At 61.7% G+C, this 56313-nt stretch carries 53 protein-coding genes and 1 tRNA gene (1 of these 54 only partly in view); 26 read left to right on the top strand and 28 right to left on the bottom strand.

Annotated features, from left to right (window positions below; translation table 11 throughout):
• From WH303_RS06585 to WH303_RS06525, 13 genes are all read right to left on the bottom strand, one after another.
• On the bottom strand, window positions 1–371 hold the 5' portion of the coding sequence (locus tag WH303_RS06585; protein ID WP_312462912.1) for a Panacea domain-containing protein. The gene continues 208 nt to the left of window position 1, outside the view; 371 of the gene's 579 nt are visible here — the first part of the coding sequence; its start codon is at window positions 369–371; its stop codon lies off the left edge, out of view.
• 56 nt (window positions 372–427) lie between these two features.
• Complete coding sequence (locus WH303_RS06580; protein ID WP_339517532.1) at window positions 428–6877, bottom strand: PLxRFG domain-containing protein; 6450 nt, start codon at window positions 6875–6877, stop codon at window positions 428–430.
• A gap of 233 nt (window positions 6878–7110) precedes the next feature.
• Window positions 7111–9129, bottom strand: a complete 2019-nt coding sequence (locus tag WH303_RS06575; protein WP_339517531.1) for a hypothetical protein — start codon at window positions 9127–9129, stop codon at window positions 7111–7113.
• A 28-nt stretch (window positions 9130–9157) separates the two neighbouring features.
• Complete coding sequence (locus tag WH303_RS06570) at window positions 9158–9829, bottom strand: phage adaptor protein (protein WP_339517530.1); 672 nt, start codon at window positions 9827–9829, stop codon at window positions 9158–9160.
• A gap of 4 nt (window positions 9830–9833) precedes the next feature.
• A complete protein-coding gene (locus WH303_RS06565; RefSeq protein ID WP_339517528.1) occupies window positions 9834–10187 on the bottom strand; it encodes a hypothetical protein in 354 nt (117 codons plus the stop codon).
• A gap of 81 nt (window positions 10188–10268) precedes the next feature.
• Window positions 10269–10622 carry a hypothetical protein gene (locus tag WH303_RS06560; protein ID WP_339517526.1) on the bottom strand — a complete coding sequence of 118 codons (354 nt, stop codon included), beginning with the start codon at window positions 10620–10622 and terminating at the stop codon, window positions 10269–10271.
• Between the two features lie 107 nt (window positions 10623–10729).
• The gene (locus WH303_RS06555; protein ID WP_339517524.1) at window positions 10730–11833 is read right to left on the bottom strand and encodes a N4-gp56 family major capsid protein; all 1104 of its coding nucleotides are present in this window, start codon (window positions 11831–11833) and stop codon (window positions 10730–10732) included.
• A gap of 167 nt (window positions 11834–12000) precedes the next feature.
• On the bottom strand, window positions 12001–13008 hold the full coding sequence (locus WH303_RS06550) for a hypothetical protein (protein WP_339517522.1): 1008 nt from the start codon (window positions 13006–13008) through the stop codon (window positions 12001–12003).
• A 26-nt stretch (window positions 13009–13034) separates the two neighbouring features.
• Window positions 13035–13241 carry a hypothetical protein gene (locus WH303_RS06545; RefSeq protein ID WP_339517520.1) on the bottom strand — a complete coding sequence of 69 codons (207 nt, stop codon included), beginning with the start codon at window positions 13239–13241 and terminating at the stop codon, window positions 13035–13037.
• A gap of 14 nt (window positions 13242–13255) precedes the next feature.
• Window positions 13256–15358: a portal protein gene (locus tag WH303_RS06540; RefSeq protein ID WP_339517519.1), complete on the bottom strand. Its 2103-nt coding sequence runs from the start codon at window positions 15356–15358 to the stop codon at window positions 13256–13258.
• Window positions 15359–15360: 2 nt separating this feature from the next.
• A complete protein-coding gene (locus WH303_RS06535) occupies window positions 15361–16932 on the bottom strand; it encodes a terminase (protein ID WP_339517517.1) in 1572 nt (523 codons plus the stop codon).
• The gene (locus tag WH303_RS06530; protein ID WP_339517515.1) at window positions 16929–17909 is read right to left on the bottom strand and encodes a terminase small subunit; all 981 of its coding nucleotides are present in this window, start codon (window positions 17907–17909) and stop codon (window positions 16929–16931) included. The genes WH303_RS06535 and WH303_RS06530 overlap by 4 nt, the downstream gene beginning before the upstream one ends.
• Window positions 17910–17966: 57 nt before the next feature.
• Entirely contained in the window at window positions 17967–18575 is a 609-nt protein-coding gene (locus WH303_RS06525; protein ID WP_339517513.1) for a hypothetical protein, read from the bottom strand.
• A gap of 107 nt (window positions 18576–18682) precedes the next feature.
• Here WH303_RS06525 and WH303_RS06520 point away from each other — a divergent pair, with 107 nt between their 5' ends.
• Window positions 18683–18994, top strand: coding sequence for a hypothetical protein (locus WH303_RS06520; RefSeq protein WP_339517511.1), 312 nt, complete (start codon window positions 18683–18685; stop codon window positions 18992–18994).
• Between the two features lie 154 nt (window positions 18995–19148).
• Here the strand turns inward: WH303_RS06520 and WH303_RS06515 are convergent, their stop codons facing one another.
• The 5 genes from WH303_RS06515 to WH303_RS06495 all read right to left on the bottom strand — a co-directional run bounded on the left by WH303_RS06515 (window position 19149) and on the right by WH303_RS06495 (window position 24185).
• Window positions 19149–20483, bottom strand: coding sequence for a hypothetical protein (locus WH303_RS06515; protein WP_339517510.1), 1335 nt, complete (start codon window positions 20481–20483; stop codon window positions 19149–19151).
• Between the two features lie 1246 nt (window positions 20484–21729).
• Window positions 21730–22404: a hypothetical protein gene (locus WH303_RS06510; RefSeq protein WP_339517509.1), complete on the bottom strand. Its 675-nt coding sequence runs from the start codon at window positions 22402–22404 to the stop codon at window positions 21730–21732.
• A gap of 162 nt (window positions 22405–22566) precedes the next feature.
• Window positions 22567–23508 (bottom strand): hypothetical protein, encoded by a 942-nt coding sequence (locus WH303_RS06505; RefSeq protein ID WP_339517507.1) that lies wholly within the window; start codon window positions 23506–23508, stop codon window positions 22567–22569.
• Between the two features lie 2 nt (window positions 23509–23510).
• Window positions 23511–23681: a hypothetical protein gene (locus tag WH303_RS06500; protein ID WP_339517506.1), complete on the bottom strand. Its 171-nt coding sequence runs from the start codon at window positions 23679–23681 to the stop codon at window positions 23511–23513.
• Between the two features lie 126 nt (window positions 23682–23807).
• Window positions 23808–24185: a hypothetical protein gene (locus WH303_RS06495; RefSeq protein WP_339517505.1), complete on the bottom strand. Its 378-nt coding sequence runs from the start codon at window positions 24183–24185 to the stop codon at window positions 23808–23810.
• Window positions 24186–24559: 374 nt separating this feature from the next.
• Between WH303_RS06495 and WH303_RS06490 the strand changes: the two genes are divergently transcribed.
• On the top strand, window positions 24560–24745 hold the full coding sequence (locus WH303_RS06490; protein WP_339517504.1) for a hypothetical protein: 186 nt from the start codon (window positions 24560–24562) through the stop codon (window positions 24743–24745).
• 212 nt (window positions 24746–24957) lie between these two features.
• Here the strand turns inward: WH303_RS06490 and WH303_RS06485 are convergent, their stop codons facing one another.
• Complete coding sequence (locus tag WH303_RS06485) at window positions 24958–25269, bottom strand: helix-turn-helix domain-containing protein (protein ID WP_339517502.1); 312 nt, start codon at window positions 25267–25269, stop codon at window positions 24958–24960.
• Window positions 25270–25369: 100 nt separating this feature from the next.
• On the opposite strand from WH303_RS06485, the gene WH303_RS06480 reads away from it, so the two are divergent.
• The 11 genes from WH303_RS06480 (at window position 25370) to WH303_RS06430 (ending at window position 31916) form a co-directional block, all read left to right on the top strand.
• Window positions 25370–26149, top strand: a complete 780-nt coding sequence (locus tag WH303_RS06480) for a hypothetical protein (RefSeq protein WP_339517501.1) — start codon at window positions 25370–25372, stop codon at window positions 26147–26149.
• Between the two features lie 51 nt (window positions 26150–26200).
• Window positions 26201–26674, top strand: coding sequence for a hypothetical protein (locus WH303_RS06475; RefSeq protein ID WP_339517500.1), 474 nt, complete (start codon window positions 26201–26203; stop codon window positions 26672–26674).
• A 221-nt stretch (window positions 26675–26895) separates the two neighbouring features.
• Window positions 26896–27561, top strand: coding sequence for a hypothetical protein (locus WH303_RS06470; RefSeq protein ID WP_339517498.1), 666 nt, complete (start codon window positions 26896–26898; stop codon window positions 27559–27561).
• A gap of 7 nt (window positions 27562–27568) precedes the next feature.
• Window positions 27569–27790, top strand: a complete 222-nt coding sequence (locus tag WH303_RS06465; RefSeq protein WP_339517497.1) for a hypothetical protein — start codon at window positions 27569–27571, stop codon at window positions 27788–27790.
• A 283-nt stretch (window positions 27791–28073) separates the two neighbouring features.
• Window positions 28074–28499, top strand: a complete 426-nt coding sequence (locus WH303_RS06460) for a hypothetical protein (RefSeq protein ID WP_339517496.1) — start codon at window positions 28074–28076, stop codon at window positions 28497–28499.
• Window positions 28499–28993, top strand: a complete 495-nt coding sequence (locus tag WH303_RS06455; protein WP_339517495.1) for a hypothetical protein — start codon at window positions 28499–28501, stop codon at window positions 28991–28993. The genes WH303_RS06460 and WH303_RS06455 overlap by 1 nt, the downstream gene beginning before the upstream one ends.
• Complete coding sequence (locus WH303_RS06450; RefSeq protein ID WP_339517494.1) at window positions 28990–29346, top strand: hypothetical protein; 357 nt, start codon at window positions 28990–28992, stop codon at window positions 29344–29346. The genes WH303_RS06455 and WH303_RS06450 overlap by 4 nt, the downstream gene beginning before the upstream one ends.
• The gene (locus WH303_RS06445; protein WP_339517492.1) at window positions 29343–30143 is read left to right on the top strand and encodes a hypothetical protein; all 801 of its coding nucleotides are present in this window, start codon (window positions 29343–29345) and stop codon (window positions 30141–30143) included. The genes WH303_RS06450 and WH303_RS06445 overlap by 4 nt, the downstream gene beginning before the upstream one ends.
• Window positions 30140–30559, top strand: coding sequence for a hypothetical protein (locus WH303_RS06440; RefSeq protein WP_339517490.1), 420 nt, complete (start codon window positions 30140–30142; stop codon window positions 30557–30559). Before WH303_RS06445 ends, WH303_RS06440 begins: the two co-directional genes overlap by 4 nt.
• Complete coding sequence (gene xisR, locus WH303_RS06435; RefSeq protein ID WP_339517488.1) at window positions 30556–30765, top strand: excisionase family protein; 210 nt, start codon at window positions 30556–30558, stop codon at window positions 30763–30765. The genes WH303_RS06440 and xisR overlap by 4 nt, the downstream gene beginning before the upstream one ends.
• Window positions 30741–31916, top strand: a complete 1176-nt coding sequence (locus WH303_RS06430) for a tyrosine-type recombinase/integrase (RefSeq protein WP_339517487.1) — start codon at window positions 30741–30743, stop codon at window positions 31914–31916. The genes xisR and WH303_RS06430 overlap by 25 nt, the downstream gene beginning before the upstream one ends.
• A 73-nt stretch (window positions 31917–31989) precedes the next feature.
• Here WH303_RS06430 and WH303_RS06425 read toward each other — a convergent pair.
• The 3 genes from WH303_RS06425 to WH303_RS06415 form a co-directional block, all read right to left on the bottom strand.
• Window positions 31990–32066 (bottom strand) — tRNA-Val (locus WH303_RS06425).
• 83 nt (window positions 32067–32149) lie between these two features.
• On the bottom strand, window positions 32150–34390 hold the full coding sequence (locus tag WH303_RS06420; RefSeq protein ID WP_445228263.1) for a RelA/SpoT family protein: 2241 nt from the start codon (window positions 34388–34390) through the stop codon (window positions 32150–32152).
• A gap of 36 nt (window positions 34391–34426) precedes the next feature.
• Window positions 34427–35362 (bottom strand): alpha/beta fold hydrolase, encoded by a 936-nt coding sequence (locus tag WH303_RS06415; RefSeq protein WP_339517486.1) that lies wholly within the window; start codon window positions 35360–35362, stop codon window positions 34427–34429.
• Between the two features lie 113 nt (window positions 35363–35475).
• On the opposite strand from WH303_RS06415, the gene WH303_RS06410 reads away from it, so the two are divergent.
• The 4 genes from WH303_RS06410 (at window position 35476) to WH303_RS06395 (ending at window position 39499) form a co-directional block, all read left to right on the top strand.
• Window positions 35476–36264 carry a 3-hydroxybutyrate dehydrogenase gene (locus tag WH303_RS06410; RefSeq protein ID WP_339517484.1) on the top strand — a complete coding sequence of 263 codons (789 nt, stop codon included), beginning with the start codon at window positions 35476–35478 and terminating at the stop codon, window positions 36262–36264.
• A gap of 312 nt (window positions 36265–36576) precedes the next feature.
• The gene (gene ompR, locus WH303_RS06405; RefSeq protein ID WP_021027409.1) at window positions 36577–37308 is read left to right on the top strand and encodes an osmolarity response regulator transcription factor OmpR; all 732 of its coding nucleotides are present in this window, start codon (window positions 36577–36579) and stop codon (window positions 37306–37308) included.
• Between the two features lie 162 nt (window positions 37309–37470).
• Window positions 37471–38988 (top strand): sensor histidine kinase, encoded by a 1518-nt coding sequence (locus tag WH303_RS06400; protein ID WP_339517481.1) that lies wholly within the window; start codon window positions 37471–37473, stop codon window positions 38986–38988.
• 115 nt (window positions 38989–39103) lie between these two features.
• Window positions 39104–39499 carry a GFA family protein gene (locus WH303_RS06395; protein WP_027011012.1) on the top strand — a complete coding sequence of 132 codons (396 nt, stop codon included), beginning with the start codon at window positions 39104–39106 and terminating at the stop codon, window positions 39497–39499.
• 69 nt (window positions 39500–39568) lie between these two features.
• Here the strand turns inward: WH303_RS06395 and ispF are convergent, their stop codons facing one another.
• Window positions 39569–40054, bottom strand: coding sequence for a 2-C-methyl-D-erythritol 2,4-cyclodiphosphate synthase (gene ispF, locus WH303_RS06390; RefSeq protein ID WP_084635837.1), 486 nt, complete (start codon window positions 40052–40054; stop codon window positions 39569–39571).
• Between the two features lie 106 nt (window positions 40055–40160).
• A complete protein-coding gene (locus WH303_RS06385; protein WP_052330044.1) occupies window positions 40161–40925 on the bottom strand; it encodes an IspD/TarI family cytidylyltransferase in 765 nt (254 codons plus the stop codon).
• A gap of 303 nt (window positions 40926–41228) precedes the next feature.
• On the opposite strand from WH303_RS06385, the gene mfd reads away from it, so the two are divergent.
• The 5 genes from mfd (at window position 41229) to WH303_RS06360 (ending at window position 48869) form a co-directional block, all read left to right on the top strand.
• The gene (gene mfd / locus WH303_RS06380) at window positions 41229–44714 is read left to right on the top strand and encodes a transcription-repair coupling factor (protein ID WP_339517479.1); all 3486 of its coding nucleotides are present in this window, start codon (window positions 41229–41231) and stop codon (window positions 44712–44714) included.
• A 63-nt stretch (window positions 44715–44777) separates the two neighbouring features.
• Window positions 44778–45491 (top strand): phosphoserine phosphatase SerB, encoded by a 714-nt coding sequence (serB, locus tag WH303_RS06375; RefSeq protein ID WP_021027415.1) that lies wholly within the window; start codon window positions 44778–44780, stop codon window positions 45489–45491.
• 187 nt (window positions 45492–45678) lie between these two features.
• Complete coding sequence (argE, locus tag WH303_RS06370) at window positions 45679–46830, top strand: acetylornithine deacetylase (protein ID WP_021027416.1); 1152 nt, start codon at window positions 45679–45681, stop codon at window positions 46828–46830.
• A gap of 127 nt (window positions 46831–46957) precedes the next feature.
• Window positions 46958–47746 (top strand): SOS response-associated peptidase, encoded by a 789-nt coding sequence (locus WH303_RS06365; RefSeq protein WP_339517474.1) that lies wholly within the window; start codon window positions 46958–46960, stop codon window positions 47744–47746.
• Window positions 47747–47969: 223 nt separating this feature from the next.
• On the top strand, window positions 47970–48869 hold the full coding sequence (locus WH303_RS06360) for a hypothetical protein (RefSeq protein WP_339517473.1): 900 nt from the start codon (window positions 47970–47972) through the stop codon (window positions 48867–48869).
• Window positions 48870–48915: 46 nt separating this feature from the next.
• Here WH303_RS06360 and xerD read toward each other — a convergent pair whose 3' ends face one another.
• The 3 genes from xerD to WH303_RS06345 form a co-directional block, all read right to left on the bottom strand.
• Window positions 48916–49791 (bottom strand): site-specific tyrosine recombinase XerD, encoded by an 876-nt coding sequence (gene xerD / locus WH303_RS06355; protein ID WP_339517472.1) that lies wholly within the window; start codon window positions 49789–49791, stop codon window positions 48916–48918.
• Window positions 49792–49949: 158 nt separating this feature from the next.
• A complete protein-coding gene (locus tag WH303_RS06350; RefSeq protein WP_027011016.1) occupies window positions 49950–50930 on the bottom strand; it encodes a tripartite tricarboxylate transporter substrate binding protein BugE in 981 nt (326 codons plus the stop codon).
• 217 nt (window positions 50931–51147) lie between these two features.
• On the bottom strand, window positions 51148–52113 hold the full coding sequence (locus WH303_RS06345) for a tripartite tricarboxylate transporter substrate binding protein BugE (RefSeq protein ID WP_182328201.1): 966 nt from the start codon (window positions 52111–52113) through the stop codon (window positions 51148–51150).
• Window positions 52114–52346: 233 nt separating this feature from the next.
• On the opposite strand from WH303_RS06345, the gene WH303_RS06340 reads away from it, so the two are divergent.
• A complete protein-coding gene (locus WH303_RS06340; RefSeq protein ID WP_021027422.1) occupies window positions 52347–53276 on the top strand; it encodes an AEC family transporter in 930 nt (309 codons plus the stop codon).
• A 40-nt stretch (window positions 53277–53316) separates the two neighbouring features.
• Entirely contained in the window at window positions 53317–53991 is a 675-nt protein-coding gene (locus WH303_RS06335; protein ID WP_021027423.1) for a DUF459 domain-containing protein, read from the top strand.
• A gap of 19 nt (window positions 53992–54010) precedes the next feature.
• Here WH303_RS06335 and queG read toward each other — a convergent pair whose 3' ends face one another.
• Entirely contained in the window at window positions 54011–55060 is a 1050-nt protein-coding gene (queG, locus tag WH303_RS06330) for a tRNA epoxyqueuosine(34) reductase QueG (RefSeq protein ID WP_339517897.1), read from the bottom strand.
• A gap of 84 nt (window positions 55061–55144) precedes the next feature.
• Here queG and tsaE point away from each other — a divergent pair, with 84 nt between their 5' ends.
• A complete protein-coding gene (gene tsaE, locus WH303_RS06325) occupies window positions 55145–55636 on the top strand; it encodes a tRNA (adenosine(37)-N6)-threonylcarbamoyltransferase complex ATPase subunit type 1 TsaE (RefSeq protein ID WP_021027425.1) in 492 nt (163 codons plus the stop codon).
• An 89-nt stretch (window positions 55637–55725) separates the two neighbouring features.
• A partial coding sequence (locus WH303_RS06320) for an AMIN domain-containing protein (protein WP_339517895.1) occupies window positions 55726–56313 on the top strand: 588 nt, incomplete at its 3' end.

Genomic DNA, 56313 nt, shown 5'->3' with positions numbered 1-56313 from the left:
ATCGAATCCAATGCGTCTAAGTCGCCATCGCTCAACTCAAGGAGATCGTCTTCCGGCGTTCTGATCATACTGGGATCGCGCAGAGCCAAGTCGTGTCCTGCTCGATCATCCACCCAGGTGGCCCATCCACCTTCTACGCCCTTAAGCGCACCGTTCATGTAATCGTATGTCATGGATAAGACAGGTCCATGCGGCATCGATACCAATTTATCTCCGGTGATGGGCTCACCGTACAAACGCAATGACTCGCGCTCAGCCAAGTACATCAGCTTCATCAGCTTCAGCAGCGGCAGGCGACCTCCCGCACGGTGCAGCAAGAACGCTGCAGCCTGTGCCGTGCGCTTCTCATTGAACAGTGTTGGATATTGCATAGTCCTAAGATGGTATCACGACGACAAATTTCGAGCATTGTGATATCAAGCTTACCCTACTCTTCTGTAGCAAAACGACCAACATCCAGGGCATCGCGGCGCTTGCGCGGCAGGTACACCCCGTCCTCGGCCTCGCGAATCCGCTTCTCACGGTTGCGCACGCTCTGGGCCAACTGGATCGGCTGGATGCGGCGTTCAGGGTTCTTGTCATTGAACTTGGCAATTGCGGCCCGGGCTTCTGCCTTGCCCTCCTCATCCTTGGCCATCGCCGCCATGGCAAATTGCTCCACCAGCGTACGGCGCCTGGTTATCAGGGCACGGTCATGCGAGATCACTGCCGACTTACCCTCGAAGGCGTTACGCGTCTCCGACGGAGAGAACCCTGCGGCTTGGCCCCAGATGGCCGCGGCGTCCACCTCATCCTGAATGACGATGCCCGACTTGTCCTTGACGCCCTCCTTGTTGTAGCGCCAAGCCTTCAACGGTCCGCGCAACGCCGTGGGCATCATGCTTTCCAGTCCGCGCTGGTATTGGCCATGGCTCATATCCTGCAAGCCCTTGAGCCCGTTCACCGCAATGGCGGCCACGGGGCCGAGCGCTGCAGTCATTGCCGCCTCGCCCAGGCGCTGGCCTTCCAGCCCTTCCTGCACATCGGGGAAGATCAGCTTATCCAGGCCGACGCGCCCCGAGATGTCCCAAGGCGTCAGCCGCGACAAGCCATGCGCCAGAACCTCGGCAGGCTTCTGGCCAAAGGTGTCGGCCAGCATGTTCTGCAGTGCCACCTGCGCATCCCAGGGCTCGTCGTCATCGCCGCCCAGCATCGAGGCCGCTGCAAGCAAGGTGGTAACCATCGGCAGGCCCAGCACGCCGGCGGCCATAGCATGGCTCGTCAGCAGGCCGGCCAGGGTCTTGCGTGCCTCTGCCCGTACTTCTGGGGTTGCGCCCTTGAGCGACTGCTGCGCATTACGCACGAAGGTGTACACCATGTTCTGGCTGTACTGCTTGAACAGCAGCAGCACCTTTTGCCAGTTGCCCTGCATGAAGCGCGGGCGGTTGTTCGCGCTGTAGTCGAAGTGGCCGTCGTAGGTGGCCTGCACCGCTTGGCTGTACGCAGATTTGCTGTCCGCACCGGTTTCCCGGGCCAGGCGGTAGGCGGCCACAAAGGTCACCTGGCGGTTGAACTTCTCGGCATGGTGGAACATCCAGCTGGCAGCGCGCATCCATGGGCGCAGGCCATTTGTCACCTTTTGATCCTCGCCCTGGGCGATGCCGGCCAGATCGTGGGCCATGGTCACATCCACCACCCCCGAGCGCACAGCTTCATCAAATGCCGCCTTCTCGTCGGTATTCAGCGAAGAGGTAATGTCGTTCTTTCCTCGCATCGTCTCCTGGCTGGCCTTCAGGAGAGCCGCACCGGACTTGCTGAAGCCCCACTTGGCGCCCATCACCGGGTAAGCCACCAGCGCGGTCTGCGACAGGTTGACCATCGCAGAAGCAGGCGACAAGCCAAGGTAGAAGATGAAACCCAGGCTGGTCAGAGCGGTCGACACGGCATTGGACTTGGGGTTCATGGCTGCGTCATGGCGCTTGGCCATCTCGTCAATGACCTGCTGAGCCTTCACCGAATCAAAGCTGGGATCGGTCACGCCTTCGTCTGCGCGCCGCTGCATCTCGGAGAGCTGGTCCTGCAGCTGGTCGCCGTATCGGAGCTTGGCCAGGTAGCTGGCCCCATGGAATACATTCTGAGCGAAGGCCCGGCGTGCATCCTGGCTGAAGCCGGCCGTGCCCTTGCGGTGGATGCCATGCTTGGCCCAGGATAGGTCCGGCAGGGACGACAGGTAGAGCTGGCCCAGTGCATCTTCGAGCTCGGCGCGCTGCTTCGGCTCCATGCCCTGCTTATCCAGCACCCCATAGAGCTGCTCCATGAAGCCACGGCCCACGGTGTCGCGGTCGGCCACGAACTCTTTGCCCTTGAGCACCTTGCCCACGGTAAAGCCCTTGGAGGCGGGGAAGGCCTGGGCGAGCTGGCTGCGGGTGGTGTCGGCTTCGCGCATGGTCTCTGCGCGGCTGACGTTCGCCACCTTGCCTTCGGCGTCTTTGACCACCACGACATACTGGCCGAAGCGGGCCAGCGGGAAATACACGCCCTTGATGTGGCCGAAGAACTCGTCGTCCATCCGCTTGAGCATCGCCGCCTTGCGCTCGCTCCCCATCTCGGAGCGCTCGATGCGTTCCTTGATGGCTGAGCGCACGTCGCGCATGTGGTTGCGGTGGATGTCGCGGGCCCGCTGGTAGACGTCTTGCGCCTCTGGCGACAATGCCTCATAGCGCTTGCGCAGCTGCACGTAGCGCACGCGGTTGTCACCCTGCACATAGTCCTTGGCTGGATCCATCTGCGCCAGGGTAGAGTCGTGCATCAGGTCCGCCAGCGCGTTCTCGTCCTTGAGCTTCTCCCAGTCCTTGGCCAGCTGGTCGGCACCGGCGCCGGCCTCGTTCTTGTCCGCATCCATGCGGGCCATGAGGTCGTTATAGGTGCGCATCTCCGGCAGCATGTCGCTGTACACGTCCACCAGCTGACGGCGACCCAGCATCTGCAGGCTGAGCGGCCGCAGGTCGGTTGCCTTAAAGCCCGCCTGCTGCTTGATGTTCGTCACGGTCACGGACTTGAGGGCATCGCCAATACGCTGGCCCACGGGGGTATCACCACGGGAGCGAAACCGGGACACGTCGCCAGCGGCATTGCGCGCCGCCGCTGTGTCGCCTGAATGCGCAATGGCCGACAGCACGAAGCGCTCGGCCTGGCTGTAGGTCATGTTGCGCACCGTGTTAGCCAGGCGCTTCATGCCCATCTTGTCGGCCACGCTGGCAAGCCAGTTGGCCAAGGTACGGACTCGCAGGCCAAGCCGCGTTCCTGCCTGCTTCTGGGCGCGCAGCTCCTCGGCCACCACTGCCAGCCCTTCCTCGATGGCCAGCGCCTCATAGCGGCCGTTCAGTTCGCTGCCGGAAAATCCCAGGTTGCGCAGCTCCTCGCGCTGCTGGGTGGCCTCGGGCGCATCGCGCTTCCACTGGTTGGCATATTCCTGCACCCGCGCATCACGCTTTGCCAAGTCCAGCATTGTCTGCACATAATCAGCATCTGGCACAACATTGCGCAAACCATGGTGGAAAAGCTCATGAAAGACCGTCTCGATGACATCCAAGGGACTGCTGTGCGCCCCGGCGACGACAGCAAGCTGCCCGTCGGGTTTCCGCACCCCCTTCACGTAGTCCGGAATCCCTTGCCCAAGGTCCCCGGCCCGCAGCACGACATCAACTGGTGGCGGGTTGCTGAGCCCCGCAAGGGCATCATTCACCGCTTTCTGAGCCTGTTCAAGCGATAGGCCACGCTCGGGCATGCTCTCGCCCGTGCTGTTGAAGAACACCATCCCTGAGCCGTCACCCAGCTGCTGCTGGCCTTGGGCGACCTGCACATCAGCGGCGCGGTCGCTGCCCGTCAGGGCGAAGGAATCCCGCTCGGCGTCGGCCTGGGCGCGGCGCTGAGATTCGGTTTCAGATCGGGTTTGGTTGGCGGCGTCTTGCCGCTGTGCCTCTTCACGCGCTACCAGGTCGGCCCTGGTGGGCGAAGTTAGGCGGAAACTGCTGGCTTCTGGCTGGGCTGCAGGCCCCTGCGTTCCATCACGCTTTGGAGCGCTTGCTTGCGCTTGGCCTGGGGTAACTTCATCAGCGCGGCCACGGCCTGGGCCATCTTCTTGCGCTGTTCCGGGTTGCTGGGTAAGTTCATTTTGGATTTCCTGTTCGGTGAAGCCAAGCGCTCGCATGGCATCTTCGGCGCTCATATTGCTTGGGCCATCAAACACCACGTCGGCGTCCTCCAGCGCAAAGAGCGTCGCATCGTCCAGCTGCTCAATCGATGAGACAGCTGCATCTTCCTCCATCGCCTGCTGCCGCGCAATACGGGATTGCATCTCAGCATCAACCTGCTCTGGTCGGTACTGGGCAATCACGCGCTCGTTGCGCATGGCACGGTGCATCAGGTCTTCCAGCTGCTGGACTGCATCAGGCGAGCGGATAAAGCCCTCTTCGTAAGCGGCCTGTGCCAGCTGGTCCAGCTGCTTACCGGACTTGCGGAAAATGGGGCCAAAGCCGGGCACCATCGCGGCGCGCTGCTCGGCCGCACCTGGTGCGAAGTCACGGCGCACATCAGGCACCACGCCATGTTTGCCAAGGAATGCGCGCATGGGATTGGCGGCCTCTGCATTGGCGCGCAGAGTGCGGCCCGGGGCAGTGCGCTTGCGCTCCGCATCTCGGTACTCGCGGCGCTGCGTATCCGCTGCTACCTGGGGCTCAGGGCTTACTGGCTGCCCTGCTTGCGCTGCGCGGTCTTGCGAGCGTTGCGCTTGAGCTTGCTGGGTTTGATTGGTTTGATCGCCATTGATTGCTCCGTTGGTGCTGGTGGTAGAAATGGGTTGGCCGATATAGCCAAGGGATGGATCGCCGCCGGCAGGGACCACCTGGTGCGTCGCCTCAAGGCCTTTGCGTTCCAGCGCCTGCTGGGCTGCGGACTCGGTCAAAAATGGGGTGCCGTTGATGCGGGTTACCGCTTGGGGCTGCGCGGCAGTAGCGGCGCCGCTGGCGGCATTGCCGGCAGCCGCTGCCGCGCCGGCACCCGCTTGCTGCTGTGCACGGTTGACCACTTCGGCGCGCCGTTCTTGGCGCAGACCGTTTTGACCGCCGATCATTCGACCGGTGGGCCCGTTGTCAAACTCCAGCGCCGGGGGCATTGCCTGGCCGCGCTCCAGCGTGAGCGGCTGAATCGGGGTGTAGTTGCTCAGGCCCAGGCCGGTCCGCTGTTGCCTGCGGGCTTCCTGCGCTGCGCGCTCTTGCTGCTCGGCATTGCCGCGCGCCACGGCCTCGCCCCGGGTCTCCGCTCGCACGCCGCCGTCACCCGCAATCATTCGGCCGGACAGACTGGCATCGAACGGCAAAGCGCCCTGGCCCTCCGGGGCAGTGGATCGCTGCTGCTCAGGGGTCAGCAGTGCAGAGGGTTGAACGTCGTAACCTCGCCCGCTTGGATGGGGCACCACAGACAGGGGGAGCCCTTCGTCAGCGGCGCGCCGACGGATTGCATGGGCCTCATTGAGACGCATGGCAGCTCCCGGATCAATGCTTTGAGCTGCCGCCAGTTCAGCAATACGGCCAGAGATTCGGCTGGCCTCTGGGGTCGGCTGGTCAAACTCGATGGCGTTTTCGTACTGCGCAGCCTCCAATGGCTCCAACGCCAAAGCACGGCGAGGAGCGCTACCGGCTGAATTTTCAGCCCGTTGGCGTGCGTCATAGCCTGCCAGCACCAGCGCGGCCGGCATGTCCTCTGGGCCAAGCCCCTGCTGGATCGGCGGGGCACCCTCTGCCAAGGCGGTCAGCTCTGATTGCCTGAATGCTCGCACGCTCGGCGGCAGCGCTTGATTCGCCAGGTCCGCCTTAATGAGTTCCGCTTGTCGCTGCAGCTCTGCTGGCAGCCGGTATAAAGCTGAATCGATCTCCGCGGTGCTTAGCTGGGTGGCCACCGGTGCGGCAATCGGCTCCAGCGACAGATCTACCGATGCAGCTGCAGCCTTGGAAAGTGGACCGGCAGCAGGATCAATGCCCATCGCCTGCGATGGGGTCAAGGGTTGAGCTGCAGGGGTGGACTCACCACCAGGCACTGCGCTCTCCGCACTGCTTGGTGTCGCTGCGTTCGGCATGGCCGCACGCCCTTCAGGCTGGCTATCCGGCGCAGCTTCGCCGCCAGGGATGTCTTCTGCCGCCTCGGGCTGAGTGTCGGCCTTACGGCCTCTCTGGCGCATGTGGTCCACAGCACCGGATGCCCCGCCCATCACGCCGCCGCCGATACCGCCCATGGCAGCAGCAAAGGCCGAGTCTTCCAGGTTCTCCGCTTCTCGCGGATCCTTGAAAGCGCCCCACTGCTCGATCATGTTTTGTGCGCCCTCGGTCGCACCTTCCTTGAGCACGCCCTTGCCAGCCTCTTTGAGCACGGTGGTGGGCCCCAGGCCGACACCCTTTACGACCTTCATGGCCTGGCCCATACCAATGCGCTCCAGCGCCGTAGCCGGGATGGCCGCAGCCAAAGCCCGGGCCTTGTCTTCCTGGCCGGACTCTTGCTGCTCCTGGCGAATGCCGCCGTATTCCTGGGTGAAGATTGGCGCAAGACTGCCTGCGACACCGCCGATGGCAGCGCCTGCGGCCGCACCTACGGGGCCCGCGATGGAGCCCAGAGTACGGCCAGCCTTGGCACCGGCCAGGCCACCAGCACCTGCAGCAGCGATTTGTGGGCCCAGTTGGCCGACGGCTTCACGAGCCGCAAGCCACGGGCTTTCGATGATGTCGGCCAGTTTACGGATGCCAGCGGGATTGCGGTCGATGATCCCTTGGCCCGTGTCCTGCAGCGCCCTGGTGGCGAAATTCGGCCCTGTCACATCCTCGGCAGAGGTTGCCAAGGTGGTGAGCATCTGCCCAGCTGTCCGCTTTGTAGTGGGGAAAAAGCCCGGTTCAGCTGGCGGGGGTGGTGGGATGTTGAACGCCTCTTCGTAGCTGACGCTCCCGTCCGACGCCGGTGCTTTTGCTTGCGCAGCAGGAGGCGGAGCTGGGGGCAGCCCGAAGGCGTCTTCGTAGGAGATTGATGTAGCAGCCATGGTTTCCAGTGTGTGGATCCCAAGTGCTGCTGTCGAACCCAGTGGGGTGGTCAGCGTGGCGGCTCGAACGCTTTGCCATTCCAGCGCAGATAGCGACCGTCCGGCAGGGTGTACATATTTCCCTTCACCAGTTGCTCTTTTGTTGGGGGTGGTGTCTGCGTTTGTGCAGGTGGCCTCAGCCATTGCTCACGCACAGAGTCATAGATGGAGGTTGGCTCTTTCACCGTCTGACCGTCTTGGACATAGGTGCCACCACCTGCAGTGACGAAGCGGTCCTTGGTGCTCTCTGGCTTGCCCATGAGCGCGAGCAGCCGGCCCTGGGCGCTGCGTTGTTTCTCCGCAGTATCCGCTTGAGCTACCGCATCTTGAGCCGCCTCAAGGCGCGCAGCACCCCTGCTTCGGACTGCAGCATCTGACTGTTCCAGCGCCAAACGACCGCGATCGACGGAGTTCCGCATTGCCTCTCGCTGGTTTGCACCCGCTTGCTGAATGCCTTCGCGCTGCAGGCCTGCATTTGCATGCAGCGTCGCCTGCGCCGCCCTTGGCTGTTCGGACTGCAGGGCCAGATCGTTATCCAAAGCAGCCCGGTAGGCTCGTGCTGCTGGGTTGTTCTCCGCACCCCTGCCGCCCCATTTGGTGGTGTTCGTGATGCTGCTGGCAGACGTGGCCAGGTTCTCCAGCCGTTTGCGTGCCGAATAGTCGTTGGTGCTGTTGGCCACCTGAGGCTCCGCGAACTGCGGCGTTTCGGTCTGGCCAGCCTGCCCGGGTGCGCCACCTTGGAGGCGCTGGTCAAAGGCCGGGTTGTAGCCCACGCGCTGACCTACCAGGCCCTCCCTTTGAGCTTGCTCGACGGTCATTCCAACGGGGCTGCGCTGGGTTGCCGATTGCGCACCGGTGGCGGTGTCAGTGTTGCGCGCCGCCTGCTGTCCGCCCGGCTGAGCGCTGCTCGGCGTAGCCGCCGCGCCGGCTGTTGACTGCGCGGCATCCGATGGGTAGACATAGCTGCCGTTGGGGCCCAGCGACACCTGAGCGCCGCCGGGGGACACCCGAAATCCTCCGAAGCCATCGCCCCGCATGCCTGCGCCTTCCACGGCACTGCCACGTTCGTTCGTATAAGAAACAGGCCCAGACACGTTGCCACCGCTAAACGACGTGGAGCCATCAGCCAGGCGCTCCATGCGGACGCGGCCGTCAGGATTTGCCTGGCCCACCTGGGCATTGGTCATGCCGGAGCGGTCCCAATTGGTTGGTGGTGCAATTTGAGCAGCGCTAGGCGGGGTGGCATTGGCGTTCGGCTCTGGGATGACGCGCCCAGAACTCTCCGGGTTGGAAGCAAGTGGCTTGGACTCGCCGGGCCCGGGGATCATGCCAGCCATGGCGGGCGTGCTTGCCGCTCCAATGGTTGCAGCGGATGCGCCCTCGAGAGAGCTGAGGCCTCGGCTGAGCAATGAGCTAATCGCCCCGCCAGTCTTTGCCACGGCGGGCAGCGCGCCGCCTAGCCCGCCAACAGAGCTGGCAATTGCCTGGAGGTTTCTGCCGGTGTCAGTATTAAATACGTTATCCATGGAGCCATCCGGCTTAGGCGCCTGCTTATCGGTGTCCATGGGAATCTGGTTTGCCAAGGCATTGCCAGTAGCCTGTCCCGCGTTTGAAGGCGCGAGGGCCGCAGCCGCAGCTGTTGGTGCGGGAGCAGCTGGAGTAGGCGCGGGAGGGGTAGCAACCTGCTGGACGCTCTGGTCCTGTGCTGCCGCTGCAGCATCGCCAAAGCTGTTCGCACGGCGCATCGCCTCTTCATCGATCACGCCACCATCTGCAAAATGCCCTGCCTTCTTAGGCTTGCCTGATTGCTTGTGCGTGCGCTCAATGAGGTCATTGAGGCGACTCACCCCAATTTTTCGGGTGGTGTCGGCCGGCAGCACGAATTCGCCTTTGGAAGCCTTGATGTCGACAGAATCTGAGGTGCCATCGCCTGGGCCATCGATCAACCCGCCATTGCGGTATCCCTTGGCTGGCACATTGGAGCCCATGGCGGCAAGGCGGCGGGCGGCGGGTGATTGGGCGTGAAGCATGAGAAAACCTTGTTGAGTATTGCGATCGCTACCAGCTGGAATGCACCAAAGGCGGGGAATCGTCGCGGTGCTTGCGCTGCACATTGGCATCATCTCGCCGGCCGAATGCCTGCTCAAACAGGGCCAGGTGCTCGCCAGCTTTGACCGTGTCGAACGTGTCTGCGTCTTGCTTGAGATGTGCCCGGTACATCATCCAGTGCAGCAATCGGGTATGAAATCTGGTCGGGAGCTCTGGCGACTCAATGCTTGAACAGGCAGACAGAGGCCGAAGGGCCCCTCGGTAGACCGTCAGAGCTATGGCGCCGGGGCTGTTTGGCCTGGGCACCAGCCGAAGCTGTGGAGGTCGGGCACCGCTGGCTGGCTCGTAGATGAAGCGCCGCGGCTGGCCTTCTCGCTGCTCCCAGCCGCAGCTATGCGAGTCCTCTTCCTCTACGCTGGTTTCATCGATCACGCGGCCATTGAAGGTGGCGCGGTTGATCTCCAGCACAGATGGATGCAGCGGGTATGTGTCCTGGGCAATAACGACGGAAAGCGCGCAGACGGAGCTGGTGCTGCGATCCTCGATCAGCTTTGCGCGCTCACTCGCTTCCTGCACCGCTTCATTGAGAAAGCCGACGATCTCCTCCGAAGCCCAGAACGGCGGGTCGGCCTGGTCCAGGCATGCAGTCCTGAATGCGGTGATGAAATCGCCGACATTCATTGCATCAGCCCTGCTCGCTGATGGAAGCGAATGCGGCGTCAGCTTCGGCGCGAGTCACTTCAAAGCCCGCCTTGGCCTTCAACTTCATCAAGTTGGGCTTGCCGTCGGCGGTGAAGTTGGCCTTGTCGCCTTCGGCGATCATCTGCTGCAGCACTTCTTGAAGTTCGAGTTGGCGGCTTAGGATCTGGGTGCGCACCTCGCTGGTGCCGCCATCCACCAGCACAGCACCACGGGCAATGGCCTGTCGCTGGAACATGCTGGGAACCTCGGTGCCATCGTCGTCGGCTGCGATCACCAGAGTATGGCCACTGGTCAGCGCCACATGCAGATCAGCATCAGTAGGGGAACGGAATTTCATGGTTGTGTCCTGAGAAAAGGCCCGTCGGCACAAAGCCAACGGGCAAACGGGCGGTTAAAGGCCCGACCACTGAGGAGAAGCTCAGCCTTGAGTGAAAGCCGACCGGCCTTCCACGAAATACTGGACCGTCACGCGGGCCTGGCCGGCAGTGGCAGCCGCGCCGGTTTGGACGAGCAGCGCATTGATCGCGCCGGCCAGCTGGGTCTTGTAGCCAGTGACGGTCAGCTCGGTACGACCAGCGGTTTTCAGGTCGATGGGAGTTGCGGTGTAGCGGTCATCGTCACCGACATCGCCCAGCTTCAGGGTGGCAGTGGTGGCACTGTTCCAAGGGGTGATGACGGTCACATCGCCGCCAACGACGACAGCGCCGCCTGGCAGATCAATGGCGCCCTCGGCGGTGCCGTAGGCAGTGGGATCACCAAAGGCGATCAGCATGGTGGCCACGATAAACTACTGGCGGCCGGCAATTTTCTTGATGGACATGGTTTGCTCCGTGTTTCCAAAAAAAGGGAGCGAGGCCAAGCGGCCCCGCTGTACTGGCATCAGCCCTTCAGGTAGTGATCGATGGACAGCACGCCGAAGTCCTCAACGGACTTGTCGTAGATGGAATAGAACTCGGGCTTGAGCAGGCCCAGGATCTTGTCGATGTTCAGACCCACCTTGTTGTCGTAGTCGAACAGCTTCTCCACCCAGTCGCCAGGACCGAGGTCAGCCATGGCCAAGGCTTGAGAGCCGCACAACAGCGTGCGCGTGCCGTTCACGTTGCCGCCGGCGCCCCACTTCGAGCCAGCTGCTGCGCCCAGCGTGCTGTACACCAAGTTGTGCTCATGGATCACGGCGCCGTCAACGGTCACGGTCGCACCGGTGAACCAAGGCGAGTCCATACCCGTCTTGGTAGCCACGGCAACCACTGCGCGCTGGTAGTCGGGATCCTTCTTGAGCTCAGCCAGGGTGCCAGGCTGAACGAAGATGACGTAGTACGCCTTGCCGTTCTTCATCAGCGGCTTGACGCGATGAGTCTTGGCATAGGCCACGGCATCCACGATCATTCCGTACTTGGGCACGAAAGCACTGGTAATGCTGCCGGTGCTGGAGACCTGCAACGAAGATCCGTCCCACATCAGCGAACGCTTGGGGGAAGGTGGACGCACATCGCCGGCAAAGGCCAGGCTTGGGAACACTGAACCGATGCGTGGGGAGCCATCGTTATTGAAAGCGTAGCTGATGCCCGACAGGGTCAGAAAGCCCAGCTGATCGCAACGGTTGCCCAACCAGTAGGCCAGCTTGTCGCGGCCCTGCTCACGGAAGTTGAGCACCGTGCGCTGGTCGGACATCTTGCCCTTGTTCTTCACACCGTGGCTGAGCTGGTCGATGGTGATGATCTGCGAATGGGAGTCCATCGCTTCTTCATTACCTTCGCGCTCGTTGTCGCCTGCGACGCCATCGCCCACCAGGTCGGCCACCAACTGGAAAATGGCGCTCTCGCCCTTCTCCGTCTTGGTGAGCTCCTTGATGATCTGCACCACGTTGTTGTCGCCCTTGCCCGAGAAGTTCTTCAAGAACATCTGGTCGCGGGCGGCGTTCCAGGTCTCGCGGGCCCAGCAAACCTTCTGAATAGGGGTCAATGCTGCAAAATTCGTTTCCATGTCATGCTCCAAAAATTGACGATTTCATTTCGGGACATGACGCCGCCCATCGCGAGAACATGGCATAGGTGGCCAAGAGCACCAACCTGTTTAACGCCCGGCTGAGGCGACATCCCTTTGAATATTCGGCAGCAAGGTGGGTGAAGCCCTGCAGCCGATTGCACGCATCAGACCGCGTCGCCGCGCAATTTCTTGCGCTCTGCTTCAGGCAAGGCTTCGTATTCCTCATCCGTCAGCTTGACTCCATCGATCTGCGGTGCAGTGGCCCTGTTGCCCAGCCCTGCCTGCAGTTGAGCCGGCTGAAGCTGAGAGTCCAAAGCGCCGCGCTCATTGGCGCGCTGTGGCCGTATATCAACATGCCGGGTGTCAGGTCGTACACCCCCAATCGGGTGAGCCCCAGGCGCAAAGCGAGGAGCAATCGCATTCACTGCTTCTTTCAGAGCCTGTGCTTGCGATGTACCCCTGCTCACCTTCATGATCACTGATGCTTCAATGAGGTCCATCGCTTCAACGCCTTCAGGCCCCTCAAGCCAGGGGTAGCTCTGCAACAAGGCTTCTACCGTCTTGCTTGCCGCAGCGGTCTGCTGTTGTGCTGCCGTCTCATGGGCAAATCGCGAGTAAGCGGCGTCTTGAAGAACGCCATTGATCTCCATGCGCAGCTTGGTCGCGGCCTTGGTGTCGCCGTCCAGCACCAACTGCAGATAGAGCTCCTCAGCCGCCTCGATGTCGTACGGCTCAGGAGCGGCCTGTGGTGCTTGCTGTGGGGGCCGTGCCGGTGCTGCACCTGCCGCTGGCTGAGCGCTGGCCAACTGTGCGCGCAACTGCTCCACCTCAGTCTCCAGTGCCTTGCGCCGGTCGTTCACTTCGTTGAACCGCGCGCGAGGAATGCCAGTACCACTGTTGGTAGAGGCGTCTGCATCTTCTGCATCCGTCAGTCGGGCATCGGAAGGCAGCTGGGAGGCATCCTCCTTGGCCAAAACTGCAGCCAGCGCTTCAGGGTTGACCGCGCCACGGGCGTCATCACCACGCAGGCGGGCGCGCTCTTCTGCACTCTTCTGCATGTAGCCCTCGTCGTCGTCCAGCACCTCAACCGCAGTGGCAGTGCCGCCGGCATCCGAGCCGCCCTCGCCAGCTTCGTTCAGGGGCTTCATCATCTTGATCAAAAGCATGTTCATGGTTTCCTCCTCACATTGGTGGTAGATCAGCTAGCTTGCTGGTTGGCTGGATGGCCAGAAGCCACGGCTTCCAGTGGCGAGCTATCTTCATGCGCAGCGGTCTCGTCTTTGGCCCGGCATGCTCCGCATTGCAGCGTTACCCCACCTGCCAGAACAGAGCCGCAAGCAGCCTGCTTCGATCCGAAGTCATATTCGACGGTGATGCCGCACGAGGTTTTTGCATTGGTGGTCATAGTTTCTCCAGTGGTTAATCAGCGCGCCTAACACCATCGGGCGCGAGGGTTTCAATTCCCGCTTCCTGGCCGCGCGCAGGGCTGGCTGGATTGAGCGGATCGGTGTTCTGTGGGAGGTCTACGCTCGGCAGCGGGCCTGGCAGCTGCGGCACGATGGGCGCAGCGTCATGGTCCACCGCGCCTGCCGAACGCAGCAGGCCGTCTGCAAGCGTTGCGGTCTCTGGCGTTTGGGCGATGACCTGCGCCGTCTGCACAGCGCTGTATTGGCTCTTGACCTGGGTATCTGTTGCTCGCACATCGGCCTGGCGGGCCTGGGCGTCCAGCAGGCGCACACGCGCATCAACCACGGGGTCTGCCGGGGGCTTGTTACCCTCGATGGACGCCAGGATCTCTTGCTTGTCGGCCAGGTTGGAATAGCGCACCAGCACGGCTGGGGGGATAGGAGCCCCGGCCTTCATCATCTCCAGCGCTTGCTGGAACTGGCTGTTCTGGAAGGTCACCTGCATCGGCTGCTCGGAGATCACCACGTCATAGGTGCCCACCGTCACATCGTTGAAGTAGCCGCCCGTCATCGGATCAAAGCGGTTGATCTCCAGCGCCTGCTCCACCTTTTTGCCCGTCATCGGGTCGGTCTCGGTGATGCGGAATACGCGGTAACTGTCGTAGTAGCGCTGGATCAGCTTGAGGATGCGGACCGCCAACAGGTGGCGGGTGTAGGCCAGGTTGTCCAGGGGCACGGCCAGCTGCTGCTGGCTGGCAAACTGCTTGGACTGAATGGCGATGCCCGAGATCTCCGGGCCTTGGCTGCCGCGCATGGCGTCGGGCACCGTCACGTCCTTGAGCGCCTTGTCTGCGCGGTCGATGATCTTGTCGATGCCAGTGGGCACCTGGTTCGGCTGAATCTTCTTGGGCGCCTCACTGCCCTTCTTGTACTCCACCACAAGGCCAGTCTTGCCGCCCTGCTCCTGCAGCTGCTCCAGCGTCATGTTGGCTAGGGAGTCTTCCTGCACGATCCAGCCGCTGTTGGCAGCCGTGTTGACGATGTGCACATATTGGCTCACCGCCTTGTTCAGCGCCTCTTGCGGGCCCATGGCGTCATCCACCATTCCAACGGTCTGTCCGCGCCGGAAGTACGCGAAGTACGGCACCACGGTGTAATGCTCGTATGGGCTGTAGGTGTCGTGCAAGGTGGCCGTGTACGTGGTCACTGTCCATTTGATGCGGCGCTTCATGCGCTTGGCGCGCACCGCCCCGTTGGCCAGGGCATCAGCGATGGAATCCGCTGCCATGGTGGCCTCCACCTGCACATCTCCCGAGGCTGGCCAGACGAGGCACTGGGTGAACTCGTAGACAAAGCGCTGCCGGTCGATGATGCGGTAACGCTCCAGGCCATCATCCTTTTGGGCCATGGCGTCCGTCCAGCCGGTACGGTCTCGGCTGCCGAACTTGTTGCGTGGCATCTCATCATCGAGGTCGCCAAAGTCGCGGCCACCGTCATTGCTCTCTTCGGCTGCCTTCCTTGCGGCCTTGCCGTACAGCTGCTCAATCTCATCGAGAGTGAGCCAGCGGGTAATGATCACATCGCCCCATTGGTCTGGGTCGTAGGACTTGCTGTCAGGGTCTGGGACAACGTCCAGCGGGTCGAGCGTGCCAATGACGATCTCGCCCTGGATGTTCTTGTCGAAGTCCATGCGCAGCTCGTAGTAGCCACGCTGCTGTATCAGTCCATCCGAGAATGCCTGCGTCTCGTGCCAGTGCAGATTGCACATGTCGGCCACCTGCATCGTCACCTTGGACAGGATCGTTGCTGTGTTCAGATCCGCGTCTCCGCCCCGGGGCTTGAATGCGATGTCAGCGCGGTTGTGAATCTGGTAGCCAATGGCGGAGTTAACCGAGGGCTTGATCTGGTTGAACTCGTAGGCGGGTCGGCGCTCGCGCTGCAGCTGCGCCTTCTGCGCCACCGTCCACTGCCGGCCGCCGCCCAGGTACATCTCCTCGCAGCGGATGGCATGCGGCATGTAGTCCAGGTGGCCGCGCACCTTGCCGTACTCGTAGCGCTGCCAGTTCTCACGGGCAGCTGAATCGCCGGGGGAGTAGATGACGTTGAGGTTGTTCATGGTCAGGATGTGGCTTGGTCCCAATGACCAGCACGCGAGCTGAGGCTGTCTCGCCAGCTGGGCTTGGTCGGCTTGGTACGGGGTGATGGAAGGTCGCCAACGAAGGTCATGGCCACGCTGTCGCCCTTGTCTGGGCTGCGGCCGAGTGCCTTGCGAATGTCGTCTTTGCTGCTGATCTGGATGGCGGCACCCTTGCCCATGGTCACCACCTTGTACTGGGGCGCCGTGAGGTCGCCCAGCAGCTCTTGGTCAGGTGGCAGCGCAATGGGGTCTGGCCCGGTGGGGTCCAGCGCTTCACGCAGCAGCCAGTACATCTCAGCGCGCTTGTTTCGAAAATGCAGCTGCCCGGCCTTGTCCATCAGGCTGCTGGCCTCCGAGCCCACCACGGGATGCACATGGAGATTGAGGCCTACAAGGAAGTCCAGGGCGCTGGAGCCAATCCCAATGCTGTCGATCGCAATCGGCGCGCCGTCGCGCACCAGGGGCGTAACGAACCCGGCAGCCGTGGGCCCGTCCTTGGTCACCACGCCAGGCGCAGTCACCACCTTGTCAAACCAGCGGTCATGCCGGCGTGCCACCGAGGATTTGTCCTGGCCGCCGCGAGATGGATCAAAGCCAAGGGCGGTCATCGGCCCCTTCTGCTCGCGATCCTTCCAGCGCGCCTGCGCAGCCTTCACCCAATCGGTCGGGATCAGCTGCCAGACGGGGTCCTCTGCGCCTGCATTGAAGTCGCCCTTGAGCATCTTGGAGCGCAGCGGCTCAGGCAGCGCCTGCAGCTTGGCCTTATAGCCCGTGGTCATCAGGAACAGGTTGTCATTGACGCTGGACGGGATGAATGTGCGGCTTAATGGCTGCACCATGTCTCCGCCCATCTCGACGGGCTCAGGCCCTGGGACTTCTTGATCCTCGCCCTGCTCGTTGGTGATGTACCAGCGCAGCTCGCCAGGCTTGGCAGGATTGGGGTGCATGGGATTGAGCCATGCAGCCCAGTAGCGCTTCACCCACTCGCCCTCGGCTGTGGTGGGAGGGTTGCCCGCGCACACGACGCGCTGACGGACATTGGGGTTGTCCGTCCGCATCCAGCCGATCAGCGCGCGGAACTGAGATTCAGCGAAGTGGGTGACCTCGTCGAATCCCTTGAAGTCGTGCGCCCGGCCTGAATACTTCATCCAGTCGTCAAGCTCTTTGACGCTACCAAGCTCCATCACGCGCCCGCCTGGCAGGCGCCAAACGCCGTTCTGGCTGTTGTAGCCATTGCGCGACCCCTGAATCTTGCTCATTCGCTCTTCGATACCGACGAGCTGCACGGCTTCGCGCCGGAAGATGATGCTGTGCTCTTGGGCTGTAGAGGCCAAGCCCAGCAGCAAATCGGTTTTGCCGCCGCCGGCTGAGCCGCCGTAGAAGAGGATGTCTGCGGCGCTGTTGAAGGCCTCGTACTGCGGCCCCGCTTGCGGAACCCAGATAGCAGGATCGGCCATGCGCAGCAGTGCATCCAGCTGCTCACGCTGCGCCGCCGGCAGAGCCTTGAGCCGCTTCACGAGCTCAACGGATGATGGAAACACCTTGAGATTCATGCCTCACCCCCTGGGCCCAACACGCTGTTCAGCGCGCCCAGCATGGCCGGGTTATCGGCCAGCATGCGCTCGATGCGTACGGCGCGCTCTGCATCCGTCATGGTGCGCAAGGACAGCGGGTCAGACTTTTGGTAGTTGTCGGTCGCGTAGATGCCCAGGTGGCGGCAGAGCTTGTCCAGCACGTCCAGCTGGTTGTGCATCTGGATCTCCACCCCGAACTTGGTTTGCTTGGCGCCGCAGTACAGCAGGCGGGCCGCCGGACTCAGGTCGCGCGTGTCCTTGAGCACCACCCGCGATACACCGTCACCAGCGCAATGCGGGCAGGTTTCCACGGGAGGCAGAGCCAGGCTGAATCCGGCACCGCCCTTTTCGTTGAAGTGCTGCGGGTCCTTGCCTTGGCGCTCCCAGTCCTCGCGGTCAGCGTCCATCTCATGATCGCTGCGCTGGTACTTGTGGCCCGCGCCGTAGCAGAAGCGGCAGCAGCTGACCTTGTTCTGCACCAGCTCTCGCGGGTCGGCCATGGCGATGGTGGCCAGCTTCTGGATCACGCGCTCGGCGTTGATCTCCAGCTTGTCCTGCAGTTTCCGCTGCGCCTCCTCCACTGCCTCCTGAATCTTGACATTGGCTAACAAGCGACTTGCTTGCTCGTTCGCAGTGTTCGCGCTGTAGCCTGCACGAATGGCTGCCTGGGTCCCGTTCAGGTCGACTAGGTACTCTTGGACGAATCGCTGGTGTCGAGGATCCAGCGCGGCCATCTTGATGGATACCGGCTTTTGCTTCTCTGGCCTGGTCCAGCCTTCTTTTCGGGCGCGCTTACCAATGGCGGCATGGGTTACGCCGAACCGCTTGCCAATCTCCCGCAATGGCTCATTGGTGGTGGTGAAGCCGTGTTGAATCCCAGCCCAATCAGTTGGCTGAGATTCGGCGCCGGTTGCGCCGGGGGCTTGCTTGGGGTTTTGAGGTTGTCCGGTTTCCACGCTTCACATGGTTACCGGCAAGGGGGAGGATTGGAAACCCCACAGGGGGGCGATCCACTAAATGTCTCTGGCCTCCACCAAAATCGCATCAAGCTGGTCCATTTTGAACTGTCGTTCGATAGTCAAACTACTCAATTTGGACCTATAAGCCTCAATTTCCTTCGAGAGCTCAATTTCTCGCCTTACCGCTCTAGGCGCGTTAGTTGCCCCTGCATACTGAACCACCTCGGCCTTGGCCGTCTGCAAAAGTGTTTCGGTGGTGGCTATCTGACTATTAATTGCCTCTAGCAACGCCGTGGTTGCAGCAAGCTCCACACCAACCCGACCATTCTTCACTAGCAGATGCTGTGCCTCAGCTGCGTTTTTCAACTCAGCCCGCGTTTCCGCCAACTCTTGCTTCTGCAGCTTCACAGACTCGGTTAGCCAGAAGAATGCCGCAAAGGCCACGATGGGATTCAGCAGGCCACCAAAGAAGTCGCCAAAAGTGCCCCACTTGTCCGCGTCTTTTGCAGGATTCTGGCCAAGGATCAGTCCGAAGTAGACGAGGTATCCGCCCACCAGGCAGGCCGCCACCCCGAACAGCACCCTTTTCCAGACTCGCACGCGCGTGTCCAGTTGGTCCTTGGTTTCCCCATTCGGTCCGATCGCTTCATCTCTGCTGTCCATATCCACGCCCCAGTTGTTGAGAATGGCTGAACTTTAGCTCACGAGGAGAATCATTCAGGCTGCCATCGCAATTGACGGCAAATCAATCAAAACACTGGGGATCAGCTATGGATTGGATTTTTAACAGTGGCAAGACTGCCAAGAAGATGAAAGCCTGGCGCTTTGTATATCCTCTCGCGACAGGCATGTGCTTTTTGCTCGGTGCCCACGGCATAGCTATGCTGCAAGAGGGCATCTATACGATGCCATACGCCCCTCAACCAGGGGACTCGCTGACGATGTACGACTGGGCGTCGCTAGCCACCGCCGCGTTAGGCGTGCTCAGTTTGCTCTTCGCCTTTTACCAAGCCTACCAAGATTACACGCATGACAAATGGCAAGAAGCCGCTTGGCGATTCGAGAACCGCTATCACCAATAAGGCGGCCATTTTCGACCGGCTCTGAGCGCCCTTTATCGGGCATTCGAGTTTTACCTGCTTCGAAACAAGACAATGGCTTGCCTACTAGCTGCAATCATTTTGATCCGGTTGCCAAGTTAGGATGTGCGCTGTCACGCGTCACATGAGCTATTGATTACTCGTAGTGATCCCAGTGACCTCCATCACGTCCATGTGTATCTTTCGGCACAAAAGCGAAGTGAGGAAACTGCTTTTTTATCTCCGGAAAAGCCCAGAAATCCGTGACACTCTCGTCAAAATTGAATGCGCCATCGACCGGGCTTTCTGCCTGAACCCGGTGGTACAGAAGACCCAAAACTGGACGATCACAGCGAAATGCTTTGATACTATCTTCAATCTTTTTAGTTCTTCGCCTCTCAACGTCGTTCCCTGAAAGGGTCTCGCTCATCACGTGAACGATGCCGTTGCTGTCCATCGGTAGCTGTTCGATCGCGCGCGCGAACAGCACTTTCAAATCACGAGCTTGCATCTCAATAGATCGTTCTGCAGCGCACTTCCATGAGACCCCAGAGCCAAAGCTGATAGTGTCCCAAAAACTACGAGCCATCCATTCAGGCATCAAGGCATCCGGTTTCTTCCTCTTGCCGATGCATACCGACTCCATCGACATACGCGGTGTTGCCCATTCTTCACCCAACAAACTGCGCTCAAAGGTGCCCCGGACCTTCACATAATTGTTGGCAAGGTGAGCCGCGACGCGACGTAAAGGCACTGGCTTAGCTTCTACTTTCACTAGTTCGTTGTCCAAGACCACCATTTCGCGATCAACAAGAGCGATCGCAAAATTAAGTTTTTCCGGAAGGTAGTCAGTTTCGATCTGGGAAAGCTCGACACGAAACTCGATCTTCAACCAAACTGAGTTCCCAATTTCGACAAGCTTCTCTTCCAATGGTTTCCACAATCGCTTCCAGTTTTCCTGCTGGATAAGTCCATACTCCCCTGGAGCCTGTTGGCGCTTGCACTCGATAAAAACCTGAATTTCTCCACGTTTTACAAAAATATCTGGAGTCTTGCGAATGCCTGGCTCTTCCGGAATTAACGTGACGTCGAACCCTTCGGCGGCGTACGCCAGTGCGACTGCGATTTCAAAGAATCCGCTGTCCGGTTCCACTCGCCTCGGCCCTGCGAGCTCTTTCAACTTGTCGTCGATGCCATCCACTCGTGAGGCAAACTCCCAACGCGCCCCCAGCCCGGCGAGGATTGGCAAGACTCGCGCAGCCTCATCTGGATGGAGCGCATACTGTCTGTCCAGTGCTAATTCGCCAACAAAAATGTACCAACCGAATGTGTCGTCCGGCCTCATTTCTGCTGGATACGGGTCGCTTAGATTTGAGGATGCACCCTGCTGCCAGAGCTCGAACTTTTTTCTGCGCTCGATCCATTCTTCGGGTTTCATCGCAGACTTCAATGCGTTAAGCGCGATTCGGTAGCCTTTTTCTTCGTCTGTCATAAGCTGTAAGCATCATTGTGGTTGGCGCTGATTATGCGGCAGCCCTGATCAGGGCGATTCGTCATCCTGGGCACTCCTTAGTCAAGCATCGATCTTGACAGCGATATCTCCATATAGATCGAAACGGGACTGCCCGTTGTCCTTAATGAAACGATCTTCGTTTATGTATTCGACCTTGTGTTCGCTACAGCAATCTAGTGCCAAGCGGTCCTGAGAACTAAGATGTGGAATGACGGTAATCAGCCAGACGCGTTAATGCTTACTCGGTAGTCGGCAGCGCCCGGCCATAAGTCGCCATCCTAACCTCGAATGCACGCGTGGAGAAATCCAAATTTTGCTCCGCTGGATCAATGAGCTGATGGGCAGCACTGACGCTACCTGAGCGGTGCTTCCGGATTCCCGCAGGCCTCTTTGTGCAGCCGAAGCGCCCCGCGCGGATCGATACCTGGTATCCGCCTGTTATGCCTCTCCATTTTTACGCCTGCCCGGTTGCGGCCGGTCATCTTGGCCACAGCTGCATCTGAGAATTTGCCAAGCAGCGCAACCTCCTCCTTAGTCCAAGCATTGCGCGATCTGTTCGACGGGATACCGTGCCTTTGGCGCTCTTTCGCTACTGAATGCATGGTCACTCCGTATCTCGCTGCGATCTCGGAGTCTGGAGCTTGTCCGAGTTCTTCAAGGTGGCCTTCAAGAGGATTCTGGTCGGAGAGGCGGGGCACACCTCGCCTTATTCGTTCAGCTCGGACCCTTTCCTTTCTAATCCCCATCTGCTCAGCAAGCTCTCCGTCTGATACGCGCCCGAGCTGCTGCACGAAGTGCTCGGTCCAAGGCGTCCAAGCAGGGATACGCCTTAGCCTCCGTGCGTCTCTTACCTTGCCAATCGGAACACCCAGACATTCAGCGACTATCCAATCCGGCTCGGCGCCTAGCATTTCGACTTCAGCCTCGCTCCATCTCTTGAAAGGGAAGTGGCTAGGAATTTCACGCACACTGCGAGCCTTGGTAACCGAGTGAGCTTTCATTCCTAGTTGAGCTGCAACCTCACGGTCAGTAGCCGTCCCGAGGAGCGCGAGCCTCTCAGGCGTCCACGTTGCTTCCCTTGAAGAGACCCGCCAAGAGCTGATGCCGTGCTTGAGGCGAATTGCCCGCGCTCCACCCCTCGACATACCGAACATTTCGCCCCATTGAAGGTCCGTGACTTTGCCCAGAAGCTGCTTTGCTTCAGCTGAAAGGATCCGTTCTTTCGTCATTGGACCTGCGCTCCTTCAGCTTGAATCGAGACCTGCGCGCTTCCCGCTACGCTGGGCTTAGGCGGCCTTGGAAATCTTGGGATACCGCGTTTTCCTCGCTCGCGCTCAACCTCCCGAGTGTCAATGCCGAGTTGCTCAGCGATGTCGCGGTCATTGGCCGTGCCGAGAAGTGCAATGCGCTCGGGTGTCCAAATGAATGCGTGCTGCTTTATCCTGCTTTGCTCGCGCTCCAGGTCGTAGACGCGATCAGCCAGGGCCCGGTTGCGCACCGTGGCCTCTACCAGCAGCGCAGCAACGTCATCACGAGTCTGCAGCTGAGTGAATTGGAAAGCGTTGCCAGCCATGCGCTGGCCCAGCGCGCGAGCCTCAGTCGGCCACAGCCGCAACTCTTGGTCACCGATCTCGACCAGAGTCATGCCGTCTGGCAGATCCGTCACCGACACCGCCCGGGGCTCAGGCATCGGGTCGACGACTTCGTAGACACCATCGACGACTCGCCGCATGCGCCCCTCTTCGATCCAGCGGCTGACGTGGTCGTCGACCTTGGTGTAGGGCATGTCGGAGAGCTCCATCAAGCGCTTGCGACTGATCGCCTGGCCTGCCGATCGGAGGTCCATGACAGTGCCCCAAATAATTTGGCTGGTAGTGCCGACAACCGCGTTAGTTTTCATCATGTTTCCTCGGTACAATTTGACTGCTCAGGTCTCAGACCGGGAAACGCCACCTTCGGGTGGCTTTCCTTTTTTCAGGGACCCGCTCCTCTATTTCTGGCCCGAAATCCTGCGTCCGGACCGCGTCACCAAGGCGCCACGGTGCCGTCTGCTGCCAAAGCGTCATGCGGTTGCATGGGCGGCCTCCTGCTCCTTGCGCTGCTCGTCTTCCTTGCGCTTGGCGGCCCGTGCGTCCAGCACCTGCTTGTGCTGTAGGCCTGTCGATGACCAGCTCACCACCCCGCCCTCACCGGTGAACCACAGCGAGAACCAGCGGTCCTTCACCGAGTTGGTGAATGTGCCCACCCAGTCCTTGTAGCGCTTGGCTTTGTACTGCGAATCCTCGGTGTAGCGCTCACGGAACACCACCCAGGCCACCTGCAGCATTTCGTCGCTGATGCCGGCGTCTTGGGCCCAGGTCCGGATCGAGTGATCGTCCGGCACCGGCTTGACGCCCTTCTCGCGGCAGTCGACCAGATACTTGGCCAGAGTGGTCTCTTCACGTTTTTGTCGACCAGAGGGGGAAGGTGCTGGCGATTTCGCCACGCGCCCCTCCTCTGAACGTAGTGAAGAGGATGAATCAGGAATCAGTGAATCAGGAATCAGAGAATCAGGAATCAGAGAATCAGCAAGATTTCCACCGTTGCACTCCTCTGCTTTAACCGTGATCTCACCGTTAAGGTCTGGTTGATCCGCCTCTTTGTTGATGGCTTGTTTCCGTTCTTTAACCGTTGTCTCACCGTTAATGTCTGGAATCTCAGACTGCTTTTCAGTGTGATGTGGGTTCTGATGCTTATGCCAATTCTGGATCTTCACGTAGCCAACACCGTTCACCACGTACCTCACAATGAACTTCGCGTCGTGAAGCTCCTGGAGCATCTGGTCCACATCCACGTTGTCGGCTGGAAATACTCCGATCTTGATCTTCTTGGGACGATCCTCAAGGCGCCCTTCGCGGTCGGCGAGCGTCCACAGTCCAGCGAAAAGAAGCCGGGTTGCGAAGTCCAACTCCACCAAGTCCTCGTTGACGAAGAACCCGGGTTTGATGTTGCGAGCACGCGCCATATTTACTCCTTGACCTCCAAGGCCATTCGTTTAGCGCTGCGGATAGCTTGGATCAACGCCTCAGCGTTCTGAGGCAACACAGCGACAAGATCATCGTCTTGTCGAATGGTGATTCCTCCTGCTTCGTTTACGAACACTTCAATCTCGTCTTGCTGCTTTACTGCTGCTGTCATGTATCCGCCACTAAAAATTGGGATACCACTGATAAAAAGCCCTCGGCCGGCAGGTGGTGGATCTGCTTTGCGGGTTGGTTAGCTAGCCCTCTCCTGGCCGTGGCGAAACTGGTTAGCCAGCTTTGGTCATGCGACACCGGCTTGTTTGAGAAGAGCCTGCAGCTGAGGCGCAAGCTGCGCCAAAGCGGCCAGGGCTTCCCGTTGCTTGACCTGTGGATCTGCGCAGAACTTTTGGACGAGATAAAGAATGGGCTGTACGTCACCTGTCGAGTTGATGTAGGCCTCCAAGTCCAAGAGCGTGAAACGACGAGGATCATCAGGATTGTTGGCAAGCTTTCTCGACAGGTCGGACGGACTTACATCCATGTCCGCAGCAATGGTCTTAAGCGGCTTGCGATTGCTGTATGCCCCGGCCCGAACGACCTCCAAAGCGTTGGAGAATCTGTCAGAAATTCCATTAGGAACATCGAGTTGGACCGTGCTAGTGGAAACTTGTGGATTCATTGTTTGCACTACTTTCCTTTAGAAATTAAGCGGCAAAAAAAACAATAGATGGCATGAACACATCACGCCTCACCCAAACCAATGCACGCCACCAATCCGCCGCTTGGCACCTCAGTGCGCGGTCAGCGATTTCCACCAACACAGACGCTGATACGGGAGCGCAGACGCGCCTGCTCATGACCTCCACGATTGAGATGTTTTGGCGCGATGGAGAGCTGGTGATTCGAGGGCGTTCGTCTGCTGTGACGCTGCCCGCAGGGGACGCACAGCGCCCATCTAGCCGCATTGCACGGGGTGCATGATGGAAAAGGGTGCCCGCCACCTCTCGGGGCAAAATGGGAGCTTCCACACAACCATTCCCGAGAGGGGCAGACATGTCATTCATCAACGCCAAGCACTTAGCCCACAACATCCGAGCTCGCGCGCACGAACGTGGCGACCAAGAGACAGCCGAGATGATCAAAGTTCTGGAAGAAATTGTCGAAGGGCTCGACAGCGAAATGCGCGACATCAAACGCACCCTTCAGAATTTGGAGTACCAGATTCGAAACCTGCGTTGAGTTCACGCAGCACTGCCAGGTACGCCAGTGCCGCCTTCCGACCGAACTCCTCTGGATCGCTATGCGATAAGGCCAGCGCACGAGACCAGGTGCCTGCTGCTTCCATAGCGAAAGCGCGCAGATCTCGGATCAGCTCTGGCTGGGGGCCACTAGCACCGCCTCCAGCAACCAATGCAGTACGGGAGATCAGTGCGACCGGAGGTACTTCGGAATCAAACTTGGACATGGGTGCTCTCCAAGTGGATTTGGTGCGCGTCACAATCAGCGATGATCGGCGATGAGCTACAGATAGGCGCCTGAGTATTTGCGGCAAAGTCGGGTAGCGCAGCAATGCCATACACCTGGTCTAGCGTCAGGCTAAGACCGCGCCCACGAGCGAATGAAATTAGCTTCACCGCTCGTTCTGCCGGAATGGCCTGCCCTCGAGAGTAGTGACCAATGTTGCTCTGGGTGCAGCCAATGCCCTGGGCCAACTCCTTTTGCGTCACGCCTAGGCGCTCGCGAATCAATTCTATGGTGTGCATTTTTAAATAGTAGCACCACTACTTGACATTGTACAGTGCTACTGCTTTGATCTTTTAAGTAGTAGCGCTATCGTTCAATCAAGCAAATCGGATTTTGGAAATGTCTACTAAAAAAGCGCGCGTAACAGAAGTGCATCTAGCTGAGGCGGCTCGTCTGAGATCCCTCTGGGAAAAATCCAAGCACGGCTTGAGCCAACAAGTCTTCGGCGAAAGATTTGACATCGGCAATCAAAGCGCTGTCGGCCAGTTCTTGCGAGGTCAAACGCCCCTAAGCATGAAGGCCGCGGTCGGCTTTGCTCGTGGCTTGCAGTGCAACCTCACAGATATCAGTCCCCGCCTCGCTCTAGAGATCGTCGAAGGTTCCCGACTATTGACAGGCGAGTCCGTGCGTCATGACTTAGATTTCGGCGGTAGAGGTGGAGATGTCGTCGGAATACCAGTTACTGGCGAGGCCTGGATCAGCGCGGAGTCTATTGAAATTGACCCTGTCGTTGACGCCGGATATGTAGTGGGCTCAGGTGTGCACGAGGATGGATACGCACTCAAAGTACGTGGAGATGGAGGAAGCCCGGCAATCAAAGACGGCCAGTTCTTAGTGCTTGAACGCCATGGTAATCCCGCCTTCAGTGACTACTGTTTGGTGCAAGCCAACGACCTTCCAAATGGGCAAGCTCTTCTCGAGTATCTGGCTGACCGAGATGAGTCCTACTCTTTCCAAACGCTGGACCATAACCGGGTAACTCTCGCGAAGCACGATATCACTGACCTGCACTCGGTGGTTGCTGTCGTCTCATCCACACGCTGGCGAGCGCCACCTCAACCAGGTTTGTTTGATGAAGAATTTCCAAAGAAAAGTAGTGTTACTGTTGACAAAAAATAAGCAGTAGCGCTACTATTTGCTTCATCGTCACTTTTGGCGCATGGAGCGAAGATGTATACAACCGAACTTGCCGTCCTGCTTGAGACGGCGCCAGAGCAGCATAGCCGTCGCTGCGCCCTGGCACTAAACGCCATCCACTCGGGTCGCTGGCCTGCCGCCGGCTGCGGTCTACGCGCTGCAGCTGTCATGGTCCAGGCATGGGCAGACCAGGCGCGCAGCCTGGCCGACTGGTGCGATACCCAAGTCGAGAGCGGCCGCGTTCACTCGACCCTGGATACCACACTCAAGACCGATGCCTCAGATCTGGCGCTGGAGCTCGTTAGTCAGCCGACCGCAGAAGCACTCGAAGCTGGTCTGATGGCGTTGGCTCACTTTCTAGGCCGTGAGCATGCCATGCGTGTTCGTCGCGCCATGAACGGCACCCTCCTCGCTGCCACGCCTCTCGCGGCCACCTTGTCCGTTGACGCGCACGCCATCGGCGCCGCGCTCGACCAGCACAGCCTCGAGCAGGCCGATGCAGCATGAACACCGTCTGCACCTTCGTTCGCCTGACCGGCATGCGGCGGCGTGCGGCGGCAGCACGCTGGTATCGCTGCGCTGGGCCGCCGGCCTGCTTTGGCCCAGCCACAAAACAACTCGCAACAGCAAAAACCGTAACTCGGCAATCCGTCGGTACGAGATTTAGACACACAGCAATCCAGACCCAGCGGATTGTCTTTCAACCTCTTCACCAGGAGACTGATTCCATGAATGACGACACCACTCCAATCACCAAAGGCGAAGTGCTGCTGCAGCTGGCCTTGGGGTATCACGAATCCAACCCCAGCGTCCCAGATGCACAGGAAAGAATCCGCAAGGGCTTCAAAGCCATCATCGCAGCCCTTCGCAAGCTCGATTTCGTTCGTGTCGCCGATATCGATGAGTTCGTGAAATCCGTCAAAGCAGGTGACAGTGCCGATGAACTGCTTATGCCTGCCACCCTCTTTGCAAGCATGCTCTCCAACGAGCAGTTCTACGGCGAGCTGCGAGAGTCCGGAATGCTGGACGGTATGGACACACAAGAAGAAGCCGGTAACAAACACCACCCAAAGTTTGACCAAGCAATGGCGCGGATCGCAGCACTGCACGACCTCCACGGCAGCGAAGCCGCCGAAGCCCTACCCGAAGCTCGCGCTCTTTGGAATCAAGCGTTTGAGTTCGCCCCTCCCGAATTCATGAAGGCCTCCCATGACACGGCCGTAGAGCTTGATCTGCTGCCTGAGACCAAGTACGTCAACGATGACGGAGAACCCGTGTATTCCGCAGAGCAGATCGCCGAAAAATTAGGAATCCCAGTTGAGCAGGTTCAAGAAGGCATTCGCGAGAAACTCGGCGACCAAGTTCAAGTAGGCAACGTTCACCTGGTGCAGTGAGGCGCGCATGAGAACTGACGTATTGCATCTTACCCAGCATGCTATTGCTCTCTACACACGGAAGCTCTGCGCTCAACAGCCCGCGGCGGATCTCTGCGGCCCGGCCACGGCCGGCGGCTTCGACTACATCGTGCTTCGCAATATGGCTGGAGTGCTGGCAGTTTTTCGCGTCATGGAACACAGCCGCACTCTCAAGCGACTTCGCCGCTGGCCAAAGATTGTGGAGTGACTGGAGTCATACCAGCACAAACAAGAAAAGGCGAAGCCGGCATGCGCTTAGACCCGCAAACCGGCTTCTAGATCAAAAAACTACCAACAGGATTTAGATCATGGAAGCTATTATCGCGCCTCCCCGCGCGGACGCCAAAACCCCAGGCAGTACAAGGCTAGACCCCAGGCCTGAGCCGGCCTTGTCAAACAGCTCCGCGCTCCGAGCGAACTCCGACAAGGAGGCTGCACGCCTGTACGCCCTGGCTCTGGCCTGGTCCGAGAGGACCAACATCGGATTCAGCATGCTGGACACCGTGAAGCGCACATTGTTGACGGAGGCCACTTCAAACGCGGCACTCTCCACGCTCTGCCTGGCCCTGGACCATCTGGGCTCCTGCGACGAGGAAAGCGAGCTCCTTAATGCGTTGTCCAAGCTGGCATCGCAGCAGTCGGGAACAGTTGACCCTACCCACCGCTACACCTACGCGCAGCTCATTGCCGCGCTTCAACGGGTGGCCACGATCGCCGATACACTCAATCGCACCCTCATGGAAGCGCAGCAGTGCACCGAGGGTGAGCAAGCCATGCGCACCACGTTGGTGGATGCCGCGCAGCTGCACGTTCAGCTCTTGGGTGCTGTCGCTGATGAAGCCTCCGGCAGCAAGACCATGGGCGACTTGAGCATGTGGGTTCATGGCTTAGATTTCGCATCCAAAGGTGCTGCGTGATGAATGCCGCCACCCTTGAAAAGCCCGTGGCCATGGTTAAGCAGTCCGGCCGGCGAGCCCCCTCTGCTTCTGGATCACCGATCAAGAACGACCAGATCTTCGCCGTGCCGGCCGGCGCCCATGACAGCCTAGGACAAGCACTTTGGCGCGCGAAGGCGGTGACTGAGATGCTGAGCGTGATCTTTCTGGATGGACCAGACCTATACAGGGTTGAAGACCTGATGGCCCTTATCCACTGCGCTCAGGGCCTACTGCGCCAAACCATCGGGGATGCGCAAGCCCTCATCCCAAAGAATTCCCAGCTTCATCCGAGACTGCTAGAAGCGGCCGCGCTATTCAATGTGATGGAGGTATTTGAGGCATCCGTGAATTTCAAGTTCAGGCAGCAGAATTCCGTGTACTGCGGGTACTTTGACGCCGCGGCTCAATCTATCGGCCTGGCATCGACGGCACTCGAATTGGTCCCCACTTTTCGTGAAGGCGATAACGCATGAGCAACCTCACTCGCAAACGCCTCGCAGGTCAGCCGCCGAACCAATTCACAGCTGGACCACAGCCAGTCGAGCAAACAAAGGACAAGCGTCGGGCCAAAGGCCTCACCCGCGCTGACACCATCGCCTTATGGCATGCCGTCAAAGGGTTTTCTAAGCACATCGATCACATCCTTCGATTGGAAGGCGTCGAGGAACACATGCTGCAGGAAGAACGCCAGCAGCTGGCAACCGCGCGCGCCGCGCTGCGCAAGGTCAACAGCATGCGCAAAAGCGATAACCGCGAACGTCGAACTGCTAAAGACCACGAGACCGTCATCGCGGCTACCCCCAAACGTAAAGGAGACGCAGCATGAACAAAGTAATCGACCAGCGCCTGGCCAAAGCCCTCGCGCCCAAGGCAAAAGCAACGGCTCAGGCGACACCTGCAGCTAGCGCAGCTGCGAACCCAGCCACACGCGAGAGCATGCTGTTCCGCGACATTGGCAATATGCTGACCACGGCCTGCGGCACCCCCGAACAGCATGCGTGCAGTGGCGAATCCGACAGATTGCTGACCATCGCAGCGATACTCGCCACCTCTGCAGCCAGGAAAAATGGGTCCAGCGATGACGCCTATGACATCGTGGCGTGCATCAATGCTGCCCGCTTGGTACCGGGCGATGTTGAATCGCGGGAGCGCACCAAATACATTGATGCAGCGGCTGGCAAGCTAGCCATCATCCTTGATTGCCAAGTTCGCCAGGTTCTGCGCAAGGGAGTAAAACGCCCCGCTCACCCCAAGGAAGGTCCGCTCTCGAACGGCTTCACCCCCAACCAGTTCAACCAGCTCTACAACCATGCGTTCCAGCATATGGAATGCGCAAGGTATGTTCTCGACGGCCATGCCGAGCGAGTGCAGGATGGCATCACCTTGGCTGCACGCGACATGCTGGCGGCCTTCTGTGACTCGGCAAGTGCAAGACTCGAGCTCGAAGAAGTAGGCGACCTATTGGCCGGCAGCCTGCCTGACCTCTCCCGAGATCTTGAGATTGCTCTCTCCCTAATGGAATGTCTCGCAGTCAGCAAAGACGATGGGGTTTTGCATGGTGTCGCCCACCTTCTGCACTCTGCCCAGCGCATCGCTGAGGGCGACAAAGGAGTGCTGGCATGACCAAGGCCTTGATCCTCGCAGGTGACAACAACATTCCAGCCATGCCCATGACGGACGCTCAGGTGAATCATCTGCGCCGGCTGCTGGCCTGGCTGCGCTGCGCTTACATGCTGGATGAGCACATGCAACGGGGCTTCATGGAAGGGGCTGCGCTATCCGTGCAGCATGGCGCGGCAACCCCCGAGCGTGCTGGCGAGATCCTGCAGCAGCAGGCCGACAAGATCAACCAGGTGCCCGCATACGTGCGCCAGGCCCACAAGATGCTGAGCAAGGCCCTGCTGGAGCACGACAGGCGATCCGGCGTGGTGGAAGCCCGCAGGTCCGACGAAAACCTGCAGGCCATGCCGGTGAGTGAGAAACCTGCAGGTGCTGCAGGAGTTCCAAAGATTGCTGGGAAGAAAAGAGGTCAACCATGATGATGGACGCTCCAGTCCAAGTGGCACCAGCGCGATACGTGACGATCAAGCTGGCAGCCAGCATTACCGGATTAACCGTAAAAGCTATTGAGAGAAAGATTGCCCGAGGGGTATGGCTCCTGGGTAAGCACTACAAAAAAGCAGACGGCGGCATTTTTATTGATATGAAAGAAATTGAGCAATGGGTCGCGAAGGCAACGGCGTAGAGCTACGAGAAAAATCCATCCGAGTGAGCTTTACGCTCGATGGAGTGCGACAACGCATAACTCTGGAAATCCCACCGACCCCGATCAACGAGCGGTATGCAGCAAAGCTGGTCGCCCGGGTCCGCAAAGCCATAACCGAGGGTACATTCGACTGGGGAGAATACTTCCCCAATTCTTCCCAGGCCAAAGCAAAACTGCCCACCCATACCTTTGGCGGCTGGTGTGATCTGTGGCTGGATACTAAAGGCCGGCTGTCAAAGAACACCCTGAACCAGTACCGGAACGCCCTGATTGTCTGGAAAGATCTGCTTGGTCCAGATACTCCGATGGACCAGGTCTCGCATGCGGTGGTGGCGGCGAAGGTTGGTAAGACGCCTTGGAAATCGGCCAAGCTGCTGAATAACTATCTGATCTGCCTGCGCGGGGTTTTCGCGCTCGCCGGCCGCAGCCTCAATATGGACAACCCCATGGAGGGGATTGAGAACAGTAAGCACCAGATCCCGCCCCCTGACCCACTCTCAACCTTTGAGATGGAGAAAGTGCTCGCCAATTTAAAGGAGCGGTTTGACATACGGGTGTGGGCCTATTTTGAATTCGCATTCATGACCGGCATGCGGCCAGAGGAACTCATTGAATTGCGCTGGGGTGATGTGGACTGGGCCAGCTCATCCATCCGCGTGGCGCGCGCCAGGACCTCAGGCGAAGTGAAGCCGCTCAAAACCTACAACTCCCGGGATGTGGACCTGGTCAGCCGCGCCCTTGGCGCACTCGAAGCCATGAAGCCCTGGACGATGCTGGGCGGCGTGGATCATCTGGATGGTGAGCACGGTCGCCGGATCTTTGAGAACCCGGGGACAAATAAGCCTTGGCACGATGAGCGCAGCCAGCGGGACACCTATTGGCGGCCAGCGCTGCGCGGTGCGGGCATCCGGTGGCGCCGGCCGTACCAGACGCGGCACACCTATGCCACCAATGCACTGAGCGCCGGCGTGAACCCGACCTACATCGCCAGGCAAATGGGGCACAAGAACGCAAAGATGCTTTTCACCGTCTATGCCAAGTGGATTGATGGCTCAGATCGGGGACGAGAGAAGGCAAAGCTAGAACAGCTGCTCGGAAACGAAAAAACCGCCCTAAAAAAGGCGGTTTGATCGGAAAAGGACAATTTAATGTCCCTCAAATGTCCCTGAATCCTGAAGTCTGGTTCTCTTCAGAGGGAAAATTTGGTAGGCGCGATTGGACTCGAACCAACGACCCCCACCATGTCAAGGTGGTGCTCTAACCAGCTGAGCTACGCGCCTGTCGTTGAAGACTCAAATTATAGCCAGAAAAAACGGCCCAAATGGAAAGTTGAGGCTTTTTTTGAAAATAGTGCTTTTCAGCCCTATTTGCGGCGCACCGAGCGCACGCCCGATACCGTCGCCACAGAGGCCAGCACCTTGGCCAGCTTGCCCGAATCCGACACCTCTACAGTGAACGTCATCCAGGCGGTGCCTTTGACGGACTGGGTCTGCACGCCGATCACATTGGTCTTGTCCCGCGCGAACAGTTCAGAGATATCGCGCAGCAGGCCTTGGCGGTCATGGGCCTCCACAGCCACATCGACGGGGTAGACCGCTTCGGTCGAGCGCTGGCCATGGGTGGGCAGGCCCCACTCCACATCAATGCTGCGCTCGGGATTGCGGGCACACATCTCGCGGAAGTTGCTGCAGTCGTGGCGGTGCACGCTCACGCCCTTGCCCCGCGTCACAAAGCCGCCAATGCGATCGGGCGGTGCGGGCTTGCAGCATTTGGCCAGCTGGGTCATCAGAGAATCGACGCCCACCACCAGCACGCCACCCTTGCCCGAGCCCTCGGTGGCCTTGCGCGGGCGGCTCAGCACCAGCTCGTCATCGGCCTGCAGGGGTTCGGGTGGGCGCAGGATGTTCTCAATGGTGCGCAGCGACAGCTCGTCCTTGCCCACCACCTCAAACAGCGCCTCTGCGGTCTTGAAGCCCAGCTGGTCGGCCAGGTCATCGTGCTTGACCGCGGTCTTGCCTTCGCGTTGCAGGAGCTTTTCCACCAGCTCGCGGCCCCGGCTGACCGTCTCATGCATCACCTGGGCATTGAACCAGGCGCGCACCTTGGCCTTGGCGCGTGAGCTGACCAGGTAACCCAGCTCGGCATTGAGCCAGTCACGCGATGGCCGCCCTTCCTTGACGGAGACGATCTCCACCGTCTGGCCGTTTTGCAGCGGCGTGTTGAGCGGCACCATCTGCCCATCGACCTTAGCACCCCGGCAGCGGTGACCCAGATCGGTGTGCACCGAATAGGCAAAGTCCACCGGCGTGGCGCCCTGGGGCAGCTCGATCACGGCGGCATTGGGCGTCAGCACATAGATATGGTCGTCAAACAGGCCACTGTCCTGGGTCTGGCCGACCATGTCCTTGCGCCAGGCCAGCAGCTGGCGCAGCACCGCAATCTTGGCATCGTAGTCACTGGTCGCAGATACGCCAGCATAGCCCTTGGTGCCTGCTTCCTTATAGGCCCAATGGGCAGCCACACCGTTTTCGGCATGGTCGTGCATGGCCTGGGTGCGGATCTGAATCTCGATGGCCTTGCCGTGCTCGTCCCGCACCACCGTGTGCAGCGACTGGTAGCCATTGGGCTTGGGCCGGGCGATGTAGTCGTCAAATTCCGACTCGACCGGGCTGAAGGCCTCATGCACAAAGGACAAGGCTGCATAGCAGTCCTTGACCGTGGGCACCACGACGCGCAGCGCACGGATATCGAAGAGCTGGTCAAAGCCCAATGACTTCCCGCGCATCTTCTTGATGATGCTGTAGATATGCTTGGGGCGGCCAGCCACCGTCGCGCTGATGCTGTGCGCGCGCAGGTCGGATTCGAGCCGCTCGCGCAGGCCCACCATATAGAGTTCGCGCTCGACCCGGGTTTCATCGAGCAGCTTGGCGATCTTTTTATAGGTGTCGGGCTCCAGAAAACGGAAGGCCAGGTCCTCGAGCTCCCACTTGATCTGCCAGATACCCAGGCGGTTGGCCAGCGGCGCAAACACCTGCAGGCTCTCGCGCGCCACCGCGGGCGACACCGGCCCCTTGGTGGCCGCGTACCAGCGCAAAGTTTGCAGGCGTGATGTCAGGCGCAGCATCACCACGCGCAAGTCGCGCGAGAAAGCCAGCAGCATCTTGCGGATGTTCTCGGTCTGCGTGGCCGGGTCATCTACCAGGTGGCCGGCATCGGCCTGGCGCGCCTGCGCCTGCACTTTCATCAGCGCCACAGTCTCCACCGCCAGCACCGCATAGCTCTCGCCAAAGGCTTTGCCGATGACTTCGCGCGGCTTGTTCAGCTGCTCGCTGGTGTGCACCAGGTAGGCAGCCGCCTGCATCGCTTCGGAGCCACCAATGTGCTTGAGAATGGCAGCGACGGCATCGGCGTGCTGCAGCGCGTTCTCGCCCGTGTCCAGGGTCTCTTCGGCGATCAGCGGTACGGAGAAAGCGCGGGCCCGGGCCAGCACGTTGTCTTGCATCGGCAAGGCATTGGCAGTGGCAGCCACCAGCGGGGAGACGGGCTCCGGGGGAAGATGTTCCGCGCCTGGCGCGGGCTGAGCGACTGCCGTAAGACTTTTCATGTTGTCACCACCATCACACCCCCTCCGGGGCGTGCGCTACGCACCGCATAAAAAAGCCAGCACGGCAGCCGATTGATCAAAAGATACCAAGGTGGGCGCATGGCCGACACCAGCGAACTCCACCACCCGCGCCTTGGGGCCGCGTTCCGCCATAGATTGGGCCGTTTTCGCAGAAAGCAAGTCTGAATCTGCACCCCGCAGCACCAAGGTGACGGCGTCGATCTGGTCGTAGAGGCGCCACAGCAGTTGCTCGCCAGCGGCAGCCATCTCCGGCGTCGTCGCCTGCATGGGTTGCGCAATGGCCGGGTCGTAGTGCAGGCGCACGCTGCCGCCGGCTTCGGGCCGCAGCATCGGGCGCGACAGCGCCAGCCATTCGTCATCGCTGTGCGGGCCAAAACCCTTGGAGAGCTGGCCCATGGCCGCAACCGCCTCTTGCTCGGAGCCATACAGCATGTGCTGGCCCACATAGCTGCCAATGCGCGCCAGCGCCGAGGCCTCGATGGTCGGCCCCACATCATTGAGCACCAGGCGACGGATGGGTGCCGGCATCAGCGGCCGGATGCTGGGCTCGCCGGCCAGGCCAATGCCGATGAGACCGCCCATGCTGGTGCCCACCCAATCGAGCTTGCCAATGGGCGCTGCGCAGTGCACCTGCTGGAGCATGGCCAGCATATCGGCCACATACAAAGGGACCTGGTAGCCGGCCGGGTCCTCCAGCCAATCGCTGTAGCCGCGACCCACCACATCCGGGCAGATCACCCGCGCCTGCAGCGACAGCTGCCGCGCCAGCACATCAAAATCACGCCCTTGCCGGGTCAGGCCATGGGCGCAGACGATCACATGCGGGTGGTTCAGGTCCCCGGTATCGTTCCACTCCCAATACGCCATCCGGTGCGTGGCACCCTGGCGACCCGTGTCCGTATTCCCCGCCACCGCACAGGTGACATACTGCAAGCGTGGATCTTGGTACATGGCCCCTCTTATATAGAAGAACGCAGCGCTACCGGGCAAACCGTGGCTGGGGTTTGCCTTAGGATGGATGCATGCGTTTGCATGAATACTAACCGAGTAACTGGAGATATTGGATGTTGAAAGCAAAAACAGCGCTCGTCACCGGATCGACGAGCGGTATCGGATTGGGGATTGCCAAGGCGCTGGCGCGCCAGGGCGCCAACATCATCTTGAATGGCTTTGGCGACGCCGAAGGCCCGCTCAAGGAAGTGCAGGACGTCATCACCAGCGCGGGCTCCGGCGCCCGGGTGGGCTACCACGGCGCCGACATGAGCAAGGCTGCCGACATCGAGGCCATGTTTGCCTATGCGGCGCAGACCTTTGGCCAGGTGGACATCCTGGTCAACAACGCCGGCATCCAGCATGTGGCCAACGTACAGGACTTCCCGGTTGAGCGCTGGGATGCCATCATCGCCATCAACCTCACCAGCGCCTTCCACACCAGCCGGCTGGCATTGCCAGCCATGCAAAAGGCGGGCTGGGGCCGCATCATCAATATCGCCTCGGTCCATGGCCTTGTAGGCTCAGCCGGCAAATCGGCCTACGTCGCGGCCAAGCACGGCATTGTGGGCCTCACCAAGGTGACCGCGCTGGAGAACGCCGCCAGCGGCATCACCTGCAACGCCATCTGCCCGGGCTGGGTGCTCACCCCCCTGGTGCAAAAACAGGTCGATGCCAAAGCCGCCCAAATGAATGTGAGCAATGAAGAGGCCAAAAAGCTGCTGCTGGGCGAGAAGGAGCCCTCGATGCAGTTCACCACGCCCGAAGAACTGGGCGAGCTGGCCGTGTTCTTCTGCTCGCCTGCAGCCAACAATGTGCGCGGCGTGGCCTGGAACATGGATGGCGGCTGGGTGGCGCAATAAGCTCCAGCCTGGGCTGCCCAGCCCAGCCACATCAAGGCGCGAAAGCGCCTTTTTTCACGCCCCAAGCCACTAATGCATTAAACGCATAAATATGAAACATTTTTGAAAAACAGCATCCCACCTTCCCTAAAAGAGGCAATTTCTGCAATAAATGCAGGAAAAAGTCGATTTATTGCGTAAGAAACGGCCTCCCAGACTGCATATGTAACGCAAACTTTGTAACCATGGGTCAAAAAAGGCAGGCGAGTTGCGCATTTTTCGCAAAAAACGGTCAAAATGTAAAAGTTACATATCAACCGGAGGATTCCACCCATGGTTACAGCAACCAATCGCGTCGACAAAATCTTGGTCGTTGATGATGACGCACGTATTCGCGATCTGCTGCGCCGCTATCTGTCGCATGAAGGCTTTGAAGTCATGATTGCCGAGGATGGCAAGGGCCTGCAGCGCATCTTGCTGCGTGAGACCGTGGATCTGATCGTGCTCGATTTGATGATGCCCGGTGAAGACGGCCTGTCCATCTGCCGCCGCCTGCGCGCCAGCAACGACCGCACCCCCATCATCATGCTGACCGCCAAGGGGGAAGACGTGGACCGCATCGTGGGCCTGGAAGTGGGCGCAGATGACTACATCGGCAAGCCCTTCAACCCGCGCGAGCTGCTGGCCCGTATCCACGCCGTGCTGCGCCGCCGCCCACCGCAAGAAGCGCCAGGCGCGCCATCGGGCGAGAACGAGGTGGTCAACTTCGGCCCCTTCACCTTCGACATGAGCACCCGTGTGCTGACCAAGGACGGCGAAGAGCTGCCGCTGACCACCGGCGAATTCGCGATGCTCAAGACCCTGGTGCGCCACCCCCGCCAGCCGCTGTCGCGTGAAAAGCTGGCCCTGCTGGCGCGCGGCCGCGAGTTCGAGCCCTTTGACCGCAGCCTGGACGTGCAGGTGTCGCGCCTGCGCAAGCTCGTCGAGGTCGACCCGGCAGCTCCACGCTATATCCAGACCGTCTGGGGCGTGGGCTATGTGTTCGTACCCGATGGCGCCAACTGATTGTTGACCCCGGCACCCCAAAAACCGCCCCAGTCTGGCTGCAGGGCGGTTTTTTTATACCCCCACTGCCGGGCACAGCATGGTGTCCCGCCCGCTTTACAGCGAGAATGTACAGGCATTCCCGGCCTTCATTGATCCGACTTTTCAACACGCATACGGCCCATGGCTCCCACCCCCGTTAACGACGCCGACCAGTCCGGTCTGGCCCCCCTGGATGGCAGCGCCGCAGCGGCCACGCATAGCAACAAGCGCACCCGCGTCGGCCTCAATCTGTTTTGGCGCACCTTCTTTTTGCTCGCCATCTTGCTGACGGGCAGCATCCTGGCCTGGGTGCAGACGCTGCGCTCGCTCGAGACCGAGCCCCGCTCCATCCAGACGGCCCAGCAGATCGCGTCGCTGGTCAACCTCAGCCGCGCCGCGCTGATGCATTCGGACGCCATCGCCCGCGTCTCGCTGGTCAAGACCATGGCCGACCAGGAAGGCGTGCGCATCGTGCCGCGTGAGCCCAAGGATGTGTACGAATCCATCGACAACTCCACCCCGCTGGGCGCGCGCCTGACGCAGGAAGTGACCAAGCGCCTGGGCCCCAGCACCATCGTGGCCAGCAGCGTCAATGGCGAAGAAGGCCTGTGGGTGGGCTTTACCATCGATGGCGACCAGAACTGGTTCCTGATTGAGCCCTCACGCGTCAACCCGGCGGGCGGCAAGACCTGGCTGGTGTGGGTGCTGACGGCCGCAGCGCTGTCGCTCGCCGGTGCAGCAGTGATCGCGGGCCTCATCAACCGGCCGCTCAAGCAGCTGTCCAGCGCCACCAACCGGTTGCGCGAAGGCGACTTTGCCGCGCAGCTCGACGAAGATGCCGTCACCAGCGAAATCCGCGAAGTGAACATCGGCTTCAACCGCATGAGCGAGCGCCTGTCCAAGCTCGAGCAAGACCGTGCGGTCATGCTGGCCGGCATCTCGCACGACTTGCGCACGCCGCTGGCCCGCCTGCGGCTGGAGACCGAGATGAGCGTGTTCGACCAGGTCGCGCGCGAGCACATGGTGGCCGACATCGTGCAGCTCGATGCCACCATTGACAAATTCCTCGATTACGCCCGCCCCGACCATGCCGCCAAGCTCGCGCCGGTCAATGTCTACGGCGTCGTGTCCTCATGCGTCTACGCTGTGCAAGACCACCAGGAGCTGCAGGTGCACATGAAGGTGCCCGAAGAGCTGATGGTCAATGCCGATGAGATCGAGCTCTCGCGCGTGCTGTCCAACGTGCTGGAAAACGCGCGCCGCTATGGCAAGACGCCGGGCGCCTCGCACACCCGCGTGGACATCAGCGTCAAGTTCAGCGAAAGCACCGTCACCATCCGCATGCGCGACCATGGCCCGGGCGTCTCCAAGGACCAGCTCAGCAGCCTGACCAAACCGTTTTACCGGGGTGACACGGCCCGCACGGCAGCCGCTGGCGCGGGCCTGGGCCTGTCGATCGTCGAGAAAACCGTGCAACGCATGGGCGGGCGCTTGAGCATGGTCAATGCCTCGGACGGCAGCACGGGCCTGGTCACCAGCATCTACCTGCGCCGTGCGCCCGACCAGGCCATTGGCAAGGAGCCCAAGCGCCGCCTGCTGCGCCCGCAGATCAAGCGGCACCTGCCAGGGGCACCCACCAACCTGGCCGATCTGCAATAAGAAGGTGTAGCGGGCGGACCGCCCCCTGCCCGGCCAGCGGCACGCGGCACTCGCCGCTGGCACAAAGCGACGTCTGTGCATAGAATGCAGGCACCCCGTTGCCCTAGGAGTTGACATGCAAGCCCAGTGCCTTTGCGGTGCGGTCCATGTGACTGCCCCGACTGTCCAAGATGTCCATGTATGCCATTGCAGCATGTGCAGGCGCTGGGGCGAGGGCCCCGCCTTCACCTTGCATGGCGGTACCGAGGTGGAGCTGACGGGCCCCGTCACCCGCTATGCCTCCTCCCCCTGGGCCGAGCGCGCCTTTTGCAGCCAGTGCGGCACGCATCTGTTCTACCGCCTGCTGGCCACGAACGAGCATTTTCTGTCGGCCGGCCTGTTCCAGGACGAGGACGGCATGCGGCTGGCCTCGCAGATCTTCATCGACGAAAAGCCTGCGTATTACGACCTGGCCAATGACACCCCCAAGCTCACTGGGGCGCAAGTGTTGGCGCAGTACGAAGAGACCTGAGTTGGTGCCTCACGGCACGTTGGATGACCGCCTCTGGCGGGCCGTCATCTTTTCTTGCCAGCGCTTGACTTAGGCCTGCTCGCCAGCCCGTACCAGCAACACCACCGCACGGGCTTCCATCGCCGCGCCCTGGCCTACCGGGCCCATCTTCTCGGCCGTTTTGGCCTTCACATTGACCTGGGATTCATCAATACCCAAGGTCTTGGCAATATTGGCCCGCATGGCCGGAATGTGCGGCGCCAACTTGGGCGCCTGGGCAATCACGGTGCTGTCCACGTTGTTGACCTGCCAGCCCTTGGCGGCCACACGGCGCATGGCCTCGGCCAGCAGCACGGCCGAATCGGCACCCCGGAAAGCGGCATCGGTATCGGGAAAGTGCGATCCAATATCACCCATGCCAGCGGCACCCACCAAGGCATCGGTGATCGCATGCAGCAGCACATCGGCATCCGAATGGCCCAGCAAACCGGTGGTATGCGGCACCTGGATGCCGCCCAAAATCAAGTCCCGGCCGGGCACCAGCGCATGAATATCCCAACCCTCACCAATGCGCATTTGCAGCATGTGTATCCCTTATATTGTCCATTTACATCCGCATCCCAGCGCAAGCCGCCACAGCCCCGCCTAAGGAGCGAAGGCTGTGCAGCGCGTCGCCTGGGATTCAATCAAAAAGTGCCGCCACCTGGCTGTCACCGCTGGCCATGCGCTGCAGCAGCAAGGCCTCGGCCAGCGCAAAGTCATCCGGGAAGGTGACCTTGAAGTTAAAGCTGCTGCCCGGCACCAGCCGGGGCTGCAAGCCCAGCGCCTCGATGGCACTGGCTTCGTCGGTGACATCGTTGCAGCGCTCCAGCGCTTCGAGCAGCGTACCGATACGGAACATCTGCGGCGTCTGCGCCAGCCACTTGTCCACCCGGGGCAAGGTGCTGCTAACACGGCTTTGGCCATGGGCATCGGTGGCAGCGGCCTTGAGTGTATCGGGCAATGGCAGCGCCAACAGGCCCCCCACCTCATCGGCCGCACATTCCTGCATCAGCTGCTCGATCTGGCCGGGCTTGATCAGGCAGCGCGCCGCATCATGCACCAGCACCCAGTCATGCGGCTGCGCGCCCAGGCCCGAGTCACCGAGCAAACTGCGCAGGCCGCCAGCGACCGTATCGGCGCGGCTGGGGCCACCGCAAGGACTGATGGCAAAGCCTGGCCGCTGGTAGTGCTGCAAAAAATCATCGCCGGGGCTCACCCCCACCAGCACGCCTGATAGCGGCTTGGCCGCCATAAAGGCGGCCAAGGTATGCAGCACCAGCGGCCAGCCCGCCACCTGCTGGTACTGCTTGGGGAGATGGGCGGGGCGCGCCGCATCCACCGCCCGGGCGCCCACCCCGGCACAGGGCAAAAAGGCCCAGAACCTGGCCACCACCTCCTGGCGCATCTCGCCCAGCGCCTGGGTCTGGGCGCCCGGGTCGGCGGGGGGCACCGTTGCGGGCACCGTCACCGGCGCAGCCACCTCCGGTGCAGCCCTGGGTACAGCAGGGATCAATTCGTTGCGGGTGGTCTGGTTCATGGGGGTATTTTAGAATGGAGTGGTTGCACGGCGCTGTCAGCCAGACCCGTGCTTTTGCTGTTTATTGCGCGGCCAGGCCTGCCCTTTGATGGGGTGGCCTTGGCTGCACAGGCCCAGGCGCGGCACGCTGCCCTGGGCTGTAGTCCGTGTATGGACTGGTTCGGACCACGTATGGAACTCCCCAAGCTCACCGCCGGAAAACGTTTTCAACTGCCCATGCCCCCGGGCAGCGCCGATGCCTTGCTGCTCGCGACCTTGGCCACCCGCGAGGCCGCAGCGCAGCGCGTCACCGCCATCATCACCGCCGACGCGGGCGATGCCCATCGCCTGCAGGACGAGCTGGCGTTTTTTGCCCCAGAGCTGCGCGTGGCCCTGTTCCCCGACTGGGAAACCCTGCCCTATGACACCTTCTCGCCGCACCAGGACCTGATCAGCGAGCGGCTCGCTGCGCTGTGGCGCATCAGCCAGGGCGAAGCCGATGTGGTGCTGATCCCGGCCACCACGGCGCTGTACCGCCTGGCGCCGCCCTCCTTTCTGGCGGGCTACACCTTTGCGTTCCAGGCCGGGCAAAAGCTCGATGAGGCGCGCCTCAAGGCCCAACTCACCCTGGCCGGCTACAACCATGTCTCCCAGGTGGTGAGCCATGGCGAATACTCGGTGCGTGGCGGCCTGATCGATCTCTACCCGATGGGCTCGCTTGTGCCCTACCGGGTCGACCTGTTCGATGACGAGATCGACTCGATCCGCACCTTTGACCCCGATACCCAGCGCAGCCTCTACCCGGTCAAGGACGTGCGCCTGCTGCCCGGGCGCGAGTTCCCGATGGACGACGAGGCCCGCGCGCGCTTTCGCAATAAGTGGCGCGAGATGCTCGAAGGCGACCCGACCAAGAGCCGCATCTACAAGGACATGGGCAACGGCGTGGCCACTGCCGGTATCGAGTACTACCTGCCGCTGTTCTTTGACGAGACAGCCACCGTGTTCGACTACCTGGGCAGCCAGGCCACCGTGGTGCTGCATGGCGATATCGAGCCGGCCTTCCAGCGCTTTTGGCAGGACACGCGCGACCGCTACCGCCTGGTGCAAGGCGACCCCGAGCGCCCGGTGCTGCCGCCCGACAGCCTGTTCCTGAGCCCCGACCAGTTCTACGCCACCGCCAAGCAGATGGCCCAGCTGTCGCTGCGCCCCCAGCTCGAAGACGTGGAGCACAGCGCCATCTTCCAAAAGCTCGGCGACCTGGCCGTGGTGCGCGGTGCCGAGGACCCGCTGGCCAAGCTGCAGCAGCATATTGCCCAGCGCCAGGCCCGCACCTTGCTGCTGGCCGAGAGCGATGGCCGGCGCGAGAGCCTGCTCGACTTCTTCCGCGCCAGCGGCCTCAACCCGCCGGCCTTTGACTCGCTGGCCGAATTCCAGCAGACCACGGATGAGCCCGTGGGCATCGCCACGGCCGCGCTCGCCAAGGGCTTTCGCTGGGCCGAGCAAGGCATTGACTTTGTCACCGAAACCGAGCTGTTTGCCGCCACCGGCGGCGCCCGCCGCAAGCGCCGCCAGGAGCAGGCCAGCGATGTCGAGGCGCTGATCAAGGACCTGTCCGAGCTGAAGGTGGGCGACCCGGTCGTCCATGCCCAGCACGGCATCGGCCGCTACCATGGCCTCATCAACATGGATGTGGGCCAGAAGAACCCCGATGGCACACCGGCGCTGCAGGAGTTCCTGCACCTCGAATACGCCGACAAGGCCGTGCTCTATGTGCCCGTCAGCCAGCTCGCGCAGATCAGCCGCTACACCGGCGTCTCGGCCGAAGAGGCCCCCTTGCACAAACTGGGCAGCGGCCAGTGGGAAAAGGCCCGCCGCAAGGCCGCCGAGCAGGTGCGCGACACCGCCGCCGAGCTGCTCAACATCTATGCCCGCCGCGCCGCGCGTGAAGGCCATGCCTTCCGCTACAGCCCGCAGGACTATGAGCAGTTCGCCAACGACTTCGGCTTTGAGGAAACCGCCGACCAGCGCGCCGCCATCCATGCGGTGATCCAGGACATGATCTCGCCCCAGCCCATGGACCGTCTGGTTTGCGGCGATGTGGGCTTTGGCAAGACCGAGGTCGCCTTGCGTGCCGCCTTTGTGGCCGTCACCGGTGGCAAGCAGGTTGCGCTGCTCGCGCCCACCACCTTGCTGGCCGAGCAGCACTACCAGACGCTGGCCGACCGCTTCTCCAAGTGGCCGATCAAGGTCGCGCTGGTCTCGCGCTTTCGCTCCGGCAAGGAAGTGAACACCACGATCAAGGGACTCGATGACGGCACGGTCGACATCGTCGTCGGCACGCACAAGCTGCTGTCTGAAAAAACCCAGTTCAAGAACCTGGGCCTGCTGATCATCGATGAGGAACACCGCTTTGGCGTGCGCCACAAAGAGGCGATGAAGGCCATGCGCGCCGAGGTCGATGTGCTCACCTTGACGGCCACCCCCATCCCGCGCACCATGGGCATGGCGCTCGATGGCCTGCGTGATCTGTCGGTGATCGCCACCGCGCCGCAGCGCCGCCTGGCGATCAAGACCTTTGTGCGCAGCGAAGGCACCGGCGTGATCCGCGAAGCCGTGCTGCGTGAGTTAAAGCGCGGCGGCCAGTGCTACTTTCTGCACAACGAGGTCGAGACCATCGAGAACCGCCGCCAGAAGCTCGAAGAGATCCTGCCCGAGGCCCGCATCGCCGTGGCCCACGGCCAGATGCCCGAGCGCGAGCTCGAGCGCGTGATGCGCGACTTTGTGGCCCAGCGCTACAACATCCTGCTGTGCTCGACCATCATCGAGACCGGCATCGACGTGCCCAGCGCCAACACCATCATCATCAGCCGCGCCGACAAGTTTGGCCTGGCGCAGCTGCACCAGCTGCGCGGCCGCGTGGGCCGCAGCTACCACCAGGCCTATGCCTATCTGATGGTGCCGGATCTGGACGGCCTGACCAAGCAGGCCGCGCAGCGCCTCGAAGCCATCCAGCAGATGGAAGAGCTGGGCAGCGGCTTTTACCTGGCCATGCATGACCTGGAAATCCGGGGCGCGGGCGAAGTGCTGGGCGACAACCAGAGCGGCAACATGATGGAGATCGGCTACCAGCTCTACAACGAGATGCTGTCCGAGGCCGTGCGCAGCTTGAAGGAAGGCAAGGAGCCCGACCTGCTCAGCCCCCTGTCCGCGGCCACCGACATCAACCTGCACGCCCCCGCGCTGCTGCCCAACGACTACTGCGGCGATGTGCACCTGCGCCTGTCCTTCTACAAGAAGCTGGCGACCGCCAAGACCAGCGACCAGATCGACAACCTGCTCGAAGAGATCGTGGACCGCTTTGGCAAGCTGCCGCCGCAGGCCCAGACCTTGGTCGATGTGCACCGCCTGCGCGTGCTCTGCGAGCCCTTTGGCGTGCAGAAGGTCGATGCCGCGCCCGGCGTGATCAACATCACCTTCTACCCCAACCCGCCGATCGAGCCGATGACCATCATCGGCCTGATCCAGAAGAACAAGGCCATCAAGCTGGCCGGCAACGACAAGCTGCGCATCGAGCGCGCGCTGCCCGAGGTCAAGGACCGCGTGCAGATGGTTCGCGATGTGGTGCGCAGCCTGGGCAAGCCCGTCACGGCCGCTGCAGCCGCTGTGGCCACGGCCTGAGCGGCCTGTCTGTCCCCAGCAGCCCGTTTATCATTCCCCTACCCTCACCCCTCAAAAGCTCCCATGAGTGCCTCTACCGAATTCGCCCCCGGCCTGACCATCCAGAACCTGGCCACGCCGCAAAAGCTGTCCGACTACAAGCTGATCGCGTTCGACATGGACTCGACCCTGATCACCATCGAGTGCATCGACGAGATCGCCGACATCACCGGTAAGAAGGCCGAGGTGGCGGCAATCACCGAAGCGGCGATGCGCGGCGAGATCACCGACTATAAGGACAGCCTGCGCCAGCGCATGGCCCTGCTCCAGGGCGTGCCCATGGCCGCCATCGAGCGCGTGCTGCAAGAGCGCCTGACCTTGACCCCCGGCGCCAAGACCCTCGTCGATGCCGCGCATGCGGCCGGCCTCAAGGTGCTGCTGGTCTCGGGCGGCTTCACCTTTTTTGCCGACCATGTCAAAAGCCTGCTGGGCATCGACTTTGTGCGCGCCAACCAGTTCGAGGTCAAGGACGGCCAGCTGACCGGCGGCCTCATCGACCAGAGCTGGGGCGATATCTGCGACGGCGAAGAAAAGCGCAGCACCGTGCTGGGCCTGGCATCGCTGATGGGCATCGATCCCGAGCAGGTGATTGCCGTGGGCGATGGCAGCAATGACCTGCCGATGATGCGCGCCGTGGGCCTGTCGGTCGCCTTCCACGCCAAGCCACGCGTGCGTGCCGAGGCCAAGGTGGCGATCAACACCGGCGGGCTCGATCGCCTGCTGGAAGTGCTGGGCTGATAGCAGCCTACAGACACAGGTTTGACAACAACGGGAGCCACGGGCTCCCGTTTTCCGCTCTGTCCCAGCCACTGGACCATCCCATCTAAAACCCCAACACCCAACCCCAGCTTAGGCAGCGCGCGCTGCCCGCATAGCCCAAGCGCCCTACACTCAGTCACTTGCATGTAACACCAAGTGAAGCGCTATGAACACCCGCTCCTGGCTGGAAAAGCTGGTCGCATTCGACACCACCAGCCGCAACTCCAACCTCGCCCTGATCGAAACCGTGCGTGATGCACTGGCCCACCAGGGTCTGAAGGCCGAGCTGATCCACTCGCCCGAAGGCGACAAGGCCAACCTGTTTGCCACCTTGCCGGCCGATGACGGCAGCACCCAAGGCGGCATCGTGCTGTCGGGCCACACCGATGTGGTACCGGTCGACGGCCAGAACTGGGACAGCGATCCTTTCAGCCTGACCGAAAAGGAAGGCCGGCTCTACGGCCGTGGCAGCGCCGACATGAAGGGCTTTATCGCCGCATCGGTCGCGCTGGTGCCCGAGTTCCTCGCCATGCCGCGCAAAAAGCCCATCCACCTGGCGCTGTCGTATGACGAGGAAGTGGGCTGCGCAGGCGCCCCGGTGATGCTGCGCGCCTTGAAGGCACGCGGCCAGCAGGCCGATGGCTGCGTGGTGGGCGAGCCCACCAGCATGCAGGTGGTGGTCGCGCACAAGGGCATCAACCTGTACCGCTGCAAGGTGCATGGCAAGGCAGCGCACTCGTCGCTGACGCCCAAGGGCTGCAATGCCATCGAGTACGCCGCACGCCTGATCTGCCATATCCGCGATGTAGCCGACCAGTTCAAGGCCAACGGCCCCTACGACGAGTTCTATGACGTGCCGTTCACGACCATGACCACCAACCAGATCTCGGGCGGAATCGCGGTCAACACCATCCCTGAGCTGTGCGAGTTCAACTACGAGTTCCGCAACCTGCCCGGCATGACGGCCGAGAGCATCCAGGCCAAGGTGCAAAGCTATGTGACCGGCGAGCTGCTGCCACGCATGCGCCGCGAGTTTGCCGATGCCCGCATCGACATCGAAACCGGCCCTGCCGCCCCCGCGCTGGAAGCCAGCGAGCAAGCCGCCATCACCGCGCTGGTGCGTGCGCTGACCGCCGACCAGGCCACGCGGAAGGTGGCCTATGGCACCGAAGCGGGCCTGTTCCAGAACCTGGGTATCCCCACCGTGGTCTGCGGCCCCGGCAATATCGAGCAGGCGCACAAGCCCAATGAGTTTGTCGAGATCAGCCAGCTCGAGGCCTGCGAGCGCTTCCTGCGCAAGCTGGGCCAGTCGCTCTGATCTAAAATACGCACTGCGGCCGCAAGGCTTGCCACCGAGCCCACCCTGCCCCAGGGTGGGCTTTTTATCTTCTGCCAGAAACCGGCGCCAGCGAATGCTGCTGCAGCCTTCACGTACCATTGCGCCCATGAGCACCCAATACGAAGCCCTCAAAGCCCCCGAGCTGTACCTCAGCGCCTTCCAGGTAGAGCCCCCTGCAGAGATGGGCGAGCGCAAGATGACGCCGCGCCGGCCCGGCTTCTTTATCACCACCAGCCTGACAGGCGCCACCGATGCCGAGAACACCGCGCGCAAGGCAGCGCTGGCCGAGCAGGCCGCTGCAGAAGCGGCAGCGAGCGGTGCCCCCGCCGATGCCGAACCCGCGCCCGCTGCTGTGCCGGTGGTCACACCCCGCCTGCTGGTGCCGGCGCAATGGGGCTTGGTGCCGCACTGGGTCAAGTCCGCATCCGACGGCCAGCTGCGTGCCACCAAGCTGGTGAATGTCAAATCCGACAACGCCTCCACCAGCACCGCCTTTCGCGATGCCTGGCTGAACAACCAGCGCTGCATCGTGCCGATGATGGCGTTCGTGACCGACGACTACCGCACCGGCAAGGCCAAGCCCACGCGCATTGCCCGCGTTGACGGCCTGCCGATGGGTGTCGCCGGCGTCTGGTCCCGCTGGACCGATGACGACGGCACCGAGCTGCTGAGCTACGCCATCATCACCGTCAACGCCAATGCCCATGCGCTGATGAACCGCTACCAGCAGCCCGGCAATGACAAGACCATGCCCGCCATCCTGAATGAAGGCGCCTATGACGCCTGGCTGCGTTCATCGGCCTACAAGGCCAAGGAATTTCTGCGCGCCTACCCCGCGCAAAAGCTGCTGGCCAATCCGGTCGAGAAGGGCCGCAAGAATCCGCTGGGGATTTGATCCATGGCGAGGCGCATTCACAACGCTGTAGTCCGCCAATAGCTTCAAGCCAAGCCGCGCAACCTATAGTTGGCAGAGTTTCCATGACACCCTGCCCTTCATGTTTCGTTGGCTGACCTCTTTTCTTGTACCCAACTCCGCTGCGGATACGGCAGCCCAGGCGCCTGTCGCTGCAGCCCGGATTGCCATGTCTCAGGGCGAGCCACTTGTCTTGGCCTCCGTCATGCAGGACGCCAACGGCCTGCCCCTGCTCGACTGGTCAGCGGTGTCCGAATGGGTTTCGCATCTGCCAGACCCTGAGGAACAGGCCAAGGCCTGGGGCCTGGCAGAGCGCGCTTGGTTGGACCACTTGTGCCTGGCGCTGGGGCCAGACTTTCGGGTGCGCGAATATGGCACGGCGCTCCTGCTGTCCAACCTCGATCCGGTGGTCGCCAAGGCCATGCTGAGCTACATCGATAAAAGCGCCCAGCGGATCCTGCAGGTGCTGGAGGGTGTGGCCGAGATACCGCTCTGGGGCCATGACCTGGTCATCGTGTTCCAGGACAAGGAGAGCTATTACCGCTATGTCGCGCACTATTACCCCGACGAGGGTGAGTATGCGGAAAGCAGCGGTATGTACATCCAGGCCGGATGCGGGCATTTTGTGACCATGGCCGACAGCCTCCAGGCGCTGGAGCCTGTCATCGTGCATGAACTCACCCATGCCTACGTCCACCATTTGCCGCTGCCCACCTGGCTGAACGAAGGCTTGGCCGTCAATACCGAGCAGCGCCTGAGCCCGGCGGCCGGCATGCGCCCAGACCTTCCCAAAATGCATGCACGCCACCAATCGTTCTGGAATGCCGATCGCATCCAGTCCTTCTGGAATGGCCAATCGTTCTCGCAAACTGGTGCCTCGAACGAGCTGTCCTACGATTTGGCACGCTTGCTGGTGGCCCACTTGGCGGCGGATTGGACAGCCTTTCGCCACTTTGCATTGCAGGCCCACCAGCAAGATGGTGGCGCCCATGCGGCGAGCGACTGCCTGGATATTGCCTTGGGCGCCTTGGTGTGTGCGCTGCTTGATCGGGAGCCATCGCCCGGCTGGGAGCCAATACCGGCTTTGTGGACTTCAGTGGAATAGCGTCAGCGGTTCCGTCGACTGCCGCAAGCCCAAGATCGCAGATCGATCACCCACGCGGATGGTGCTGGCTGTGCAGCACCTTGAGGCGCTCTCGCGCCACATGGGTGTAGATGGTGGTGGTGGAGATATCGGCATGGCCCAGCAGCAGCTGCACCACGCGCAGATCGGCGCCATGGTTGAGCAAATGCGTGGCAAAGGCGTGGCGCAAGGTGTGAGGTGACAGTGGCGCGGTAATGCCGGCGCGCTGCGCATATTTTTTGACGATCATCCAGAACGCAACCCGCGTCATGCCGCTGCCGCGCTGGGTGACAAACAGGTCCGCACTTTGCCGCCCGGCCAGAATGGTGGGCCGGCTTTCGGCCAGGTACTGCTCCAGCCATTGCTGGGCCACCTGGCCAAAGGGCACCAGCCGCTCCTTGCTGCCTTTGCCCACCACGCGCACGATGCCATCGGCCAGGCTGAGCTGCACGCTTTGCAGCTCCACCAGCTCCGACACGCGCAGGCCGCTGGCATACATCAGCTCCAGCATCGCGCGGTCGCGCAGGCCCAGTGGGTTGCCGGCGTCAGGCGCTTCCAGCAGCGCATCGACCATGGCCGAGGTCATCGTCTTGGGCACGCGCAGCGGCTGGCGCGCTGCCAGCATGCGCAAGGTGGGATCGGCGCTGATCAGCGACTCGCGCAGCGCCCAGTGGAAAAAGCGCCGCAGCACCGTGAGGCGCCGGTTGGCCGTGCTGGCCTTGTCGCCCATGCGGGTGGCAAAAAAGGCCTGCAGCTGGGCCTCATCGCTGCGCTCGAGCGCCTGGCCAGGGTGCTCCTGGGCCAGCCACTGGCCGTACAGCGCCAGGTCGCGCCGGTAGGCCGCCAAGGTATTGCGCGCCAGGCCGTCTTCCAGCCACACCGCATCGATAAAACGGTCAATCATCGGGTGCGCCGCTGCAGTGCGTCCCGGCCCGGACGGAGGAGCTGAAGGAGGGACTGACGGGGGTGGTGCAGATCGTGGAGCGCTTGCCATGCCCGGCATCATGGCATGAAAAAAGCCGCCGGCTTGCGCGGGCGGCTTGGGGATGTTGGCAGCGGCGATCAGTCCAGCTTCAGGTCCTGCTTCTTGACCACGTCCTTGTAGACGTCGAACTCGGCCTTGATCTGCTCGGCAAACTGCTCGGGCGTGTTGCCCACCACCAGCGAGCCGGTGTCTTCGATGCGCTTCTTCACCGCAGGGTCGGCCAGCACCTTCTTGGTAGCGGCATTGATGCGGTCCACCACATCCTTGGACACGCCCTTGGGCGCCAGGATGCCATAGAAAGCCATGCGGTTCACCGGCTCCAGGCCCACTTCCTTGAAGGTCGGCACATTGGGCAGCACGGCCAGGCGCTCAGGCGCGGCCACGACGATAGGCACCAGGCGGTTGTCCTTCACAAAAGGCAGGGTCGAGGGCAGGTTGTCCAGGATCATGTTGACCTGGCCGGCCACCGTGTCGTTCAGTGCCGGGCCCGCACCACGGTAGGCGATGTGGGTCATCTGGATGCCGGTCAGGCTCTTGTACAGCTCCATCAGCATGTGCTGGATGCCGCCGGTGCCGGACGACGAGTAGGCGTACTTGTTGGGGTTCTTCTTGAGCTCGGCCTCGAACTCCTTGTAGTCCTTGGCTGGGAACTTCGGGTTCACCGCAATGATGTTGGGCGTGGCCGCCACATTGATGATGGGCGTGAAGTCCTTGATCGGGTCGTAGGAGATCTTGGGGTTGATCGCCGGGTTGGTGGCCACCGTGGAGACGGTCGCAATGCCCAGCGTGTAGCCGTCGGCCGCTGCGCGCACCGTTTCCACCGCACCGATGGTGCCGCCAGCACCACCCTTGTTGTCCACCACCACGGGCTGGCCCAGCTCCTTGCCCAGGGGGTCAGCGATCACGCGCGCAATGATATCGGTGGTGCCGCCAGCTGCAAAAGGAACGATCAGGCGAATGGGCTTGTTAGGGTATTTTGTATCGGCCAGAGCGCCAGTGCTCAAGGTGGCTGCGGCAGCAGCGATCAAGGTCAGGCCCACGAGAGAGCGACGTTGCATGATGAATCTCCTCATTTGAAATGGTGTGGCCGTCGTTCGCGTGCCGGTGGATGACCCGCATGGCGCACGGCCACGTAATGCTTTTTCAGCACAGCGCGTTTATACCGGATTAATACGTCCGCAACCGTGCTGCAACCGCACAAAAAGCGCGTGATTTCCCTAGGATTTCCCTAGAAATGCGCACGCGCTTTGAGGCAGGACAGACGAGGGACGGGGATCAGTCCAACTGGATGCCCTGCTTGTCCACCACCGCCTTGTAGGCCGCGTATTCGTCCTTCATCTGCTGGGCAAACACCTCAGGCGTGGTGCCCAGGATGTCCGAGCCAGTCTCTGCGATGCGCTTTTGCACGTTCGGGTCTTCCAGCGCCTTTTTGGTGGCCGCGTTGACTTTGTCAACAATCTCCTTGGGTAGGTTCTTGGGGCCGACGATGCCGTAATAGGCACTGCGGTTGACCACGGGAACGCCCACTTCGGTGAACGTGGGGATGGACTCCAGCCCGGCCACGCGCTTGGGGGCGGCCACCACGATGGCGCGCAGGCGCTTGTCGCGGATAAAGGGGTAGGCCGAGGGCAGGTTGTCAAAAATCATGTTGACCTGGCCGGCGACCGTGTCGTTCAGCGCCGGGCCGCCACCCCGGTAGGGGATGTGCACCACGTTCACACCGGTTTCGGACTTGAGCATTTCCATCAACAAATGGGCAATGCTGCCAGTGCCCGGCGTGGCATAGGAGTACTTGCCGGGGTTCTTCTTGAGCTCGGCAATGAACTCCTGGTAGTTGGTGGCCGGAAAGCTCGGGTGCACCGCAATCACATTGGGCGTGGCCGCCACATTGATGATGGGCGTGAAATCGCGCTGCACGTTGTAGGGCATCTTGGGGTTCACGGCCGGGTTGGTGGCCGTGGTCGACACCGTCGCGATGCTCAGGGTGTAGCCATCGGGCTGGGCACGCGCGGCTTCGGCCGCGCCCACGGTGCCGCCGCCACCGCTCTTGTTGTCCACCACCACCGGCTGGCCGAGGGCCTTGGACAGCGGCTCCGAGATCACGCGCGCCACGATGTCGGTGGTGCCGCCTGCGGCAAACGGCACGATCAGGCGGATGGGCTTGTTGGGATAGGGATCAGCGGCCAGGGCAGCGCTGCTGCCCAGCGCCAGTGCCATGGCCAGGCACAGTCGGCGGTTCATCATGGTGGAGGTCTCCTCGGGATCTGGGGCGCTGGCTGGGGCCAGCTTGGACATGGCTCCCATGCTAGCGGTGTTGCCTGGCGGTTCTGCCCCAAAGCGCGCCGCAGATGGCCCGTGTTTTCCCGCATCGGGGCGGCAGATAGCGCAATTGGCAACTGCTTTGGCAGGGCTTGCACCCAGCAGCATGCTTACCGCCGCGACAGCGATTGGGCCGCAGCAAACGCCCTTCCGCTATGCTTGCGCCGGTGAACTACGCCCAACTGCTTTTCCCTGATTTCTCGCTGATCCTGATTGGCTACCTGGTCTGCCGCTACACGGCGCTGAACCGGGCCATCTGGCAGCCGGTGGAAAGCCTGGTGTACTACTTCCTCTTTCCCACCTTGCTGTTCTATTCGATCATCCGCAGCCCGATCGACTGGCAAGGCACCTCCAACCTGATGCTGGCTGGCGTGGCCACGGGCCTGGTCGCCATCACGATGACCTACACCCTGCCGCGCTGGCCCTGGCTGGGCAAAAGGGTGGACAGCCGCGACGCCGCTGCCAGCGCGCAGATCGCGTTTCGCTTCAACTCCTTTATCGGCCTGGCGCTGGCCGACCGGCTGGCCGGCCCCCAAGGCCTGCAGCTGATCTCGGTGCTGATCGGCGTCTGCGTGCCCATGTTCAATATTGCCGCCGTCTACCCGATGGCCAAGGGCTCGCAAAATGGCTTTATGCGCGAGCTGCTGCGCAACCCGCTGATCGTCGCCACGCTCACGGCCCTCATCTGCAACCTGCTGGGCCTGCGCCTGCCCGCCATCGTCGAGCCCACCGTCGCCCGCATCGGCCAGGCCTCCATTGTGCTGGGCCTGATGTCGGCGGGCGCCGGCATGCAGCTGGGGCTGCTGGCGCGCGGCAAGCTGCTCAGTGGCGCAGTGCTGGCCATCCGCCACTTTGTCACGCCGCTGATTGCGCTGTGCATGGCCCACTGGCTGGCGCTGTCGGCCCAGCAGGCCGCCATTTTGCTGATCTTCTCGGCCTTGCCGACCGCATCGACCTGCTATGTGCTGGCCGCCCGCATGGGCTACAACGGCGCCTATGTCGCGGGGCTGGTGACCTTGTCCACCATCTGCGGCGTGGCCAGTCTGCCGTTTGCACTCAGCCTGCTGGGCTGGTGGCCGGTTTAACAACGCGGCCTGCCAAGGCCATCGGTTAAGCTCGGCGGCTATGGAGAAAACCATTGATTCCGCACGCCGCCAAAGCCTCCAGCGCCTGGCGCTCATCCCCTTCCTGGGCCTGGCCGTAGCCGGGCTGGCCGCCTGCAGCAAAAAGGCGCCACTCGCCGCTGCGCTGCCTGCGGGCGCCACGGTGCTCGCATTGGGCGATTCGCTGACCCAGGGCGTCGGCGCCAGCGCCGCGCAGTCCTACCCGCAGTTGCTGGCCGAGCGCACCGGCTGGAACGTCATCAATGCCGGCATCTCCGGCGAAACCAGCAGCCAGATCGCGCAGCGCCTGCCGCAGCTGTTGGAGACCCACCAACCGGCCCTGGTGATTGTTTGCGCCGGCGGCAACGACTGGCTGCGCCGCCAAAGCGCGCAAGCGGCCCAGGCGCAGATCGCCAGCATGCTGCAGCAATGCAAGGCCCAGCACATTGCCGTGTTGCTGGTGGCGGTGCCCGAGTTCAGCATGAGCGCCGCGCTGACCGGCCGCATCCAGGACCACCCGATCTACGAGGCGCTGGCCAAGGACGAGCAAGTACCCCTGCTCGCCAAGGCCTGGAGCGAGGTGCTGGCCAACGACGCCATGCGCGCCGACCAGGTGCATGCCAATGCGGCGGGCTATGCGCGCTTTACCGAACTGCTGGTCGCGCAGCTCAAGGCCTCGGGCTTTCTCAGCGGCTGATCATGGGGCACGCCAGCGCTCAGGCGCTGCGCTGGCCCAGCCCCCAGGCCACATGCTCGCGCACCATGGCGCTGTCGTGGTCCGCGCGGCTGTGCAGCGCCTGCGCATAGCGCGCCTCGCCCGTCTGGCGCCAGGCATTGCCGAGCGCAACGGCAATATTGCGCAGCCAGCGCGCATGGCCAATGCGGCGTATGGGGCTGCCCTCGGTGATGCGCAAGAACGTCGCCTCGTCCCATGCAAACAGATGGGGCAGCTGCTGGTCCATCAGCGCGCCGCGCGCATCAAAATCGGGCAGCACCGCGCGCTGGGCAAACTTGTTCCAGGGGCAGGCGAGCTGGCAGTCATCGCAGCCATAGATGCGGTTGCCCATGGGGGCGCGAAATTCTTCCGGAATGGCGCCATCGAGCTCGATCGTCAGGTAGGAGATGCAGCGCCGCGCATCGACCGATTGGGGCGCCACGATGGCCGCCGTCGGGCAGGCATCGATGCAGGCCGTGCACTGGCCGCAATGCGCCGTGACCGGCGCAGTCGCCGGCAAGGCGATATTGACAAAGATCTCGCCGAGAAAAAACATCGAGCCGGCATCGCGGCTCAGCACCAGCGTGTGCTTGCCCCGCCAGCCCTGGCCGCTGCGGCTGGCCAGCTCGGCCTCCAGCACCGGGGCCGAATCGGTGAACGCGCGGTGCGCGAGGTTGTGTTCGCCAAGTGCCGCATCGATGCGCTCGGCAAGCTTTTGCAGCCGGTTGCGCAGCACCTTGTGGTAGTCACGGCCCCGGGCATAGACGCTCACCAGACCCTCGCCGGGCCTGGCGTGGCGCTCCCATTCCTGCCGCTGCCAGTCGGCAGCGGTGTTTTGCGGCAGATAATCCATGCGTGCTGTAATCACGCTGAGCGTGCCGGGCACCAGCTCGGCTGGCCGGGCGCGCTTGAGGCCATGGGCCTGCATGTAATGCATCTCGCCATGGAAACCTTTTTCCAGCCACTGCATCAATCCAGTTTCCGCCGTCGACAAATCCACGCCTGCCACGCCGATTTGGGAAAATCCCAGCTCCAGCGCCCAGTCGTTGATCTGTTGAATGAAAGTGGGATCAGCGGCGTCCATGTGCTGCTATTGTAAAAAACCTGAGGGCCCGCGCGGCCCGGGAACGACATTTTGAACGCTACTGCCAGCCCCTCCTACCCCGCGCTCCATCTGGTCTGGAAAGACGAGCGCGATACGGAAGCCTTTGCCGCGCGCCTGGCCGCGCAGGCAGCGCTGTCGAATGTTTACCTAACTTTGCATGGCGATCTGGGCGCGGGCAAAACCACCTTGGTGCGCCACCTGCTGCGTGCGCTGGGCGTGCAGGGCCGCATCAAGAGCCCCACCTATGCGGTGGTCGAACCGCATGAGGGCCGCGACTTCCCCATCTGGCACTTTGACTTCTACCGCTTCGACGATCCGCGCGAGTGGGAAGACGCCGGCTTTCGGGATATTTTTGCCAGCCCCGGCCTGAAAGTGGCAGAATGGCCGCAGAAGGCTGCAGCGGTAACTCCTATTGCCGATGTAGCTATCAGTATTGAAGCAATCAACGAATCAGAACGCCAGGTGCATCTGCAGGCCTTCACCCCGGCAGGTGCCTCCATCGTCCAAGGGTTTTCAGCGTGAGCGACACCCCGAAATATCTCCCAGCCTCTGCCCCTTTCACCACCGCTGACGGTGCGCCCGCCAGCCACCACGGCCTCTCGCGCCGCGATCTGCTGCGCGGCGGCAGCCTGGTGCTGCTGCTGGGCAGCAGCCACCTGGCCTTTGGCGCCAGCATCGTTGCAGTTCGCCTCTGGCCCTCCAAGGACTACACCCGCGTCACGATCGAGTCCGACACCCCGCTCAAGACCGAGCAGCGCTTTGTGCCCGAGCCGCCGCGCCTGGCGGTCGATATCGAAGGGATCGACCTCAACCCAGCGCTGCGTGAGCTGGTGGCCAAGGTCCGCTCGGACGACCCCAATATCGCCGGCATCCGCGTGGGCCAGAACTCGCCCAATGTCGTGCGCCTGGTGATCGACCTCAAGCAGGAGGCCAAGCCCCAGGTCTTTACCTTGAAGCCGGTCGCCCCCTACCAGCACCGCCTGGTGCTGGACCTGTACCCCGCCCGGCCCAGCGATCCGCTCGAGAGCCTGATCACCGAGCGCATGATGGAAAACAGCCACAGCGCCGTGGCCGCAGCGCCGGCCCCTGTGCCCCCACCTGCGGCGGGCAGCAGCCTGCCACCGTCAGTGGCCGCTGCGATTGCCGGCGACCCGCCCGCGCCCGCTGCGCTGGGCACCGTGGTGGCCGCCGCCCCACCC

The organism is Comamonas sp. MYb69, from assembly GCF_037479315.1.
Taxonomy (GTDB): domain Bacteria; phylum Pseudomonadota; class Gammaproteobacteria; order Burkholderiales; family Burkholderiaceae_C; genus Comamonas.
Note: the sequence above shows the minus strand (reverse complement) of the source record. Positions and strands in the feature narration are given on the sequence as shown.

What these genes read in the sequence shown, in the direction of transcription:
- WH303_RS06475 (WP_339517500.1), top strand. Translation starts at nt 26,201, where the DNA reads ATGTATACAACCGAACTTGCCGTCCTGCTTGAGACGGCGCCAGAGCAG.
- WH303_RS06520 (WP_339517511.1), top strand. Translation starts at nt 18,683, where the DNA reads ATGGATTGGATTTTTAACAGTGGCAAGACTGCCAAGAAGATGAAAGCC.
- WH303_RS06560 (WP_339517526.1), bottom strand. Translation starts at nt 10,622, where the DNA reads ATGCTGATCGCCTTTGGTGATCCCACTGCCTACGGCACCGCCGAGGGC.
- WH303_RS06555 (WP_339517524.1), bottom strand. Translation starts at nt 11,833, where the DNA reads ATGGAAACGAATTTTGCAGCATTGACCCCTATTCAGAAGGTTTGCTGG.
- WH303_RS06465 (WP_339517497.1), top strand. Translation starts at nt 27,569, where the DNA reads ATGAGAACTGACGTATTGCATCTTACCCAGCATGCTATTGCTCTCTAC.
- WH303_RS06525 (WP_339517513.1), bottom strand. Translation starts at nt 18,575, where the DNA reads ATGGACAGCAGAGATGAAGCGATCGGACCGAATGGGGAAACCAAGGAC.
- WH303_RS06340 (WP_021027422.1), top strand. Translation starts at nt 52,347, where the DNA reads ATGCTTGCGCCGGTGAACTACGCCCAACTGCTTTTCCCTGATTTCTCG.
- WH303_RS06470 (WP_339517498.1), top strand. Translation starts at nt 26,896, where the DNA reads ATGAATGACGACACCACTCCAATCACCAAAGGCGAAGTGCTGCTGCAG.
- WH303_RS06385 (WP_052330044.1), bottom strand. Translation starts at nt 40,925, where the DNA reads ATGCGCCAGGAGGTGGTGGCCAGGTTCTGGGCCTTTTTGCCCTGTGCC.
- WH303_RS06575 (WP_339517531.1), bottom strand. Translation starts at nt 9,129, where the DNA reads ATGCTTCACGCCCAATCACCCGCCGCCCGCCGCCTTGCCGCCATGGGC.
- WH303_RS06395 (WP_027011012.1), top strand. Translation starts at nt 39,104, where the DNA reads ATGCAAGCCCAGTGCCTTTGCGGTGCGGTCCATGTGACTGCCCCGACT.
- xisR (WP_339517488.1), top strand. Translation starts at nt 30,556, where the DNA reads ATGATGATGGACGCTCCAGTCCAAGTGGCACCAGCGCGATACGTGACG.
- ispF (WP_084635837.1), bottom strand. Translation starts at nt 40,054, where the DNA reads ATGCGCATTGGTGAGGGTTGGGATATTCATGCGCTGGTGCCCGGCCGG.
- WH303_RS06570 (WP_339517530.1), bottom strand. Translation starts at nt 9,829, where the DNA reads ATGAATGTCGGCGATTTCATCACCGCATTCAGGACTGCATGCCTGGAC.
- WH303_RS06335 (WP_021027423.1), top strand. Translation starts at nt 53,317, where the DNA reads ATGGAGAAAACCATTGATTCCGCACGCCGCCAAAGCCTCCAGCGCCTG.
- WH303_RS06455 (WP_339517495.1), top strand. Translation starts at nt 28,499, where the DNA reads ATGAATGCCGCCACCCTTGAAAAGCCCGTGGCCATGGTTAAGCAGTCC.
- WH303_RS06485 (WP_339517502.1), bottom strand. Translation starts at nt 25,269, where the DNA reads ATGCACACCATAGAATTGATTCGCGAGCGCCTAGGCGTGACGCAAAAG.
- WH303_RS06440 (WP_339517490.1), top strand. Translation starts at nt 30,140, where the DNA reads ATGACCAAGGCCTTGATCCTCGCAGGTGACAACAACATTCCAGCCATG.
- WH303_RS06495 (WP_339517505.1), bottom strand. Translation starts at nt 24,185, where the DNA reads ATGAATCCACAAGTTTCCACTAGCACGGTCCAACTCGATGTTCCTAAT.
- WH303_RS06450 (WP_339517494.1), top strand. Translation starts at nt 28,990, where the DNA reads ATGAGCAACCTCACTCGCAAACGCCTCGCAGGTCAGCCGCCGAACCAA.
- WH303_RS06565 (WP_339517528.1), bottom strand. Translation starts at nt 10,187, where the DNA reads ATGAAATTCCGTTCCCCTACTGATGCTGATCTGCATGTGGCGCTGACC.
- WH303_RS06365 (WP_339517474.1), top strand. Translation starts at nt 46,958, where the DNA reads ATGAGCACCCAATACGAAGCCCTCAAAGCCCCCGAGCTGTACCTCAGC.
- mfd (WP_339517479.1), top strand. Translation starts at nt 41,229, where the DNA reads ATGGAACTCCCCAAGCTCACCGCCGGAAAACGTTTTCAACTGCCCATG.
- serB (WP_021027415.1), top strand. Translation starts at nt 44,778, where the DNA reads ATGAGTGCCTCTACCGAATTCGCCCCCGGCCTGACCATCCAGAACCTG.
- argE (WP_021027416.1), top strand. Translation starts at nt 45,679, where the DNA reads ATGAACACCCGCTCCTGGCTGGAAAAGCTGGTCGCATTCGACACCACC.
- WH303_RS06400 (WP_339517481.1), top strand. Translation starts at nt 37,471, where the DNA reads ATGGCTCCCACCCCCGTTAACGACGCCGACCAGTCCGGTCTGGCCCCC.
- WH303_RS06505 (WP_339517507.1), bottom strand. Translation starts at nt 23,508, where the DNA reads ATGGCGCGTGCTCGCAACATCAAACCCGGGTTCTTCGTCAACGAGGAC.
- WH303_RS06540 (WP_339517519.1), bottom strand. Translation starts at nt 15,358, where the DNA reads ATGAACAACCTCAACGTCATCTACTCCCCCGGCGATTCAGCTGCCCGT.
- WH303_RS06580 (WP_339517532.1), bottom strand. Translation starts at nt 6,877, where the DNA reads ATGCTCACCACCTTGGCAACCTCTGCCGAGGATGTGACAGGGCCGAAT.
- WH303_RS06445 (WP_339517492.1), top strand. Translation starts at nt 29,343, where the DNA reads ATGAACAAAGTAATCGACCAGCGCCTGGCCAAAGCCCTCGCGCCCAAG.
- WH303_RS06460 (WP_339517496.1), top strand. Translation starts at nt 28,074, where the DNA reads ATGCTGGACACCGTGAAGCGCACATTGTTGACGGAGGCCACTTCAAAC.
- WH303_RS06490 (WP_339517504.1), top strand. Translation starts at nt 24,560, where the DNA reads ATGTCATTCATCAACGCCAAGCACTTAGCCCACAACATCCGAGCTCGC.
- ompR (WP_021027409.1), top strand. Translation starts at nt 36,577, where the DNA reads ATGGTTACAGCAACCAATCGCGTCGACAAAATCTTGGTCGTTGATGAT.
- WH303_RS06410 (WP_339517484.1), top strand. Translation starts at nt 35,476, where the DNA reads ATGTTGAAAGCAAAAACAGCGCTCGTCACCGGATCGACGAGCGGTATC.
- WH303_RS06515 (WP_339517510.1), bottom strand. Translation starts at nt 20,483, where the DNA reads ATGACAGACGAAGAAAAAGGCTACCGAATCGCGCTTAACGCATTGAAG.
- WH303_RS06415 (WP_339517486.1), bottom strand. Translation starts at nt 35,362, where the DNA reads ATGTACCAAGATCCACGCTTGCAGTATGTCACCTGTGCGGTGGCGGGG.
- WH303_RS06350 (WP_027011016.1), bottom strand. Translation starts at nt 50,930, where the DNA reads ATGCAACGTCGCTCTCTCGTGGGCCTGACCTTGATCGCTGCTGCCGCA.
- WH303_RS06500 (WP_339517506.1), bottom strand. Translation starts at nt 23,681, where the DNA reads ATGACAGCAGCAGTAAAGCAGCAAGACGAGATTGAAGTGTTCGTAAAC.
- WH303_RS06480 (WP_339517501.1), top strand. Translation starts at nt 25,370, where the DNA reads ATGTCTACTAAAAAAGCGCGCGTAACAGAAGTGCATCTAGCTGAGGCG.
- WH303_RS06535 (WP_339517517.1), bottom strand. Translation starts at nt 16,932, where the DNA reads ATGAATCTCAAGGTGTTTCCATCATCCGTTGAGCTCGTGAAGCGGCTC.
- WH303_RS06545 (WP_339517520.1), bottom strand. Translation starts at nt 13,241, where the DNA reads ATGACCACCAATGCAAAAACCTCGTGCGGCATCACCGTCGAATATGAC.
- WH303_RS06345 (WP_182328201.1), bottom strand. Translation starts at nt 52,113, where the DNA reads ATGAACCGCCGACTGTGCCTGGCCATGGCACTGGCGCTGGGCAGCAGC.
- WH303_RS06550 (WP_339517522.1), bottom strand. Translation starts at nt 13,008, where the DNA reads ATGAACATGCTTTTGATCAAGATGATGAAGCCCCTGAACGAAGCTGGC.
- WH303_RS06510 (WP_339517509.1), bottom strand. Translation starts at nt 22,404, where the DNA reads ATGAAAACTAACGCGGTTGTCGGCACTACCAGCCAAATTATTTGGGGC.
- WH303_RS06420 (WP_445228263.1), bottom strand. Translation starts at nt 34,390, where the DNA reads ATGAAAAGTCTTACGGCAGTCGCTCAGCCCGCGCCAGGCGCGGAACAT.
- WH303_RS06360 (WP_339517473.1), top strand. Translation starts at nt 47,970, where the DNA reads ATGCAGGACGCCAACGGCCTGCCCCTGCTCGACTGGTCAGCGGTGTCC.
- xerD (WP_339517472.1), bottom strand. Translation starts at nt 49,791, where the DNA reads ATGATTGACCGTTTTATCGATGCGGTGTGGCTGGAAGACGGCCTGGCG.
- WH303_RS06430 (WP_339517487.1), top strand. Translation starts at nt 30,741, where the DNA reads ATGGGTCGCGAAGGCAACGGCGTAGAGCTACGAGAAAAATCCATCCGA.